The sequence below is a fragment of the Halococcus thailandensis JCM 13552 genome, from assembly GCF_000336715.1.
Lineage (GTDB): Archaea > Halobacteriota > Halobacteria > Halobacteriales > Halococcaceae > Halococcus > Halococcus thailandensis.
This window is the reverse complement of the sequence record NZ_AOMF01000163.1, coordinates 112076-159769: the sequence shown is the minus strand read 5'-3', so window position 1 is coordinate 159769 and position 47694 is coordinate 112076. Positions and strand designations below refer to the sequence as shown.

Sequence of the window (47694 nt, the reverse complement as noted above, 5' to 3'; positions counted from 1 at the left end):
AGACGGGATGGTCTCCGATCCGGAGACCATCCCTCGAAGATGAACTCGTTCGCCTGTTGCATCGACCTACTGCACTACTCGTACGGGCCCTAGTGCTCTGTCAGTCGTCAATTGAAGGATATAGGCGTTTCAATTTGATGCGAGCATCGTCGGTCGTGAATCGCCAGTCAATATCCGTTTCACCGCTGTTTCGTTCCTTCTTCCATGCGGCGACCTCCTGACGGAGTGTCGCCGCATCGGGGATACGCCGGTCGAGACACTGCTGTTGGATCGTATTGAACTCGATTTCCGCCATGTTGAGCCAACTGCCATGGACTGGGGTGAAGTGGAATTCGAGCTTGTCGAGTAACCGACGTGCTTCAGCCGGTTCGAAATATTCGTAGAAGGCGGCTGGGTTGTGCGTGTTGAGATTGTCCAGCACCACCCGGATGCAGTCCGCATCCGGGTAGTGCTGATCCACGAGATGCTGGATGAAATGCACCCAATCTTCGGTGGTTCGCCGGTCTTTGACCCTCACCGCTCGCCAGCCGGCGAGCGGTTCGGAGGCCAGAAACAGGTTTTTGGTGCCGTTGCGCTCGTAGTGGTAGTCTTCCCGGGCAACCGTGCCCGGCTCAGCCGGGCGCGGTTGCTTGACGTGCTTGATCAACTGTGTCGGGTGCTCGTCGAAACAGACGAGAGGTCGATCTGGATCGTACGGTTCGCGGTAGAGCGAGAGGACGTCCTCCATGTGATAGACGAACTCAGTGTCTTGATCCGGCGGGATCACCCATTGTTTGGATCGGTGAGGCTGGAGTTCGTTTTTTTGAGGACTTGACGAATGGTCTCGTAGGAGATCGACTCGTGGTCGATCTCCTCGAGGACAACGAGTTCGTCGGCAAGGAGCCGGAGCGACCACTGAGAGTAGCCTTTGGGCGGTTCGCTGGTCGCGAGGGCGATGAGGTGAGCTTCGTCCTCACCGTCGAGTTTGCGTTCGTAGGTGCGGTCAGGATCCTTGCGCTCGATGGCTTCGAGCCGGTCGCGTTCGTGGAACTTCTTCCGTGTTCGCCACGGCGTACTCGGGCTACAGCCGAGTGACTCGGCGATCGCCGAGTCACTCTTGCCGTCGTCGGCTTGGAGGAGGATACGTGCGCGAGTAATCTTCTGCGCCCGGTGGACGCCGTGAGATGTGATGCCGTTCAGTGTATCGCGCTCTTCCTCGGTCAACTCGATTGGATACGTCGACTGGGACATTACCACCAGTCTACGATCCACGACAAGATGGGTCTTTCAGCTCACGGCTGACAGTACACTAGGAGAGACTACCGAAATCGCTTGGGCTAAACACGTACGATTCATCTTATGAAATCCTCAAATAGTCGCGACCTCGCTGTGGTGGTGTGATCCGATATTCTGAGGCGGCCGAGCGAGCGGTTACTGGCGAGCCGCGTATCTTCTCATGGCTGTTGCTGTCGTGTTCGTCGTGTTCAAACTACTGATGAGCATGCTGGTCGGTGAAGTGGTGGAATGATCGGTCCGCCATCGGGATGTACGTAGCAACCTGTGCTCGGAGCAAATTGTGGCTATCTGAACACACGATCGGTGTGGTCACAATAATCCGTGGTAAGCAGTTTTCCATTTCCGGCAGACAATTCACAATATCTAAGTAAGATTATGAATGCGTGAGCACAAGTGTGTCGCATATCGATATCGCTGCCGGTATCACCGGAGCAGTCATCACAATAATCTTATACTGGATCCACGGCGCTATCTTCGGCCAACCATTCATGACCAACAGCGGCATATGGGTCACCATCATCATTTCTGCATTCCTTACTGGCTACATCCACACCTCAATGGTGAGAGGAGAAACATAACGATCGAGGAGAACGTACATCTCGATAGATCGTGATACTATTGTGTCATAGAACGGTTGGCATGGTATTCGGTACTGGTCGAGAGGACTACTATCATCGCTTCTGAATGGCTGCAATTTGACTGCTTCTCAAACATCGTTTCCGAGGTGCTACTGAGGTGTGACGGGTTCTCTGACAGCCTGTTACCGATGAAGTAGAAGACCCGTTCAAATCGCGTCAGCATCGATCCACGGCAACCGCCGCGTGCCGAACCAGCGGATCAGCAGCGAGGAACCGTATCCCAATAGTCCGATCGAGAGCATCCCAACGACGATGGTTGCGTAGTCGCCGGCAATGTACGATGACCACGTGAGATAGCCCAATCCCGTGCCAGCGATCATCTCCGCGGCAACGAGGTTGACCCACGCAAGTCCCATCCCATTGATCATACCTGCATGAATCGATGGCAGTGCGCCTGGATAAATAACATGCCGGAATGTCTGAAACGGACTAGATCCAAGGCTCTCGGCAGCCCGTGGATACTCCTCGTTGATGCTCTGTACACCCTGGACCGCGTTGAGCAGAATTGGAAAGAAGGCCCCGAGGAACGTGATGAAGAGAATGCCCGTATCGATGGGATAGCCAATGATACCGAACGAAAAGATCGGGAACACCAACGAAACGACCGGTATCCATGCGACTGGCGGTACTGGTCGCAAGGTCTCCAGCGCTGGGAACGTGAAATCCGCGAAGACACGACTCCAGCCGATGCCGAGCCCCAGCGGGACTGCAAGTGCAACCGCGATGACGAAAGAAACATAGATACGAGCCGTACTCACGACCGTCGCAGTCCAGAAGGACGACTCGACCAGCGATTCAACGAGAGTCGCGCCGACGTCGAGCGGCGACGGCAGGTTCGGAACGAGCCCGAGGAGATTCGTCGCGAGCGCCCAGAGGACGAACACTGCCGCAACCGAGATTATCCGTCGCGCCCACTGGCCGACATCGATCGTCGAGATGCGCTCTGAAACAGCCATTATCGAGACCCAGCCTGTTCCCCACGACCCGACGGACCGAGAACAGTGACGACTTCCTCGGCATCGATATTTTGATTCATGACCTCAACCGTGACAACTCCGTCATCATCTAGGTCGTAGAGTTTCGTCAGATCGTCGATGTCGACCGTCCCGGATGCCTCACGCTCCGACTGCGCACCAGCGGTCTGGTGGGCATCAGTCAGTGTCTGTCGCGTGCTGTCGGCTCGCTGTACGCCACCGTTCGCCTCGATGTCGATGTCGTTTTGGTTGCTCATGGTTGTCTCGTTAGCTGCTTTCGTCACTGTTCCACGCCATCGCCCGGCCCCCGAGTCGCGTGACGAGCGCCGAGGAGGCATAGCCGAGGATCCCAATGGCGATCATCCCGACGAGCACGTCATCGGTCGCGAGCAGTCGGTACGCCTGGTAGATGGAGTAGCCCAGCCCGTAGTTGCCCGCGATGATTTCAGCCGCAACGACGGTGATCCAGCCCAGACCAATGCCGAGCGAAACCCCGGTGAGAATCGATGGCAGCGTCGCTGGGAGGATGATCTCGCGGAACACCTGTCTGTCCCCGGCTCCGAGGCTTTTCGCTGCACGGACGTACTCGGCTTCGACGAGATCGACGCCCTCGATGGTGTTGATGAGTATCGGGAAGAAGGCTCCGATGAACACGACGAACACGACAGCGAAGCTCAACTGAAAACTCAGAACCGTCACTGAAGGTAACAAGAGGATGCTGATCGGAACCCACGCAACCGGTGGAATCGGCCGAAACAACTCCAAGGCCGGAAAGGTGAGCTCCCGGAACCATCGACTCGTTCCAATGGCCAGCCCCACTGGTATCGCGAGGGCGGTCGCTACGCCGACGCCGACGATCACTCGGAAAGTCGAATAGGCAGCATGGAGATAGATCGTGCCGCCGCTAGCTATCGGCTTCCCGGCGAGATACGTCGCCAGGAGCGCTATCGTCTCGACGGGACCGGAGAGGAATTCGAAACCAAGTATCCCGAAGTTGACCAGCGCCCACCACACAGCGAGGAACCCAGCGATGGATGCCGCCTGTCGAATCCGTCGAGGAATTCGCTGGAATTCGCTGAACCCCTCACCAAAACGTTCGGAAATCGTGCGGGTGCTCATGCCTGATCACCCGCGCTGGCGGTCGTAGTGGACGTGTTGTTACCAGTGTTGCCGCCGAACCGTCCGGGACCGAGCGTGACACCCAGCTCCTCGGCGGCCTGTTTGGTGAGTTCAGCCTGATACCGGCTCGATGCCGGAACCTCGCTGATCGCTCCCTGTTCTTTGAGAAATTTCGGTCCTTTCTGTTTCAGTAGCTGTTCAACCTGTGGGACCGTCCGATAGTCGGTAGTGAGGTTGAGTCGACTCACGTTGTTACCGAGTTGAGGTGTGCGGTACAGGGCAGCTCTGAGCGTCTCTCGTTCGTACGTACTCAGATCACCCTCCTGGGACACGAGATCGAGCGTGCGTTCGGGCTGTGTAGCCATGATCCGCTTGGCTTCAAGTTCAGCTTTGAGCCAGCCGACAGCCGCCTCGCGATCGGCTTCGATGAACGAATCGGGCATGATGATACCAGCCGCGTCTGCCGTGTCGAACTGTGCACCCGTCAGGAGATAGCGTGCTTCGTTCTCCTGAAACACTGCCCGAGCCATGTTCGGCTCCCAGCCGAAGCCAACTGGAAGCGATCCCTGCCGAATTTCGGCGAGGATGTTGCCAATACTGTTGTCGATCAGCTGTGGATTGATGCCGATCTTCTCGATGACGTTGAGGTAAAACCGATGAGTGCAGCTCCCGGTCGTCACCGCGACGTCTTTGCCGTCCATTGCTGCAGCCTTCGCGATAGACGATTCCTTTGGAACGACCGCGAGATTGCACTGCTGACCCTTCGAGAAGCCGGCGATGCCGACCGCGCTTACTGGGGTATCATCGTTGGCTATCGCAGTGATCGTCGGCATGTCGCCAGTGTAGCCGACTTGATTCTTGCCAGCGATGAGTCGTGTCCCCACGATCGAGCCTTGAAGTGCCGAATCCCAGCTTTTGACCGAATAGCCCTCTGGGAGATGCTTTGCAGCCAGTCCACCGTTTTTGATGATCAGCGCCGACCATGCCTCCGCATAGTAGGGCTGATAGCCGATCGTCAGGGCACGCCCCGCCGAGGACGCACTTCCGAGACAACCCGCAAGCAGTCCGGTGCCTGCGATTGCCGCTCCCTGAAGTAGTCGGCGTCGTGAACTGGTCGTCGATGCCTCTGTCGATTGTCGGTGATGTTTCTGGTTCATAGTTCATCGCTAACCGTCGCGTCTCAACACTTCTGCCTCGTCACCGGCCCTGACTCATTTGAAGGTGGATGCCGTCTCACCTCATCTATTAGCTTTCTATGTTGGCAATTCGCAGGCTTCTTCATACCACTATGGCTTTCTCGTGCAAGTCACCGAAACCGTAATCGGTATCATCGAAACCACTACACACGCTTGGAGTGTTCGACGCTCATCTGTAGCACATTGCTGATTGTGGGCCCCTGCAATTCTGCTCTTCCACCAATGAACTAAGAAACGTTCTGCGAACTGTGCTACAGTCTAATTGCTACTCTCGCTTCGGTTGCGAAGGTATGTGCGCAACTCGCCCGGGTACCGGCGGGCGAGTTGCAGACGCTGGCTGTCGACAAGGCTCTCGCTCGTGGACGTGATACTCATCGCATACGCTCGCAAAACCGATGATTCGTACATCTACTCGTTCGACGACGGGTTCGACAGCGTCGATGGTGTGCAGCGACTGAACGCCAGTACGAATCCATACTCGGCCTGAAGGCGTCCGTCGAAATTCCGGAACTCGACGCGGGCATGAACAACCTCAAGTCCGGGTAGCTCTCATCACGAACAAGGATGCACGAACACGACGTCATCGTGGTCGGCGCGGGCGGGGCCGGCCTTCGGGCGGCGGTCGCGGCGAACGAGGAGGGCGCGGACGTCGCCCTCGTCTCGAAACTCCACCCCGTGCGGAGCCACACGGGGGCCGCCGAGGGCGGGATCAACGCCGTGCTCCGCGATGGCGACTCCTTCGAGAGCCACGCCGAGGACACGATGAAGGGGTCGGACTATCTGGGCGACGCGCCCGCCATCGAGACGCTCTGCCATCAGAGTCCCAAGGAGACCGTCCAGCTCGAACACTGGGGGATGGCTTTTTCCAGAGACGACGACGGCCGGATGAGCCAGCGACCCTTCGGCGGGCTCTCCTTCCCCCGGACGACCTACGCCGGCGCGGAGACGGGCCACCACCTGCTACATACGATGTACGAGCAGGTCGTCAAACGAGGCATCACGGTCTACGACGAGTGGTACGTCTCCCGCCTCGCTGTCACCGACCACGCCGATCCCGAAGACCGCGAGTGCCACGGCGTCGTCGCCTACGACGTTCAGACCGGGGAGGTCGACGCGTTCAAGGCCCGCAACGGCGTGATCCTCGCCACGGGTGGGCCGGGCCAGGTCTACGATCACACCACGAACGCGGTCGCCAACACCGGCGACGGGCCGGCGATGGCCTACCGGGCGGGCGTTCCTCTGGAGGACATGGAGTTCATCCAGTTCCATCCGACGACGCTGCCCTCCACGGGCGTTCTGATCACCGAGGGCGTCCGCGGTGAGGGTGGCATCCTCTACAACTCCGAGGGCGAGCGCTTCATGTTCGAGGGTGGCTACGCCAAGAACGTCGGCGAGCTCGCCTCCCGCGACGTCGTGGCGCGGGCGGAGCTCACCGAGATCAACGAGGGCCGGGGCTTCGAGGACGACTACGTCCATCTCGACATGCGCCACCTCGGCGAGGAGCGCATCACCGATCGGCTCGAAAACATCATCCATCTCTCCGAGGACTTCGAGGGCGTCAACCCGCTCGAGGACCCGATGCGCGTCAAGCCCGGCCAGCACTACGCGATGGGCGGTATCGAGGTCTCGGAGAACGGCGAGACCTGTATCAACGGGCTGTACGCTGCCGGCGAGTGTGCCTGTGTCTCGGTCCACGGCTCGAACCGTCTGGGCGGGAACGCGCTGCCCGAACTCATCGTCTTCGGCGCACGCGCGGGTCGCCACGCCGCCGGCAAGGAGATGGAGACCGCCGAAATCGAGACGGGCCCCTCCGCGAGCATCGGCTCCGGCGACGTCGATACTCCCGTCTCGCCGGGCGCGATCGACCCTTCCGAGGACGGTGTGGCCGCCGACGGCGGACGGGCCGGCGACGATCGCGCGACCGACGGTGGTGCGGTCGTCGGCATGGACGAGACCGTCGAACGCGCGCTCGACGAGGAACGGGCGCGCATCGAGCATCTCCTGGAGAAGGACGAGGGCGTCCAGCACGCCGATATCCGCTCGAAACTCCAGGAGTCGATGACCGAGAACGTGAACGTCTTCCGCAACGAGGAGGGCCTGAAGCAGGCGCTGCGCGACATCCGCGAGGCCCGCGAGGCCTACCAAGACGTCTACGTCAACGATCCCTCGCGCACGTTCAACACCGATCTCCAGCACACGATCGAGACCAGAAATCTCATCGATCTCGCCGAGGCGATCACCCTCTCGGCGCTCGCCCGCACCGAGTTCCGAGGTGCACACTGGCGCGAGGAGCACCAGGACCGCGACGACGAGAACTGGATCAAACACACGATGCTCGCGTGGAACGAGGGTTCGCCCGATCTCTACTACGCGCCGGTCATCCTCGACGGTGAGGACAAGAGCTACGAGCCGAAGGAACGACACTACTAACGCCACGTTTTCTGGTCGACTTCGTGCTTCGGCGCTTGCCTTCCATCCATTAGGATGGATCGAGATCACGCCTCGATCGAACTGATCGAATTACCGGCTGGGGAACGTCGCATCGCAAGTCGATCGAAAGTTGTCCACCTCTCTGCGAACGCTCCGTCGATCTCCGTTCTCTGCCGTCGAATCGCTTATCATGCTGTCCCTGGCGGATGAAGGGCGAGCGCGACCAGCGGGAGCGCGAGGGCTTCGGCGAGGCGGTGCTGTGCGGTTTTGCGGGCGTCGCGGGGGTGGTAGTGTCCGCGCGAACGAAGCGAGTTCGACCGGAGAGAACCTCGGAAGCGAACGGCGAACGGAGTGAGCCGTGAGCAGTGAGCGTGGTTCACTGCGAGCGCCGTCAGGCGCGAGCAGGGAGTTTTTAGCGTAGCTTTTTGCGAGGAGTGGTGGCCGACCGCAGGGAGGCCACCCGACGAAGTAAAAAGGTACTAGTAGATGAGTTCGTCGTCGTTGTCGACCATGTAGAGTGTGCGTGCGGAGATGTTGACGGCGTGGTCGCCGACGCGTTCGAGGTCGCGGATCGTGAGCAGCAGGCGGGAGACGTCGGCCATGAGCTGGTCGGTGTCGGAAGGGTCGAGCTCCGACTCGATGAGGTCGCGGACGACGATCTCCGAGGCACGCTCACAGAGATCGTCGAGCTCGTTGTCGCGTTCGTCGATGGCGTAGCAGGCGTCGATGTCGTTCTCGTCGTAGGCCGTCATCGCCGCTTCGATCATCTCCTGGGTGACGCCCCCGATGCCCTGGATGTCGACCTCGGGGAAGACGTCGCGTTCGGCCTGCAGGGTGTACTCGCCGAGATTGGTGGCGAGATCGGCGACCCGTTCGAGATCGGTGATGATCTTGAACGAGGCGGCGATGAAGCGGAGATCGCCGGCGACGGGCTGCTGGAGGGCGAAGAGATCGATGCAGCTCCGTTCGAGATCGAGATACATCCGATTGATCTCGTCGTCACCCTCGATGATTTCGTGTGCGAGGCGCTCGTCCTTCGTCGAGAGCGCTTCGAGCCCCATTCGGAGGCGTTCGAGCACGATCTCGCTCATGTAGAGGACGTCCTCGCGGAGACTGTCGAGTTGCTCCTGATAGCTTTCGCGGGGCATGTCGCCCCGTCGGACCCTCCACCTAATGTACCCTTCGCCGAAATCACCGTCTACACGCCGATCGACGACCGATTTCGGATGAATAACGATCCCAATATCGAACTATGTACCGATACAGAGACGAAGCGTTCGATTTGTGGCAATTGATGGATGTTCTCTACTCGTTTGCCAAATTTCCGATTTACTATATAGAATACACGGATTTATTGTGACGGCGTGACGATCCGAGGCATGGAGACGCGCAAGGTGCAGGTCACCGGTGGCTCGACGTACACCGTCTCGTTGCCGAAGGGGTGGGCGACCGCCCACGGCGTCGAGGCCGGCGGCGAGATCGAGTTCTACCCCGAGGAGGGATCGCTGTTGCTCACCCCACGCACCGAGACCGAGAACGCCGAGGGGACGCTCGACGTGACGGGGTTGAACGACGGCGAACTCACCCGTGCGGTCGTGACGATGTACGTCAGCGGGTTCGACGTCATCACGCTCGAAACCGCGAGCGTCGATGCCGCCCAGCGCCGGACCATCCGGGAGACCGCCCAGGGGCTGGTGGGGCTCGAAATCATCGAGGAGACGGCCGAACACGTGAGTCTGCAGGATCTCCTCGACTCAGCCGAACTGTCGATCCACAACGCCGTCACACGGATGCGACTGGTCGCGCTCACCATGCTCGACGACGCCGTGACGGCGCTGCGGACCGGTGACGAGGACCTGGCGGCCGACGTCATCGAGCGCGACGACGACGTCGATCGGCTCTGGTATATGACCTCGCGCGTCTTCCGGGGTGCGCTCCGTCATCCGAGCGCGGCGTCCGACATCGGCCTACCGCGCGAGACGTGTTTCGACTACCACACGAGCGCGCGCCAGCTCGAACGCGTCGCCGATCACGCGACCAAGATCGCCGATCTCGCGGGTGCGCTCGACGGCGTTCCCGACGACGCGGGCGAAGCGCTCGGGACGCTCCACAGCGACGCCGCGGCGGTCGTCGAGACGGCGATGGACGCGCTGCTCTCGGAGGATTCCGACGAGGCTGTCGAACTGGCCAACGAGGCGATGGCGGGCATCGAGACGGTCGACGAACGTGCCCGCGAAGTGGACGACCTCCTCCGAACGCTCGATCCCCAGCGCGTCAAACGGCTCGGTCTCGTCGCGGACTCGCTGTCCCGCAGCGCCGACTACGGCGGCAACATCGCCGAAACGGCGCTCCAGAAGGCCGCGCCGCGACCGTAGACCGCGATAGACTCGAAAGCACTGCGGCCCAGATCTCGTACCGGTTCGACCCCTCCGTGCTCACCCTTCTCGTTTTCCGGCAGCGACTACGAATCGATGATCGATCGACCGTCGAACCATCGATTCCAAACCGATCATCGGAAGGACCTTTGGTCGTCGCACCCGTCGATTCGGCATGCGCGATCTCGATGAAACCGATCTCGAACTGCTCGAACTGTTGCTGAGCGACGCACGCCGACCCTGGAGCGAACTCGCCGAGGTCGTCGGCCTCTCGGCACCGGCGGTCGCCGACCGCGTCGAACGCCTCCAGGAACGCGGCGTTCTCCGTCGGTTCACGGTCGATATCGACCGCTCGCAGCTCGGCGGTGGCGTGCCGGTGTTGCTCACGCTGTCGGTGGCCACCGACGGGTTCGCGGGCGTTCGCGAGACCCTGCTCAACGCCGAGGCCGTCGAGTACGTGTTTACGACTGCCGAGGGTGACCTCCTCTGTTATGCGCGCATCGCGGACGGCGACGTTCCGTCCTGGCTCTCGCGGACGATCGAGACCGATCGCATCGCCGACTACGAGGTCGAACTGCTCACGGACGCCGAGTGGCGCCCCTCGACCGGCGGTACGGAGTTCGCGCTCACGTGTGCGGAGTGTGGCAACACGGTGACGAGCGAGGGCGTCGCGACCCGGATCGACGGCGATCTCTATCAGTTCTGCTGTCCCTCCTGCGAGGCGCGATTCGAGGAGCAGTACGAACGATTCGAGGAAGGCGCTGCGTGATCGGTCTCGATCGGGTTTGGAATCGAAGATCCTGCTGCCGAGAATCTTCGATGATCGTAACGGAAACCAGGTTAAACGTGGGACCCGTAGTTATAACCGATGAGTAACCGAACCGCCCGACTCGACGTTCGGGGCATGAGCTGTGCGACGTGCGCCCAGTCGATAACGGAAGCAGTGGAGGGGCTCGCGGGGGTGAGCGAGGCGACCGTCAACTACGCGACCGACGAGGGAACCGTCGACTACGATCCCGACGCCGTGTCGCTTTCCGAGATCTACGATGCGGTCGACGACGCCGGCTACGAGGCGGTGAGCAGCTCGACGTCGATCGCCATCACGGACATGTCGTGTGCGAACTGCGCCGAGACCAACCAGGAGGCGCTCGAAGCCGTGCCGGGTGTCCTCTCTGCGGAGGTCAACTACGCGACCGACGAGGCGACCGTCGAATACAATCCTGCCGACACCGACCGCGAGGATCTCTACGCGGCTATCGAGGACGCCGGCTACTCGCCCGTACGCGACGACGGCAGCGGCGATTCGGAACAAGACCAGCGCGACGCCGCCCGCGAAGGTGAGATCCGCCGTCAGCTCCGGCTCACGTTGTTCGGCGCGGCGCTGTCGCTCCCGCTGATCGCATTCATGGTCGAGAAGCTGCTGCTGGGTGGTGGCGCGCTCCCCGAGACGATCTTCGGTGTCGACTTCGGCTGGATCGAGTTCCTGCTCGCGACGCCCGTCCAGCTCGTGCTCGGGCGGCCGTTCTACGCAAACGCGTACAACGCGCTCGTCAAGAACCGGACGGCGAACATGGACGTACTGATCGCGCTCGGTTCGTCGACGGCCTACGTCTACTCGGTCGTCGTCCTGCTCGGGCTGCTCGCGGGCAGTCTCTACTTCGACACCGCCGCGCTGATCCTCGTGTTCATCACGTTCGGCAACTATCTGGAGGCCCGCTCGAAGGGCCAGGCCGGCGCGGCACTCCAGCAGCTCCTGGAGATGGAGGCCGACACTGCGACCGTCGTCGACGAGGACGGCAATGAAGAGGAGATCGCCCTCGACGAGGTCGACGTCGGCGACCGGATGAAGGTCCGACCCGGCGAGAAGATCCCGACCGACGGCACGGTCGTCTCGGGCCAGTCGGCGGTCGACGAGTCGATGGTCACCGGCGAGTCGGTGCCCGTCGAGAAGGGCGAGGGCGACGAGGTGGTCGGCTCGACGATCAACGAGAACGGTCTGCTGATCGTCGAGGCGACGAAGGTCGGCGCGGACACGGCGCTCCAGCAGATCGTCCAAACCGTGAAGGAAGCCCAGTCGCGCCAGCCCGACATTCAAAATCTCGCCGACCGCATCTCGTCGTACTTCGTCCCGATCGTGATCGCGAACGCGCTGCTCTGGGGCGTCGTCTGGTATCTGTTCCCCGAAGCGTTCGCCGGCTTCGTCGACTGGCTCCCGCTGTGGGGGCTCGTCGCCGGCGGACCCGCGATCGCCGGCGGCACGGTCTCGGTCTTCGAGTTCGCCGTGGTCGTGTTCGCCTCCGCGGTCCTGATCGCCTGTCCCTGCGCACTCGGGCTGGCGACCCCCGCGGCGACGATGGTCGGCACCTCGATCGGTGCGAAAAACGGAGTCCTGTTCAAGGGTGGCGACGTGCTCGAACGCGCCAAGGACGTCGACACGGTCGTCTTCGACAAGACCGGGACGCTCACCGAGGGCGAGATGGAGCTGACCGACGTCGTCCCGCTCGACGACCGCTCCGCCACCGACGGCGGCACCGAGACGGCGGCGGACGGTGGTACGCAAGCGATCGGCGGCGACGCGGAACCCGCCACCGATGAAATCGACGAGGAGACCGTGCTCCGGGCGGCCGCGAGCGCCGAATCCGGCAGCGAGCACCCGCTCGCGCAGGCGATCGTCGACGGGGCCGAGGAGCGCGGCATCGATCTCGCCGATCCCGAGGAGTTCGAGAACGTTCCCGGACAGGGCGTGAGTGCAACGGTCGACGGCGAGAAGGTGCTCGTCGGCAACCGGACGCTGCTGCGCGAGGCCGGCATCGATCCCGAACCCGCCGTCGAGGAGCTCGAACGGCTCGAAGGCGAGGGGAAGACCGCGATGCTGGTCGCACGCGTGCCCGCCGGCACGAGCGACGGCCGTCTCCTGGGTGTCGTGGCCGACGCCGACACGGTGAAGGAGAGCGCCAAAGAGGCGGTGGCGGCGCTACAGGATCGTGACGTGACGGTCCGGATGATCACCGGCGACAACGAGCGGACGGCCGAAGCGGTCGCCGAGGCGGTCGGCATCGATCCCGACAATGTCCGTGCGGGCGTGCTCCCCGAGGACAAATCCGACGCGATCGACGACATCCAGCAGGACGGACGGCGGGCGATGATGGTCGGCGACGGTGTCAACGACGCGCCGGCGCTCGCGACCGCCTACGTCGGCACGGCGATCGGTTCGGGGACCGACGTCGCGATCGAGGCCGCCGACGTCACGCTGATGCGCGACGACCCGCTCGACGTGGTGAAAGCCATTCGCATCAGCGACGGGACGCTCCAGAAGATCAAGCAGAACCTCTTCTGGGCGCTCGGCTACAACACGGCGATGATCCCGCTCGCCTCGCTCGGGCTGCTCCAGCCGGCGCTCGCCGCGGCGGCGATGGCGTTCTCGTCGGTGTCGGTGCTGTCGAACAGCCTGCTGTTCCGGAACTACACCCCCGACCACGACTACGAACTGCTCGGATTCCTCCGGTAATCCGCCGGTTCGTATCGGCTACTGTGGCTTGAATTCCCTCCTCCGATTTTTGCCCGTGACTTCGGTCTTCAACGCCGTATTCACCACATCGACCGTGACGAAATGGGCGTTCGACACCACCGCCGGATAGCCATCTTTAGGTGGATAGGATGGTGAGCGAACACATGCCGAATCCCGATCTGGATCGGTTCACCTCACGTCGTTCGACCGTCTACGCGAACGATGGTATCGTCGCCACCAGCCAGCCGCTCGCCGCCGAGGCCGGCGTCGAACTCCTTCGAAGTGGCGGCAACGCCTTCGACGCCGCCGTGGCGGTTGCCGCCGCGCTCAACGTCGTCGAGCCGATGAGCACCGGACTGGGTGGCGACACGTTCGCACTCTATCGGACCGCCGACGGGGAGGTCGGCTCGATGCGGGCCTGTGGCGGCGCGCCGGCCGATGCGACCATCGAGAACGTCCGGCAGTCGGTGCGCGATCACGAGCAGTCGGCGTCGTGGTATCCCGAAAACCGCGGCTATGCGGTCGATAGCAGCGACGACTCCGACGACATCAGCATGCCGTTTCTCGGCCCGCACGCCGTCACGGTGCCGGGCAGTGCGCGCGGCTGGGAGGCGACCGTCGAGCGCTACGGCCAGCGCTCGCTCGGCGATGCGCTCCAGCCCGCGATCCGCTACGCGACCGAGGGCTACCCCGTCTCGGAGGTCATCGCCCACGAGTGGCAGGCTGCCGAAGAGCTGTTCACCGACAGCCACGCCGTCGACGCCTATCTCAACGACGGCGCTGCCCCCGCAGCCGGCGAGCAGATTCGCCTCCCACGCCTCGGCGAGAGCCTCGCGACGATCGCCGAGCGGGGAGCGGACGCGTTCTACGAGGGCGAGATCGCCGACGCAATCGTGGACGAAATCCAGGGGAAAGGCGGCTTCCTCTCGCACGCGGATCTCGCGGAGTTCGAGGTCGAGTTTCCCGAACCGGTCTCGACGCGCTATCACGGTACGGAGGTGTACGAACTCCCGCCGAACAATCAGGGGCTCATCGCGCTCGAAGCGCTCAACATCGCCGAGGAGATCGACGCCGGCGCGGAGCCGCTGGAATCTCCCGAGCGCGTCCACTACTTCGCCGAGGCGATGAAGCGCGCGTTCCACGACGGTCATCGCTACATCACCGATCCCAACCACGAGGACGTGCCGCCGCTCGCCTCGCAGCAGTGGGCCACGCGACGCGCGACGGACATCGGCTCGATCGCGAGCGATGTGAGCTTCGGGGTGCCCGACAGCCACGCCGAGGACGCCGATACCGTTCTGGTCTCCGTTGCCGACGGCGAGGGCAACGTCGTCTCGCTCATCAACTCGCTGTTCGCCGGCTTCGGCTCCAGTCTCGTCGCCAACGGGACGGGGATCGCCCTCCAGAACCGTGGTGCCTCGTTCTCGCTCGATCCTGACCATCCGAACAGCCTCGAACCGGGCAAGCGCCCGTTCCACACGCTCATCCCCGGTGTCGTCGATTTCGCGCCCGAGGAAAGTAAGGACGATTGGGCGGCCTTCGGCGTCATGGGTGGGTTCATGCAGCCACAGGGGCACGTGCAGGTGATCTCGAACCTCGTCGATCACGACCTTCCCCTCCAGGCGGCGCTTGACCGCCCGCGCTGGCGCTACCGCGAGGACGGCTCGCTCGCCGTCGAGGGGCGCATCGGTGGCCACCTCGCGACGAAACTCGCCCGCATGGGTCACGACGTGCGCATCGACACGCCGACGCAGTTCGGCGGCGCACAGATCGCACGAAACAACGAGGGTACCCTTTCGGGCGCGACCGAACCCCGGAAGGACGGCACGGTCGCCGGCTACTGACACTCTCGACGTATTTTTATCAGGATCGGTTGGGCGGTCTGAGCACGAACGCACCGATGCCCGCCAGCAGTGAGAGCCCGCCGCCGATGAGGAACGTCGTCGACCAGCCGACGATGGTGATGAGGAAGCCGGCGACGACGCCGCCGAGGGTACCGCCGGCGACCTTCCCCATGTAGACCAGCGCGTAGTTGCTCGACGAGTTCGCCTGCCCGTAGTAGTCGCCGACGATGCTCGGGAAGAGTGCGAACTGCGGGCTCCAGAAGAACGTCGTGATGATCACACCGGCGACGAAGCCGATTGCAGAGCCGCGCTGGGCGAACCAGACGAGCGCGAACAGGCCGACACCCGTCAGAATCGCCGACGCGAGGATGGCGCGCCGGCGCGAGAACCGATCCGAGATGCCGCCGACGACGACGCGGCTGAGGCCGCCGACGAGTGCGAGGATCGTCGCCGAGGCGGTGGCGACGATCGCTCCGATGCCGAACTCCTGTGCGAACGAGACGACCTTCGCCGTCAGCATCAGCCCGGCCGTGTTGACGAACGCGAACATGACGAGCAGATCCCAGAACTGCCAGGTGCGCAGCATCTCGCGCCAGGTGTAGTCGCGCCCCGAGTGCGCGGCTGCCGTCGCCTGCCCGCCGTCGGTTCGTCCCGGAAGCCAGTCGGTCGGCGGGTCGCGGAGCACGACCGCGCCGACGAGGATACCGATACCGATGAGCAGTCCCATGTTGCGGAGTACCTCGGAATAGCCGCCGACGGTCGTGTTCGCACGGACGTAGGGGATGAACGCGGCGCTGCCGGCGGCGAAGGCCATCGTGCCGATTCCCGTGGTGAGCCCGCGCCGATCGGGGAACCACTTGAGCGCGGTGTTGATGGAGACGGTGTAGACGATGCCGACGCCGATCGCGCCGAGCGAGTAGAGCACGTAAACCTGCCAGAGTTCGGTCACGTAGGCGAGACCGAGATAGCCGCCGCCGGCGAGCACGCCGGCGAGCAGGCTGATGCGGCGCGGGCCGTGGCTGTCGCGCCACGCCCCGACGGGGAACTGTGAGATCGATTGGAAGGCGACGAACAGGGTGAACACGAGGCCGAGCGCCGACAGCTGGAGATCGAGATCGGCCGCTAGCGGCCCCTCGATCGACGACCAGACGTACTGATAGGGGCTGATGAGTGCCATCATCACCCCGGCGGCGGCGATCTGCCACCAGCGCGAGTAGCCGAGCGCTTCGCGTGCGCGGGCGCTATAATCGACGTCGCCCGATTCGGCCGCGGACGACATCAGTTCGCCGACCGCCCGACGGCGGGACGATCGAACGAGACGTTACTGACCGTGTGAGAACGATGCATACGACTGCTCGGTCTCGATTCCGAATAAATCTGCTGAAACGAAAATTCCCGTACGGGATCGCGATTCAGACCTCGTCGCGGTCGGTGAAGGTGTATCGCCGCGCGATCGCTCCGTCGTCGAACTCGTGGATATCGGCGAAGCCGAACCCGACGTGCTTGCCGTTCTGCCGGCCGGAGAACGACCCCCGAACGGCGACCGTATCGCCATCGACGAGCACGTCGTGGACCTCGTGGGAGCCGTCGTCGAGCGGGCGACCCTCCTCGTAGAACGTTCGCAGCGCGTCGCGACCCTCGATGGCGTCCTGGCCGGGCCGTTCGTAGCTGACGTCGTCGGTGAACAGCGCGACGAGATCGTCGTAGTTCTCGGCGTCGACGAGTTCGTAGTACCGCCGGACCACGGATTCTGGATCGGCCATGCGTCGGCTACCGCTTCCAGCGGGAAACGTTCTCGGAAGCGATTGGTGTCGCCCCTCACGCGGAGTCGTGATCACCGAGCAGCACGCTCCGCGGGACATCGAGGCGGACGAGCAGCGGCAGCGTCACGATCACGACGCCGGCTTCGAGCGCCGCGGCGGCGAGGAAGGCCGCGCCGAAGCCGAAACTGTCGGCGATCGCGCCGCCGCCGACGGTGCCGACGAGGAAGCCGAGGCTGCCGAAGACGTTGAACCCGCCCATCGCCGTGCCGCGGTCGGTCGCGAGATCGGTGACGAGCGCCATCGTCGCTGGAGCGACGAGCGCGCCGGCGATCCCCAGAAGAATCATCGTCGCACCGGCGATCTCGATCGTCGGGGCGAGATAGACCGCGAGCACCGCGCCGCCGTAGAGCACCGACCCGGCGACGACGGGGAGCAGGCGACCGATCCGATCGGAGAGCCGGCCCATCGGATACTGACCGAGCGCGAACGGCGCGAAGAACAGGCCGAGCACGAGCCCCGCCGTGCCGGCATCGAGGCCGAACGTTTGCCTGAAGTAGAGCGTCCCGATGAGCGCGAAGAACCCTGCAGTAAAGCGGTCGGCGAAGCCGAACAGGTAGGGGAGTCCGAGCGCCGGCCGGTCGGCGAGCCCCGAGAGCGCCGCCCCGATGCCGCCCCGCCGGCTCTCGATCGTGCGCTCCGACAGTCGCACCGCGAGCAGCGCGACGAGACAGAGCAGGCCGGCGGCGACGACCAGCGGGACGAGCGGGCCGACGGCCGAGAGCTGGCCGCCGAGCGGCGCGCCGAGCGCCGTCCCCGAGCCGATGGCGATGCCCGCCGCACCCATGTTGCGGCCGTGCCCGCCCTCCATGTCCATCAGCATCGTTATCGACAGCGAGAACGCTCCGATGGTGAAGCTTCCCTCGACGAACCGGATGAGGAGCATCGTCGTGAAGCCGATCTCGGTGAACCACGCGAGCCCGACCAGGAGCGCGTAGCTCGCCACGCCGCCGAGCGCGCCGGCGACGATGAACCGGGAACGGCGGCCGCCGGCATCGCTCAGTGCACCCCAGACGCCGGCGAAGAGGACGAAGCCCGCGTATTCGGCCGCGAGAAACCACGTGCTCGCGTCGAGCGTCGTCTGCGCATCGAGTGCGGCGACGAGCTCCGGCACGCCGGGATAGAGTGCCACCTGTCCGAACATGACGGCGAAGATCATCGCCGCGAGCGTGGCACGGTCGGTGTTCACGGCGGTCGTACGGTCGAGACGCGGATAAAGCGAGTGGAACGCTATCGCACGACGGGTCGATCGACTCAGTCGTGGCCCGAGACGGGCACCGGTTCGTAGGGCTCTTCGAGATATTTCTGGTCGCTCTCGGAGAGCGATATATCGAGTGCCTCGACGGCCTGTTCGAGGTGTTCGACGCTCGTCGTGCCGACGATCGGTGCGTCGACCCACTCCTTGTGTAGCAGCCACGCCAGCGAGATCTGTGCCATCGTGACGCCCTTCTCGTCGGCGAGCTCCTGCACGCGCTCGTTGATCTCCCGCCCGCCGCCCGCGCGGTAGGGATGCTCGTAGAGGTGTTCCTCGCTCGCGCCGCGGTCGGTCGCGCCGATCTCCTCGTGGGGTCGGGTGAGGTAGCCGCGCGCGAGCGGGCTCCACGGCATGACGCCGATCCCCTCCTTGTCGGTGAGCGGGAGCATCTCGCGCTCTTCCTCGCGATAGACGAGATTGTAGTGGTTTTGCATCGTCACGAACCGTTCGAGGTTCTCCACTTCGCTCGTGTGCAGTGCGTCGGCGAACTGCTGGGCCCACATCGACGAGCCGCCGATATATCTGGCCTTCCCCCGGCGCACCGCGTCGTCGAGCGCGCCGAGCGTCTCGTCGATCGGCGTGTTCTCGTCCCAGCGGTGGGTCTGATAGAGGTCGATCGTGTCCATCCCCAACCTGTCGAGCGAGTTGTCGAGTTCCTGTTCGATGGCCTTCCGGGAGAGTCCGCCGGCGTTCGGATTCTCCTCGTCCATCGGATGATAGACCTTCGTGGCGACGACCGGCCAGTCGCGGTCGTAGCCCGCGAGTGCGTTGCCGAGCACGCGCTCGGACTCGCCGAGCGAATACATGTTCGCCGTGTCGAAGAAATTGATGCCGAGGTCGATCGCACGCTCGATGATCTCGTGGCTCTCCTCCTCTTCGAGCACCCAGTCGCGCCACTCCGAGCTGCCGAAGCTCATGCAGCCGAGACAGAGCCGACTGACTTCCATCCCCGTGTCACCGAGGGTCGTGTATTCCATAGCATGTCATCGGCGGCCGCTGGGAAAAACCACAGCAATCGACGTCGATACCGCTCATCGCCAGCGTTTGCCCGTCAGTATATCCTTCCCGGGGTCGGAGACGTGTCGTGGACACGTCCATCGAGCACACGCCCGACGGCCGCCGACTCGTGATTTCACGACCCATCGACGCGCCCGCGGACATCGTCTGGTCGATCCTCACCGATACCGAGCGCTGGCCCGAGTGGGGACCGTCGATCGCGGCCGTCGACTGTCCCGACCGATTCATCCAGGAGGGATCACGTGGCCACGTCGAGACCGTCGGTCCCAGCGTGCTGTTCTCGGGCCTGCCGGATAGCGGACTACGGGTTCCGTTTCGCGTCAGGAGCTGCGCCGATCGTCGGTGGACGTGGCGCGTCGCCGGCGTTCCGGCGACTGGCCATCGAGTCGAACCTGTGGATGAGAACTGTCGGGCGGCGTTCGAGATCCCGCTGCCTGCGGCGGCGTACGCACCCGTCTGTCGGCGGGCGCTGGTCGCGATCGAACGACTCGCCGGCGACGCTACTGACCGACGAGAACGTCGCTGACGGGTCGGAGGTCCTCTTTCAGTCCTGTGCCGTCGCAGTCGTCGTTCGGACAGTCGTATCGCCAGCCGTCCGTCGTCGCGTATCGCTCGGCGAAGCGCTCGCCACATACCTCACAGACCAACTGGGCGTCCGAACAGACGTCGCGGTGGAGTTCGAGTTCGAGTTCGCTGCCGAAGGTGCGCTTGCAGTTCCTGCAGGTCCGGGTCATACTTGCCGATTCTCAGCGGCGAGATATATGCGTGCCGCTTTTTTCGCCGTCGCCCGTCCGCGGGAGTTTTGCCCGCGCGGGGCGAGGGTGGACTATGGCCACCTACGAACGCGAGACGTACCTGCGCGCGCCCTTCGAGGACGTCTGGGAGTTCCACTCGGCGACCACCGGGCTGACCGCGGTCACGCCACGGTTCATGAACCTCCAGGTAGAGGCCTCGCGCGGCCCGGACGGCGAACCCGATCCCGATATTCTGGAGAAGGGGTCCGAGATCGACCTCTCGATGCGCCCGTTCGGCGTCGGCCCACGACAGGGCTGGACCTCCCGCATCGTCGAGCGGCGGCGCGACGGACAGGCAGGACTGTTCCGCGACACGATGCACGACGGCCCGTTCGAGCGCTGGGTCCACACTCACAGTTTCTACGCCGATGCCGGCGGGACGATCCTTCGCGATCGCGTGGAGTACCGCCTCCCGTTCGGCGAGCTCGCTCGCCTCGCCGAACCCTTCGGCGACATCGGTTTCGAACCGATGTTCCGCTATCGCCACCGCGAGACCAAACGCCGCCTCGAATAGCTCCGACACCTGTGCGAATCGTACCGTGTTTAACCCAGCGGACGGATCGGTATCTATGAGCGACCCACAGCAGGACCTCGGGATCACCGAATCGAAGGAGCACAGCCCCGGCGAGTGGTACGCCGAACTCGTCCAGAAGGCGGGGCTCGCGGACTACGCGCCGATGGGCGGGTTCATCGTCACCCGCCCCCGTGGCTACGCCCTCTGGGAAGGGATTCAGGACCATCTGGACGGCTGGTTCAAAGACACGGGCGTCCAGAACAGCTACTTCCCGATGTTCATCCCCGAGAGCTATCTCGAACGGGAAAAGGAGATCGTCGAGGGGTTCGACCCGGAAGTCGCGTGGGTGACGGAGGCGGGCAACGACGAACTCGACGAGCGCCTCGCGGTTCGCCCGACCAGCGAGTCGATCATCACGCCGTTCATGAGCCAGTGGATCCGGAGCCACCGCGATCTCCCGATGCGCCTCAACCAGTGGTGTTCGGTGGTCCGCTGGGAGGCGACGGACACGAAACCGTTCTTCCGTACGAAGGAATTCCTCTGGCAGGAGGGTCATACCGCCCACCGCGACGGCGAGAGCGCGTGGGAGGAGACGATGCTCCGGCTCGAACAGTACCGCCGCCTCCACGAGGAGGTGCTCGCGATCCCCGTGCTGGAGGGGCGAAAGCCCGAACACGACAAGTTCCCGGGGGCCGACACGACGACCGCCGTGCAGTCGCTGATGCCCGATGGTAAATCCCTGCAGGCGGCGACGAGTCACTACCTGGGCGACGGGTTCGCCGAGGCGTTCGACGTGACCTACGTCGACGAGGACGAGAACGAACACGTCGCGCACACGGCTTCGTGGGGGCTCTCCTGGCGCGCGCTCGGCGGGATGGTCATGACCCACTCGGACGATCAGGGGCTCGTCCTCCCGCCCGCGATTGCACCCGAACAGGTCGTGGTCGTGCCTATCTGGCAGGAGGACACCCAGGAGGAGGTGCTCGATTACGCCGCTGAACTCGCCGCCGAGCTCGACGAGGCGGGCTTGCGGGTGGAGCTTGACGACCGCGACGGGCGCAACCCCGGCTTCAAGTTCAACGAGTGGGAGCTCAACGGCGTCCCGCTGCGTATCGAGATCGGGCCGCACGAGGTCGAGGATGAAGAAGCGACGCTCGTCCACCGCCCGGACGGCGAATCGATCGTCGAGGGGCGGGACGAGATCGCCGCCACGGTCGAGGACCATCTCGACACTGTCTACGCGAAACTCTACGCCGCCGCCGAAGAGGAGCTCGAAGAGAACGTCCGCGAGGCCGGGAGCCGCAACGAACTGCTCGGTACGATCGGCCAGCACGGTGGCTACGTCAAGACCGCCTGGTGTGGCGAGGAAGGCTGCGAGACCGAGATCAAGGACGAGATCGCCGCCGAGATCGTGATGGTCCCGCTCGACGAGGACGAGGGGCCGATCGACGATACGTGTGCGATCTGTGGCGACGACGCGACCGAGACGGCCTACTTCGCCAAATCCTACTGAGAAGCTCCACTATCCCGCCATCTCCCTCTCTTTCGGCGCTGACGATCGTCGGAACGATTCCTACCGTCCCTTATTTGGTATTAGCACACATTTAGTCCTTCAGGGTCAACCTCTTATACACGACCGGAAGACTCGGGTGCAGATGGTTAACACATACCCCTCTGGAGAGCAGTCGGCGGCCACGGGACTGGCCGATCCGTCCGAGCAGCGCGCGAACTGCGGCGTCGGGGTCGTCATGGATCTCGACGGGGAGGGGGGCCACTCGGTCGTCGCCGACGGGCTCGATCTCCTCGCGAACCTCGAACATCGCGGGACGACCGGCGCGGAGGAAGACACCGGCGACGGTGCTGGCGTCATGCTTCGAACGCCCCACGACTTTTTCGCCGACGAACTCCCGATCGAACTCCCCGAGATCTATGCTGTTGGATCGCTGTTCTTCCCGCAGGACGACGCCGCGCGCGAGGCGCTTCAGGAACTCGTCGCCGACGCACTCGCCGAACACGATCTCTCGGTCGCCCACTGGCGGGCGGTCCCGACGGACAACGCCGAACTGGGTCGAACGGCGCTCGACTCCGAACCCGCAGTCTTTCAGGCGATCGTCGTCCCTGACGAGGACCTTGCCACCGACGAGTTCGACACGCAACTCTACGTCGGCCGTCGGACGGTCGAACAGCGCGTCGCCGGGCGCGAGCCCGTGGGCCACGAGCAGTTCTACGTCTGCTCGCTCGACCGCCGGACGCTCGTCTACAAGGGACTGCTGAAGGGCGATCAGCTCGGCGGCTACTACCCCGACCTCCGGGACTCGCGGCTCGCCTCGACGTTCGTCATGGTCCACGCGCGGTTTTCGACCAACACGCTCGGCGCGTGGCATCTCGCCCATCCCTACCGGCGAACCGTCCACAACGGCGAGATCAACACGATTCAGGGCAACGTCAACTGGATGCGCGCCCGCGAGACCGACATCGACACCGACGAGTTCGACGTCGATGCGGTCAGGCCGGTGATCGCCGATGCGAAGCAGTCGGACACCGCGAGCGTCGACAACGCGCTCGAACTCCTCATGGAATCGGGCCGCGAGCTCCCACACGCGCTCAGGCTGCTGATCCCGGAGGCGTTCCGCGGCGACGAACACGAGATGAGCGACGAGCGCCGGGCGTTCTACGATTTCCACGCCTCGCTCTCCGAGCCGTGGGACGGGCCAGCACTGGTGGCGGCGACGGACGGCGAACGGGTCGGCGCGGTGCTCGATCGCAACGGGTTCCGGCCCTGTCGCTACGACGTGACGACCGACAACCGGCTCGTGATGGCCTCCGAGACCGGGGCGCTCGATTTCGACCCGGCGAACGTCGCCGAGCGTGGCCGGCTCGAACCCGGCCAGCTGTTCCTCGCCGATCCCGAGGAAGGGCGCGTTCTACCTGACGAGGAGGTGTTCGCGGAGCTGACCGACGAGAACTACGGCGAGTGGATCGACGAGGAGCAGGTAATTCTCGATGAACTCGTTGACGCGGCCGGCGATCGTCAGGGACACGCGAAATCCGAGGACGACACCGATCTCCGCAGCCGGCAGGCGCTCTACGGCTACACCCACGACGAACTCGACAACCTGCTCGAACCGATGGCGACCACGGGGACGGATCCGGTCGGCTCGATGGGCGACGACACACCTCTCTCCGTTCTCTCGCAGTTCAACCGCCCGCTGTTCAGCTACTTCAAACAGCTGTTCGCGCAGGTGACGAACCCGCCGCTCGACTACATCCGCGAGGAACTGGTGACGTCGCTCGAAACGCGCCTCGGCAACCAGCGCAACCTGCTCGCCGAGTCGCCGGCCCACGCCCGCCAGCTCGTCGCCGAGTCGCCCGTTCTCTCGAACACCGAGACGGCAGCGATCAGGGGGATGGGCGACGAGGCAGCGAACGGAATGAAGAGTCGGATCGTCGACATCACCTACGACGTCGACGGTGACCTCGAATCGGCCGTCGAGCGCGTGCGGCGCGAGGCGACCGCGGCCGCCGACGAGAGCGATATTCTAGTGCTCTCCGATCGAACGGCGAGCGACGAGCGGGTGCCGATCCCGTCGCTGCTGGCGACCGGTGCCGTCCACCATCACCTCGTGCGCAACGGCCGTCGCAACCGCGTCGGGCTCGTCGTCGAATCGGCCGACCCTCGTACCGTGCACCACGTCGCGGCACTGATCGGCTACGGTGCGGGGGCGGTCAACCCCTATCTCGCCTACCGGACGATCGCGGATCTCACGCGCGGCGCGGACGGTGCCGATCGCGATGCGGCCGTCGCGGCCTACCGGGGAGCGCTCGAAGACGGGCTCTTGAAGACCATGTCGAAGATGGGCATTTCGACGGTCCAGAGCTATCAGGGAGCCCAGATCTTCGAGGCAGTCGGACTGGACTCCGAGTTCGTCGCCGACTACTTCGAGGGGACGACCGCCCGCACGGAGGGGATCGGCCTCGCGGAGATCGAGTCGGACCTCGAAGATCGCCACGCGCTCGCGTTCGGCAACGAGCCCGATATCGAACGGCAGGGCGAGTACGAACACCGCTCGGACGGGATCTTCCACGAGTGGAACCCGCAAACCGTCGGCACGCTCCAGCAGGCCGTCAGACAGGGTGATTACGAGCAGTACGAGGAGTTCGCCCGCCTGATGAACGAGCAGAACGAGCAACTCCAGACGCTGCGCGGCCTGCTCGAGTTCGACAGCGAGCGCGAACCGATTCCGGTAGAAGACGTCGAACCGATCCACGAGATCGTCGAGCGGTTCTCGACGGCGGCGATGAGCCTCGGCAGCCTCTCGCCGGAGATGCACGAGACGAACGCGGTCGCGATGAACAGACTGGGCGCGAAATCGAACACCGGTGAGGGTGGCGAGCCGCCAGCGCGGTTCGATACTGAGAAAGAGTGCCCGGTCAAGCAGGTGGCGTCGGGCCGGTTCGGCGTCACTTCGGAGTATCTCACGTCGGCGGACGAGATACAGATCAAGATGGCCCAGGGCTCCAAACCCGGCGAGGGCGGCCATCTCCCCGGCAAGAAGGTCAACGAGATGATCGCCCACGTCAGATACGCGACGCCGGGCGTCGGTCTCATCTCGCCGCCGCCGCTGCACGACATCTACTCGATCGAGGATCTGAAGCAGCTGATCCACGATCTGAAGGCGGCGAACCCCGAGGCGGACATCAACGTGAAGCTCGTCTCGGAGGCGGGGATCGGCACGATCGCGGCGGGTGTGGCGAAGGCCAACGCCGACGTCGTCCACATCTCGGGCCACTCCGGGGGCACGGGCGCGAGCCCGCGCACCTCGATCAAGAACGCCGGGCTCCCCTGGGAACTCGGACTGGCCGAGGCGAACCAGCTGCTCCGCGAGACCCGACTCCGCTCGCGCATCCGGGTCTCGGCCGACGGCGGGATGAAGACGGGTCGTGACGTGGCTGTCGCGGCGCTTCTGGGAGCCGAGGAGTACGTGTTCGGAACTGCTTCCCTCGTCACCTCGGGCTGTGTGATGGCCCGCCAGTGTCACGAGAACACCTGTCCGGTCGGCGTCGCCACCCAGCGCGAGGAGCTCAGGGAGCGATTCCCCGGCGAGCCCGAGCACGTCATCAACTACATGACGTTCATCGCCCAGGAGCTCCGCGAGATCATGGCCGAGCTCGGCTTCGCGACAGTCGAGGAGATGATCGGCCGACCCGAGTTCCTCGCTCAGCGCGAGGACGTCGACAACGAGAAGGCCAGGAAACTCGATCTCTCGTCGATGCTCGCCGAGCCGCGCAGCGACGGCGAGCCGGGTACCGAGCGCACGAAGGTACGAGAACAGACCCACGAGATCGACGAGCAGCTGGATCACGAGCTGATCGCCGACGCCGAGGCAGCGATCCAGGACGGAAAACCGGTCTCGCTCAGCAGGAACATCTCGAACGCCGATCGTGCGGTCGGCGCGCTGCTCTCCAATCACATCTCCCGCGAGCACGGCGGCGACGGTCTCGCCGAGGATTCCATAACCGTGGACTTCGACGGGACGGCCGGCCAGAGCTTCGGGGCCTTTCTCGCCGCGGGCGTGACGATGCATCTGACCGGGACCGCCAACGACTACGTCGGCAAGGGACTCTCCGGTGGGAAACTCGTCGTGAACACGCCGCCGACCGCGCCCTACGAACCCGAGGCGAACAGTTTGATCGGGAACGTCGCCCTCTACGGCGCGACCGAGGGCGAGATCTACGTCAACGGAAAGGCCGGCGAGCGGTTCGCGGTGCGCAACTCCGGGATCAAAGGTGTCGTCGAATCGATCGGCGACCACGGCTGCGAGTACATGACCGGGGGAGCGATCGCGGTGCTCGGCGAGACGGGCAAGAACTTCGCGGCCGGCATGAGCGGCGGCGTCGCGTACGTGCTCGACAGAGAGGGCGAGTTCGAATCGCGCGTCAACCACGGCATGGTGCGGACGACCGCCGAACTCGACGAGAAGGACGAGCGGATGCTCCGTCGACTGGTCGAAAACCACGTCACCTACACCGATTCCGACCGAGGGCAGTCCGTTCTCGATGACTGGGACGAGGAGCTGGCGAATTTCGTGAAGGTGATGCCCGAGGCCTACGCCGACGTCATCGACGAGCGCGAGGGTGCGGACGTGCGGACACGGCCACCGACTGCGGCAGCGCCCGACACCGACGGTCAGCCGGTCGCGGAGGGTGGCGCTGACTGAGAGCCACGACCGATCCGATCAGTCGCCGTTGTCCAGCAGGCGCTCCCGGACGGCCGCACGCTCGACGGTGCCCGAGGCGGTGCGGGGAAGTTCGTCGGCGAACGCGATCGTCCGCGGGAGTTTGAAGCCGGCGAGGCGCTCGCGGCAGTAATTTCGAATCGCCTCGTCGTCAGCGACGTCACCGACGACGAGCGCGCCGACGCGTTCGCCCCAGTCGGGATCGGGAAGGCCGACGACGCCGGCGTCGTCGATGGCCGGATGGGATCGGAGCACGCGGGCGATCTCGCTAGGAGCGACGAGCTCCCCGCCCGTCGAGATCATCTCGTCGCGCCGACCGGTCACCCAGAGCCGCCCGCCCGCATCGTGATGGCCGACGTCACCGGTGTGAAAACCCCGGTCCGAGAACGCCCGCGCCGTCGCGTCGGGGTCGTTGTAGTAGCCCGCGAACACCGTCGGGCCGGACACGACGAGTTCGCCCGTCTCGCCGATGTCGACGGGTCTCCCGTCGCCGTCGAGAACCGAGAGATCGGTGCCCAGGAGTGGGCGACCGACCGTGCCGGTGTAGGCGAACGCCTCTCCGGGACGGGCGGTGGCGACCTGCGAGGCCGTCTCGGTCATGCCGTATGTGGGATGGACGGGAACATCCCGTTTCTCGCAGCGCTCGACGAGTTCTTCCGAGGCAGGCGCACCGCCCAGGAGGACGAACCGGAGCGAGTCGGCGAGCGACCCCGCGTCGAGCAGCCGGCGGAGCATCGTCGGCACGAGCGAGATCCCGGTGCAGTCGAACCGTTCGAGTGCGTCGAGCGTCGTCTCGGCATCGAATTCGCCCGGAACGACGACGGTCGTGCCGTAGAGCGCGGAGCGAACGATCGGCGCGAGCCCGCCCATGTGGTAGACCGCGAGCGGGTCGAGCCAGCGGTCGTCGGGCGTGACGCCGAGCCGAAACGCCGAGGCGACGGCGCTCGCGCGGAGATTTTCGGTCGTGAGCACGACGAGTTTCGGCTCACCGGTCGTCCCCGACGTGGCGAGCATGACCGCCGGCTCGTCGACCTCGCGCGTGGCAGGCGCGAACTCCGCGGGCGAAACGCTATCGAGAGCGGTGACGTCCGCGTGCTCCGTGTCGTCGACGGAAGCGGTCGGAACGTCCACCGAGAGCTCGACGGCGGTGTCGGCGGTGTCCGCCCCGCAGACGAGCGCCGCGAGCTCCGCGCGCTCGACCTGTCTGTCGAGCTCGGCGGGCGTGAGACGCGTGTTCAGTGGGACGAGCACGCAGCCGAGGCGCGCGGCCGCGTGGACGAGGACGACGGTCGCGGGCCGTGTTTCGAGCAGGCAGCCGAGATGCTCGCCAGCGACCCCGAGTGCCGCGAGTCGGCCGGCGACCTGCTCGACGCGCTCGTCGAGATCGCAATACGTCCACTCCACTCCCCCAATCCCGAGGAGCGCGGTCGCGTCGGGCGAGGCCTGCACGCGCTGGGCGAGCACGTCGGTCATCCGTCCTCCAGGGGCGCGCTGCCAGGTTCCTGTGGCACGCGCGCGTGACCATCGTCGATCGGTGCCGGGTCCTGTACGAGGTTCTCGGCGAGTCGATCGGCGGTCGCGAGCCCGGCTGCCGGCGGGTCGGGGAGGCTCGCTGCGACGTGGACGGCCCCCGCCCGTGCGAGCGCGCCGTCGATCGTCGTCGTGAGAACTGCCTCGCAGCCGGCCTCGTGGGCAGCGAGCACGGCCGAACGCGCGCGATCCGGCCCGCCGAGTGCCATCGGTTTCACGATCAGGACGTCCGCGGCGTCGGCGGCGAGAACGCGCTCGACGGAGTGGGTCGCGAGCGATTCGTCGAGCGCGATCGGCAACCGTCCCCGAAGATCGGCGTGGCTGGCGAGATCGTCCGCGGGAAGCGGTTGTTCGACGTACGCGAGCCCCGTGTCGGCGAACCCATCGAGCGCTATGCGTGCTGCCTCGCGATCCCACGCGCCGTTCGCGTCGGCACGGAGCTCGATATCGTTCCCGACCGCCTTTCGGACGGTGGCGACGCGCTCTACGTCTTCCGCGACCGCCCGTGCGCCGACTTTGATCTTGAGGGCCTCGAACCCCTGTTCGACCGCCGCGGTGGCTGCAGCGACGGTCTCGTCTATCGAGCCGTCACCGATCGTCGCGTTCACTGGAAGGTCGTCCGTCGGATCGCCGCCGAGGTGGCGGTAGAGCGGGAGATCGGCGGCACGCGAGCGAGCGTCGGCGAGCGCGAGCGCGAACCCGTGGCGGGCGGCCGGCGTTCCGTCGAGTGTGTCGAGTGCTGCCGACCAGTCGTCGATATCGTCTGCGCGGTCGAGCGCTGTCCGACATTCGTCGAGCGATTCGGACCAGCCGGGCAGCGGTGTCGCCTCGCCGATGCCTCGCGTCCCTTCGTGGTCGATCGTGACGAGAAACCCCTCCCTCGTGTCGATCGTGCCCCGGGCGGTCGAGAGCGGGCTCGCGAGCGCCAGCGAGAACGGCTCGATCTTCATAGCATCCCCGGCAGCGCGAGGCCGAGCGCGAAGAGGACGGAGTGAGCCGCGAGCAGTTTGCCCACCCGTTCGAGCGCGGGGTTGAGCGCGTCGCCGTCGGTTCTGGCCAGAACGGTCGTGGCGATCGAGGCGGCGTACGGCAGCGTCAGCAGCGGTGCGAGCACGAGCGCACCGGAGCCGGTGAGCCAGAAGACGACGGGGATCACGTAGGCCATCCCCGTCATGAGCAGGAACTCGGCGCGACTCCAGCGGTAACCGAGGAGCACTGCGAGCGAGCGCTTGCCCGCCGCCATGTCGGTCTCGCGATCGCGCAGATTGTTGACGATCAGGATGTTGGTCGAGAGGCCCGCGGCGGGCAGGCTCGCCACGACGGCCGCGAGCGGCAGCGTGTCGGGCGGGAGCCAGAGCGGGAACGAGCGCGCGAAAGCCGCAGCCTGCACGTAGTAGGTGCCGCTGACGGCGACCAGCCCGAAGAAGACGAACACGAAGAGATCGCCGAGGCCGTACCAGCCGTAGGGGTAGGGACCGCCGGTGTAGAGGATCCCCGCGGCGACGCTCGACAGGCCGACGATCACGATCGGCAGGCCGCCGACGAAGACCAGATAGCTGCCGAGAACGATTGCGAGCGCGAACGTGGCGATCATCGCGCGCCGGACCTCGCTCGCCCCGATGAGGCCCGACTGGGTGACTCTGGTGAAGCCGTCGCGATCCTCGGAGTCGACGCCGGATTTGGCGTCGTAGTAGTCGTTCGCGAAGTTCGTCCCGATCTGGATGAGCAGCGCGCCGACGAGTGCCGCCAGCGCGGGCAGCGGGGCGAACACGTCCATCGCGACGGCGAGACCGGTGCCGACGAACACCGGCGCGGCGGCCGCCGGCAGCGTCTGCGGTCGCGCGGCCATCAGCCACGCACGACCACGGGAGACCTCCTGTGTACTCATTTCCGGAAAATCAGGCAGCCGGGAGCGTTAACGTTGGGGTACGGATCGGAAACGATACCGACGAGTCACCACGTTGCGTTCGAGAAAGCGTAGCGCCCTCGACAGCTGCCGCGTTTCACGGTGTGACACATGCGTCAGTGTTTGAAACGCCGGTCAGGGAGTAAGTATAGGGCACTCTGATCCGTGTATTCAAACGGAACCAGAGGGTTCCGGTCACACGGGAACACGGTCCGCTGCCCTGGCATCACCGCGCACCCTTCCCGTGTCTGTTTTCGATACGACGGCGTTCCGGAAGGTTTGATTGGCCGCAGGCCCGACAGCGGACGAACAGGCCCGGTGCGCTCGCCCTGAACGGAACTGCCGAACATCGAGCGCGCGAGCGGCGAGTTCGACTCATGGAGTACGTTCAGGAACGGATCACGACGTTACACGGGGTCGCCGACGAGCCGCCGGCCGCGCCGACGGAGCGCACGGCGGTCGTCGTCCCGATGACCGGTCGCGAATACCGCACCGATGCGGCCGAGCACGTCTTTTCGTCGCTCGCCACGCTCGACGTCGCGACCGTCATCGTCGCCCTGCGCGCCCCGCGCGAGCGCGTCGAGCCGATCGCCGAGTGGCTGTCGGGGTTCGCCCTCGACGCCGAACTGTTCTGGTGTGGCGGTCCGCGCCTCGCCGCACTACTCGACGAGCACGGCCTCGACGGCGAGAGCGGGAAAGGTCGGGACGTCTGGCTCGCACTCGGCCCCGCGAGCGACCACGAGTTCGTCGTCGTCCACGACGCCGACGCGCTCTCGTACTCGCCCGCCGACGTCCGCCGCCTCTGTGCGCCGCTCGCCGACGGGTTCTCGTTCGTGAAAGGATATTACGCCCGCATCGAGCGCGATCAGCTGTTCGGACGGCTGTTCCGCCTCTTCTACGAACCGCTCGTGGCGACCCTCCGCGAGCGCCACGACACGCCGATCCTCGACTACTTCGGCGCGTTCCGCTACGCGCTCGCCGGCGAGATCGGACTCACGGGCGATCTCGCGCGCGAACTCCGCCTCGGCCGGGGCTGGGGGCTCGAGATCGACGGGCTGGCGACCGCCTTCGACGAGGCCGGGTTCGCGGGCACCGCACAGGTCGATCTCGGGGTCGACGTCCACGATCACCGATCGGTGTCGGGAGACGACGGGCTGGCGGCGATGAGCCGCGAGGTCGGGCGCGCGCTGCTCCGCGCTGTCGGAGAACACGGCGTTCGTCCGGAATACGACACCCTGCCGACGCGCTACGAGCGGACGGCGGCACGGTTCGTCCGCCAGTACGCCGCCGACGCCAGCCACAACGCGCTGGAGTACGACGCCGACGACGAGCGCGCGCAGGTCCGTGATTACGCGACAGCCATCGAGCCACCTGCGGACGACGATCGCCTGCCGGCGTGGACCGACACACCGCTCGACCCTAACGAGGTCCGGGCAGCGGTTCGGACCGATCTCGCGGCAGCAAAGGACTAACCCGTGGCCCACGGTAGGACGATCGAATGGAGCTGACCCACGACGAGCTCGCCGGCATCGTCGATCTCTTCGGTGCGCTCTCACCGTCCGAACTCGCCACCGCGGGCGACGAACTCGCGTTCAAGCGCGGTGCGGATCTCGACGACCCGGACGTCGACGCGGCGCTCGCGGCCTACCGACTCGTCGCGTTCGATCCCGATACGATCGTCGAGCGAACCACGGACGACCGGCTACTCGCCCCCGGCCCGACGGCGTTCCCGGCGCTCCCCGACGGAGCCGAGGATCTGCCCCACATCCTCGACGTCGACGCCTGTACGCCCGATCGCGCAGCACTCGGGGCGGTCGTCGAGGAACGGTTTCGTGCGGATGCGGCGCGGGCGGTCGCCGAGGACGATCACGAGCGCATCGCGCGACTGATCGACGTGAGCTACGATCTCGAAACGTGGGCACCGATCGCCCTCGACGGCGTGCGCGACCGGCTCGATGCGGCCGCGGGCGACTGATCAGGCGCGAGCGGTGACGTAGAGCGCGGCCGGGCCACAGACGAGGAGTGCAAACACGTAGCTCGTCGCCCGGTAGAGTATCGCGAGCGCGGCCGCCGCACCGGCACCGACGGGGGTGAGTGCGACCACGAGTGCGACCATCGCCGTCGAGACGCCGCCGAGCCCGCCCGGCGTCGGGACGAAGCCGGCGAGCGAGCTCGCGGGGGCGAGAAAGGCGACCAGCAGCGGATCGACCGGCAGCGAGAGCGCGAGCGCGGCGAAATACAGCGGTGCGGCGAAACAGATCCAGCCAAGATACGAGTAGACGATCCCGACGAGCAGGTCGCGTGGCTCCGCGGCGATGCGCGCGATCTGGCTGTAGAAGGTGTCGATGCGCGTCTCGATCCGTTCCATCGACACACGGTCGGTGCGTGTCGTCACCGGACGGGCGAGCGTTGTGATGATCCGCTCGACGAGATCGCGCCGTCGCCACGCGCCGTAGACGATCGCTGGCACGCCGATGGCGATCGCCGCGAGTCCGATCAGGATCGAACTCGCGCCCGGGGGGATCGTCCCGGTGATCGCGAGCGCTGCGAGCCCGATGCCGGCGAAGGTGAAGAAGGGCAGCAGATGCATCAGGTCGGCCGTCGAGACGCTCGCGAGACTCTCCTCGTAGCTCGCTTCGGTGTCGGCCGAGAGCACGTAGGCGATGAACGGTTCGCCGCCGGCCTGGCCGAACGGCGTCGTGTAGTTCGCGAACGTCGCCGCGAGATAGGTCGGCACGAGCTCCCGATAGGGGATGGTGATCCCGCCGGCGTCGAGGACGACCTGCCAGGTCTTCGTCCACGCGAGCAGGTAGCCACAGGTACAGAGACAGGCGACGGCCACCCAGCGGAGATCGGCACGCGCGAGCGCATCGACGATGTCGTTCCAGCCGACGACGTTGCCGAGGAAATAGAGGAGCACGGCGGCGATGACGAAGCCAACGACTGCCTTCGCTACCGAGCGCCGGTCGAGAATGTCCGCGGAGTCGGTCGCCACGTCAGGCTCCTGCCGGTCGCCGCCGGTCACGCTGCGATCCGATCATGCTGTCGAGGGGACGAGCGGCGGTGGCATAAACGACCCGAAACGATCGTCCCGAGACGAACGGAGCGGACGAATTAAGCCCCGTCGGCGTCTCACGACGATATGCATCTCGCGCGGGTCGCCGAGCACGCCGCCACGGGCGTCACCGACGAGCAGCGCGACGCAGCCGTGCTCGTGCCGGTCATCACGCGCGAGCGCCCGGACGACTACGGCGGCGCACATCTCCTCTTCACCAAGCGCGCCGACCACCTCGGCGAACATCCCGGACAGATGAGCTTTCCCGGTGGCGGGCGCGAGCCGATCGACGACGACCTGACCGCGACAGCGCTGCGCGAGGCCGACGAGGAGATCGGTCTCGACCCCGACACCGCCGAGGTCGTCGGCCGACTCGACGATATCCGTACCATCACGCGCTACGCCGTCCGGCCGTTCGTCGCCCGCGTGCCCGACCGCGAGTACGTCCCCGACGAGCACGAGGTCGCCGAGGTCGTCGTGCTGCCGATCGCGGCGCTCACCGATCCCAACAACTACGATTCCGAACGCCGTGATCACCCCCACTACGGCGATATCCGACTCCACTTCTTCCGCGTCGGCGACTACGTGGTCTGGGGCGCGACCGGCCGCATCCTCGTGCAGTTTCTGGAGCTGACGACCGACTGGCGCGTGCCGGACGATCCCGACCGCGTCGTCGATTCGGATGCCGACTTCCCGGTTTAGAACTCGTCGACGTCGTCCGTCGTCTTCTCGTCAGTCTCCACAGACGTATCTTCGGCTGTCTCGTCGTCAGCCGTCTCGCCCTCGTCGGTTGAGATCCGGATCGGCCCGTCGTCGGGATCCTCGACTTTCGGTAGCTCGACTTCGAGCGTGCCCTCGGTGGTGAGCGACGCGCTCGCGGTGTCGGGATCGACCGTCGCCTCGGCGGGGAGCGTCACACTGCCGTCGAGCGAGAGACCGCGGCCCGGGAACCGCATCTCGAACCCTTCGCGGTGCTCGCGCGTGCGGTCGATGCGGACGTGGACGGAACGTTCGGAGAACCGGACCTGGACGTCGCCGGCGCTCGCGTCGGGCGCGTCGAAGACGACGAGATAGGCGTCGTCGCTTTCGAGCAGGTCGGTCGCCAGCGGGCGGCGCTCCTGGGCGCGGCCCGCGAACCGACCGACGCCATCGAGCACGCGTTTGAGCACCGATTCGCCGACGCTGCTGCTCACAGTTCGACCTCCCGGAGCGAGTCGGTCTCGGTGCAGTACGGACACTCGAAGGCGTCGATGCCCACGTCGTCGGGCATGTCGTAGGTGTAGTGCATCTCGAACATATCGAGCTCGCAGTCGTCGTTCTCACAGACCACTTCGAGGGTTGCGGGCATACCGCCCGTACTGCCGGACGACCTATCAACCCCACGGGTCGTGAGAGTGGGAGTTTTACGCCGCGACGCTCTTGTGACCCCATGACCGATCCAGCCACGCTCGACGTCACCCTGGTCGATGGGTACGTCGACGAACCCGCCCACTTCGGGGTGCCGCCGTACATCTCCACGTATCCACGGTTCACCGCCGGCGCGCTCGTCGATGCGGGCGTTCCCGAAGAGCAGATCACCTACCACACGATCGACGAACTCCGCGACGAGCGGAACAAGTGGCGTGACGTCGCCCAGGCCGACCTGCTGATCTATCTGGGCGGAATGACCGTCCCCGGCAAGTACGTCGGCGGCACGCCCGCCGAACCCGACGAGGTTCGCGAACTCGCGTGGGTCGCCGAGGGGACGAGCCTGATGGGCGGCCCGGTGCGCTTCGGCGTCGGCGAGGAGAACGCCGGCGGGCAGGAAACCGAGCGCAAGGACCTCGATTTCGAGTTCGTCGCCAAGGGTGACGTCGAAGCCGCCGCCCACGATCTCGTGAGCAATGGGTTGGAGGGGTTCGGGAATCGCGTCCGCGACGTCGACGAGGTCACGCGCTGGGCGCGCCAGGGCGCGTTCGTCGTCTCCCAGCATCCGAACCATCCCGACTACCTCATCTGCGAGCTCGAAACCTCCCGGGGCTGTGCCTACCGCTGTTCGTTCTGTACCGAACCCCTGTACGGAAACCCCGACTTCCGCCCACCCGACTCGATCGTCGACGAGGTCGCCGCGCTCGCCGACCGCGGCGTCAAACACTTCCGACTCGGCCGGCAGGCCGACCTGCTCGCCTACGGTGGTGACGGTGAAGCGCCCAACCCCGACGCGCTCCGGCAGCTCTACGGTGGTATCCGAGACGTCGCGCCCGACCTCGAAACGCTCCACCTCGACAACATCAACCCGATCACCATCGTGCGCTGGCCCGAGAAATCGCGGGCGGGACTGCGGATCATCGCCGAGCACAACACGCCCGGCGACACGGCGGCCTTCGGACTCGAAAGCGCCGATCCCGTCGTCCAGGAACAGAACGATCTCAACGTGACGGCCGACGAGTGCTTCCGCGCCGTCGAGATCGTCAACGAGGAGGCCGGCTGGCGACCAGAGGGCGGTGGGAACGCTAACCGCTTGCCGAAACTGCTGCCCGGTATCAACCTCCTCCACGGGCTACAGGGTGAGCGCGAAAAAACGTTCGAGTTCAACAAGGAATTTCTCCATCGAGTGTACGATGCCGGTCTCATGCTCCGCCGGGTGAACATCCGACAAGTGATGGCTTTCGACGGGACCGAGATGAGTTCGACTGGGGCGCAGATCGCCGACAATCACAAGAAACTGTTCAAGCAGTACAAAGCCGAGGTCCGCGAAGAGATCGACAACCCGATGCTCCAGCGCGTCGCGCCCGCCGGCACGCTCCTGCCGGACGTCCATCTCGAATACCATCAGGATGGCAAAACCTTCGGCCGACAGCTCGGCACCTACCCACTGCTGGTGGCGATTCCGGGCGAGCACGATCTCGGAAATGTCACCGACGTCGCCGTCACCGACCACGGTTATCGCTCGGTCTCGGGCGTGCCGGCACCGCTCGATCTCAATCGTGCCTCGATGGACGAACTTGCGGCGTTGCCCGGGTTCGGCGACCAGCGCGCGGGCACGCTCGTCGTGAACCGGCCGTACGAATCGCCCGCCGAGGCCAGCGACGCGCTCGGCGTCGAACTCCCTGGTTTCGCCACTGCTCGAACACCGGAAGGAGCCGACTGAGGGCGAGCGAACGGAGGCCGTGTAGAACCCGGAAATGATTTGTCGATGGCTGGCGCATTCGGAGCAATGAGTTCGGTCGCCGTGAGCGTCGTCCTGCCGGCCTACGACGAGCAGCGCACGCTCGCCGCGACCGTCGAAACCACGCTCGACACGCTCGGATCGTTCCTCCCCGACGACTCGTTCGAGGTACTGGTCGCCGAGGACGGCTGTACCGACGACACGCCCGAAATCGCCGCCCGGCTCGCCCGCGAGGACGACCGCATACGCCACGTCCACAGCGACGAACGGCTGGGCCGGGGTGGCGCGCTCACTCGTGCCTTCCGTGCGGCGCGCGGCGATACGCTCGCGTACTTCGACACCGATCTCGCGACGGACATGAGCCATCTCGAAGAACTCGTCACGAGTGTGCGCTCGGGCGAGTACGACGTCGCCACCGGCTCGCGCCTGCTCGCGGCGAGCGACGCCGACCGGCCGGCGAACCGCGACGTGCCGAGCCGCGTCTACAACGGGCTCGTCCGGCTGTTCCTGCGCTCGTCTGTCCACGACCACCAGTGTGGGTTCAAGGCCTTCGACCGCGCGGTGCTCGACGATCTCCTCACCGATGTCGAGGACGACCACTGGTTCTGGGACACCGAGCTACTCGTGCGCGCCCAGCGCGCCGGCTACCGCGTCCGGGAGTTCCCCGTCGACTGGACGCCGAAAGGCGATACGAAGGTCGATTTCGTCCGCGACGTGCTCGGTATGGGCAGCGGGGTGCTGCGGACGTGGTGGCAGCTCGCCGTCGCGCCACGGATCACCCGGCGCGTGACGCTCGTCGCCGGCACACTGCTCACGCTGCTCGCCGTCGCGCTGATGCCGCAGTACATCGACGTCTCGCGGATGCTTGCCGAGATCGAAACGGCAGATCCGGCGCTCGTCGTCGCTGCGGCGCTCGTCTATGTTCTCTCGTGGCCACTCCGCGGGGGACGCTATCGCGATATCCTCGAAGAGCTCGGCTACACCGAAGGACTCGGCTTCCTCACTGGCGCGGTGTTCATCTCTCAAACGGGGAATTTGGTCTTCCCGGCGAGGGCCGGCGACGCCGTCAGGGCCTACGTCGTCAAGACGCGCCGACGCGTGCCATACCCAACAGGATTCGCCTCGTTGGCCGTTGAGCGCGTCTTCGACCTGCTCACGATCACGCTGCTCGCCGGCGTCGTCCTCGTCGGCCTCGCCGCGACGGGGATCACCAGTCTCTCGGGGCTCGGTGCGACCGTCGCCGGCGGGAATCAAAGTGGGCGCGTCGCCCTCCTCGTGGCCAGCGGCGTCGGAGTGGCCGCCATCGCCCTCGTCGGTGCCATCGTCGCCAGCGCGCGCTCGGATCGCAATCTCGTCCGTCGGGGGATGGAGAAGGTGAGCTCGGACGCCTACGCCGACCGCGTGGCGGGCGTCATCGAGCGGTTCGTCGGCGACGTCCAGGCCGTGGCGGGCGACCGCGGCGCGTTCGCCCGCATCGGCGCGAGCAGCGTCGTGATCTGGACGCTCGACGTCGTCACTGCACTGCTCGTGTTCGCCGCCTTCGACGTCGCGCTGCCGCTCACGACGCTCGTCGCCGTCGGCTTCTTCGCCGTCAGCGTCGGCAACCTCGCCAAAGTGCTCCCGCTCTCGCCGGGCGGGCTCGGCCTCTACGAGGGTGCGTTCAGCCTGCTCGTCGTCGGACTGACACCGGTCGCCACGCCGATCGCCCTCGGCGCGGCCATCGTCGACCACGCGGTGAAGAACGTCGTCACCGTCGTCGGTGGACTCGCCTCGATGCTCGTGCTCAACGTCTCGCTCACGACCGCCGTCGAGGAGAGTCGAGACGTGGAGGCGACGCCGACCGACGACTGATCGTCGTACTGACCGGACCTGTTTAGGCGCGCCGACCCTTCTCTCGAACCATGTGCACCCTCGTACTCGCGTGGCAGGTCTTCGCCGACCGGCCGGTGGCGGTGGCGGCCAACCGCGACGAGGCCGTCGATCGCGAGTCGAACCCGCCCGGATTGCTCTCTGACGAGCCTGCAGTCCTCGCCCCGAGCGACGCCGAGGCGGGCGGAACGTGGATCGGCTACAACGAACACGGACTGTTCGTCGCGGTGACGAACCGCTGGACCGATCGGGAGCTCGCGGGCGAGCGCTCGCGCGGGCTGCTCGTCAGGGACGCGCTCGAACGCGACTCGGCGGAGGCGGCGGCGCGCCACGTCGAGAACGCGGTCGAGGGCGACGAGTACGAGGGGTTCAACGTCGTGGTGGCCGACGCCCAGGCCGCAATCTTGCTCGAGTGGGACGGCCGGTTGCAGATCCGGAACCTCGATCCCGGCGTCCACGTCGTGATGAACACCGGCGCGATCGGCGACGTCGACGTGCCCGACTCCTGGCCCGAGCGTGGCGAGCGACAGGCCGAGAACGGCCGCCAGGTGCGCGCGGCGCTGCAGCCCGAGCCTGGCGAGGAGAGCGCGGCGTGGATCGATCGGGCGGCCGACGTCCTCGGCGATCACGACTACGGGGTCTGCGTCCATCACGAAGAGTTCGGCTTCGGCACGCGCTCGTCGTCGCTCGTCAGTATCGACGAGGACGGTGATGGCGAGTACGCGTTCGCCGACGGGCCACCCTGTCGAACCGCGTTCGAGCCGGTCGAACGCCGGATTTAACCCGGCCGGCGGTGTGGATAGTCTATGAGCACGACGGCCGAGGTGGAGCTCTCGGAGGACGAGCGTGCCGGTCTCGAACTCGTTCGCTCGACGGGCGGTATCCACCAAAGCGACTTCTGGAAGGAGCTCGACGTCGACTCGCGCACGGGCAGTCGCATCGCCGAGCGCCTCGAAGAGCACGGGCTCGTCGAGCGCGAGGACACCGTCTACGAGGGGCACAACACCTACTACATCGCCCCGGCGGCGCGCGATCTCGACTTCTCCCTGCTGATGGCCGGCAACAACCTCTCGCCGCTGGTCGGCGAGGAGGACGTCGAAGCCGACAGTGACGCCTTCTCGCAGTGGATCATGCAGTTGGCCTACGAATAATCAGCGGAACTCCCGGCTGCTTGCACCGAGCACGAAGGTTCAAACCCGAAGCCGCGACCAGCGGGCGGCGTGGGGCCGTCGCATCGCACGACCGTCGAGCCGGCGAACCGGGTGGACGCACGCTGTGACTGCGAGCCATCCGTCGAGGGCAGTCGTCTTTCGATCGACGCGAGCGACTGCGCCGGGGATGGCCGGATCGCGACGGCTCCGGCCTGTCGGGCGACCGCCATCGCGGCGCTCGACGACTCTATCGCCGAAATCGAAACCCACGACGAGAGCTGCGAGCGCCGTCACGACGAGGGGACGGTCGGCGTGTTGCTCGCCGCGGCCCGCTTCGCCGCCCTCGTCGCCGATCACGATGGGGCGCTGGCGCGGCGAGCACATCGGAACCGCTCGGGGCGGCCCGCGCGGCGCTCGCTCGCGGTGGACGAGTGGGCGAACTCGCCGCCGTGACCGGCCTGGCCGAGGCGCTCGCTCGGGGATACGGCGTCACGGACGAACTCAATCCACTTACGTTGGGGACGGCTACCGGAGCCATGTTCCACGACGTCGAGAATGCGGGCGAACTCACGCCCGACGAACTGCGCGCGCGGTACGACGAACTCCTCCGTGCGGTCGTCGAGAGCCACGGCAGCGACACGGTCCGCGAGGAGACGGGCGTCGAAGGCGTCGGGGCGCTCACGAACGGCGAGTCGCCGTCGCTCACACTCGACGAGGCCGCGGCCGTACTCGCGCTCGATCCCGAGGAACCCGACGCCGACGCCATCGCTATGGAGGCGCGCGATCATCTCCTGATGGGGATGACCACCGCAGTTCTCGACGTCGAGGCGCTCGAATCGGGCATCGACGGCGCGCTCGACGCGCGCGAGATCCAGCAGAAGATCGAGGGACGGCTCGCGATGGAGCTCGACGAGTTCGCGCTGCTCCACGGCCACATCGAGGAACGAAAGCCATGAGCGTCGCCATCCTCGGCTGTGGCTACGTCGGCCTCGCGCTCGGTCGCAGCCTCGCACCCGATCGCCGGGTCGTCGGCGTGCGCCGATCGGCCGACGGACGGGCGGCGATCGAACGCGCCGGCTTCGAGGCCGTCGAGGCCGATGTCACCAGTCAGGAGGATCTCGCGGCCGTTCCGGACGTCGATACGGTGGTGTTTGCCGCGAGCTCCGGCGGTCGCGGAGCCGACGCCGCCCGCGAGATCTACGTCGATGGGCTTCGAACCGCCATCGAGACGTTCGGCGCGCGCGAAGCGCCACCCGACCGCCTCGTCTACACCTCCTCGACGGGCGTCTACGGCGATCACGACGGCGACTGGGTCGACGAGGAGACGCCCATCGAACCGACGACCGAGAAGACCGAAGTGCTCGCCGAGGCCGAGCGAATCGCCCTGGAAGAAACGGCGGCGCACGGTATCGACGGCACCGTGGTGCGCTTCGCGGGCCTCTACGGCCCGGATCGCTACCGGCTCGATCACTATCTCGATGGACCCGTGACGGAAGGCTATCTCAACATGATCCATCGCGCCGACGCCGCCGGCGCGATCCGCTTCCTGCTCGAAAGCGACGTGGCACGTGGCGAGACGGTGCTCGCCGTCGACGACGAACCGGTCGCAAAGTGGGCCTTCGCCGACTGGTTGGCAGACGAGTGTGACGTGCCTCGCCCGGAGAAACGGACGACCGCCGAGCGCCTCGCCGACGAGGGGCTCTCGGCACCGGCACGGCGGCGCATCGAGACGTCGAAACGCTGCTCGAACGACAAGCTCCGAGAACTCGGCTACGAGTTTTCCCATCCGACCTATCGCTCGGGCTACCGGGCGGCGATCGAGGAGTATCGTCGCGGTTGACAGTATCCAGCGGAAGGTTCTTTCGTCTGTACGGGAATCCTCAAGCGAATGGCGTCTTGGGAACACGTCGCGTTTCTCGCCGGCTCGGAAAACCGCGTCCAGATCCTCGAAACGCTCCACGACCGACCGCGTCGCCAGTGCGAACTGGTCTCCGAGTGTGGGCTGTCGCGCTCGACGGTCCATCGGGCGCTCGACGGGCTCGCCGACCGCGAGTGGATCCACAACGAGGGCGGTGTCTACCGGCTCACGGTCGGTGGGCGGCTCGTGCTCGACCAGTACGAACTTCTCGAAGCGACGATCGAACGCGTCGACGAGTGGGGATCGTTTCTCCAACATCTCGGTGAAGCGGCCACGACGCTGCCGGCGGCGGCGCTCGACGACGCGCAGCTGGTGTCGAACGCGCCGGAGAACCCCCATGCGGTCATCGGCCACGTCGCCGACGCGTTCGCCACGAGCGACGTCGACACGTTTCGCGGCATCTCGCCGGTCGTCAGCCCCGTACTCAACGACGGTGCGCGTGAACTCGCCACGTCCGGAACGGAGATGGAGTATCTCATCGACGAATCGGTGTTCGATGCGTCACAGTCGTCCTACCCGGAGGCGCTCGCGGCCGCACATTCGATCGAGCACTTCACGCTCTATCTTTATCCCGACGAGTTGACGTTCGGGCTCGCGGTGCTCGACGACCGTGTGCTGATTTCGACCTACGACGAGCACGGCTCGCTCCACGAATGTCTCGACGGGACCGACGAGGCGCTCGTGCGGTGGGCGAACGACGTCTACGAGGACCATCGGGCGGCGGCCGAGCCCGTCGACGCGCCCGAGGTCGAGGCTACCCCTCGACAGTGAATCGCGGCTCCTCGATCGCCTCGCTCTTGCACTCGGGACAGCGCGAGGGGCGGTTGATCCGGTCGTCGAACTCGTCGAACCCGCAGTCACGACACTCCGGCGGCGCGACCAGCAGCTCCTCGTCCGTCCCGTCGATCGACTGAGCGACGTGCTCGACGTGATCGAGCGCGGTCGCGGTCGTGATCGAGAACTCGGTCGCGAGAGTGCTCGCGGCGGCCGGCTGTTCGCGGAGATGATCGGCGATGCGCTGGCGCGTCGTCGCGTCGGCGTCCGCTCGGCGCATGGGTTCTCTGGGAGGCGGTCGCGCAAAACCGTTTGCCTCCGCGGCCGTGTCGAAGCGGGTCGGAAGCCACAAGGCGCTGGCTGTCCATCCGCAGGTATGTTCGGAGGAGGCGGCGGTCTGAACCCGCGCAAGATGCAACAGATGATGAAACAGATGGGCATCGACATCGAGGAGATCGATGCCGAGGAGATCGTCATCCGCACCGGCGACGAGGAGCTCGTCTTCGACGACGCCGAGGTCCAGCGGATGGACGCCCAGGGACAGGCGACCTACACCATCACGGGCGAGCCCGAGACGCGCTCGGCCGACGACGAGGCGATTCCGCTCGGCGAGGGTGACGACGATGCCGAGAGCGGTACGGATCGCATCCCCGACTCGGACGTCGATATCGTCGCCCAGCGGACGGATGCGAGCCCCGAGGAGGCACGCGAGGCGCTCGACGCCGAGGATGGCGACCTCGCGGCGGCGGTCTCGCGACTGGAGTGACGGCCGTTCTGCTCGTCGGCGAGGGCCGCGAGTATCTCCGCGAGCCGGGCGCGAAGTTGGAGACGGATCTCGGCGTGCTCGACGTACCGACGGACGCGAGTAGTGGCGACGTGCTCGAAACCCATCTCGGTACCGAGTTCGAGGTCCGCGAACTTCGCGGTCCGGATCTCTTCAACCACTTCGAGCGCACCGGCGCACCGATGTTGCCCCGAGATATCGGGCTCGTGATGGGCCACACCGGCGTCGCGGCCGGCGATCAGGTACTCGACGCTGGCACGGGAACGGGCGTGCTCGCCGCCGCGCTCGGCCGTGTGGGCGCGTCGGTCCTGACGTACGAACAGGACTCCGAGTTCGCCGCCATCGCCCGCGAGAACATGACCCTCGCCGGCGTCGAAGCGGGGACGACCGGCGGTAGCGTCGACGTCCGTGCCGGTGACGTACTCGACGAACTCGACGACCTCGATCGTCGCTTCGACCTGCTCACGCTCGACACCGCGGACGCGCCGGCGGTCGTCGAACACGCGCCCGATCTGCTCGTTCCGGGAGGATTCGTCGCGATCTACTCGCCGTTCGTCGAGAGCATGCGCGAGACGGTCGAAACGCTCGACGCGGTGGGGATGGACGCCGACACGTACGAGACGATCCAGCGCGAGATGGACGTCGACGAGCGCGGGACGCGCCCCTCGACGGCCGGCGTCGGACACACCGGCTATCTGATTTTCGCACGGAAATAAGGTCGTCAGCTATCGCTGTCGATCGTCGTCGACCGTCTATTGGAGGGTTACTGGACGGTCAGTCGGAGGCGGGCGACGACCGCCGGACGAAGAGGTTGAGCAGCGAGCGTCGCTGGATACAGACGAACCCGGCGATGATGGCGGCGAAGCCGAGCGCGGTCAGCGTGTCGATGAGCTGACCGAGGACGAGCCACGAGAGCACCGTCGCGGCTGCGGGTTCGAGATAGCCGATGAGGTTGACCTGTGCCGGACCGAGGCGGTCGAGCAGCGTGAAGTAGATGAGGAAGGCTCCGGCACCCGAGACGAGACCGAGATATATCAGCGAGATCCCTGCCGTCGGCGTCCACCGGATGGCGGCGAGCGATTCGCCGCGCAGGCCGCCCGTGAGCATGAGCAGCGCCGCCCCGATCAGCATCGCCCAGGCCTGAACCGTCCGCATCGGCAGCGTCGTCTCGATCGTGCGCGTCAGCACGCCGCCGAGCGCGAACGAGGCCGCCGCGAAGAAGACCAGCACGATGCCGGTCATGTCGCCGGCCAGCAGCGCACCTGGATCGAGCGCCGCGATCCGCTCGGCGAGCGGCAGGCTACTCCCCTCGGCGATGCCAGGCTGGGCGACCAGCAACACGCCGAAGAGGCCGAATGCGAACCCGAGCCCGTCGAGCGCCGAGAGATGGGCATCGAGGATGGCGACGGCGAACAGCGCCGTCAGCACCGGACCGAGGCTGACGACGATGGCTGCGACGGCACCGCTGAGATACTGCTGGCCGAGGTAGAGAAACGAGTGGTGGCCGCCGATGAGAAAGGCTCCCGCGACGCCCGCGAGCGTCCATTCACGACGACCCCGTGGTCGCCAGCGCGGCGTCGTCAGCCACGCGTAGGCCAGGATCACTACGCCGGCGATGAGGAATCGCAAGCCGGCGAACTCGAGCGGCGGGAAGTACGGCAGCCCGAGGTCGATCGCGACGAACGAACTCCCCCAGAGCGTGCCGAGCGTGACGAACGCGATCGCCAGTTGCCGTGTGCTCATCGACACCGCCGGCCGGTCGGGCACGCGTCGAGCCGCGGTCGGAGAGCCGGACTACCTCCTATCGAATCGAGTGCAATCATCTCGTCGACAACTGAACCGTCACACCATTATATTGCTATTGGTTCGATCGTTCGCAGTCAATCAGGACAATCCTCGTGTGTCAGTGCAAAACAAACGCACTCATCTGTCGTCGGCCATCACCGTGCGGTCGGCCCACCACTGGCGTATCACCGACGAACCGGTGGCGTATCGGACGCGTGATCTCGACGGTCGGGTAATCAAACGTCTCGCGTCGTGAGAACGGGGACGTCGCTGGTTCTGACGACGCGCTCGGTGACGCTGCCGACGAGATAGCGTTCGATTCCCGTCCGGCCGTGTGTCCCCATCGTGACGAGATCGATCCCCGCCGCGTCGACGTAGTCGGTGATGGCCCGGTAGGGCGTTCCCTGAACGACCTCGGTGACGACGTCGATCCCGCGCTCTTCGGCCGCGTCGGCGACGGTCGCGACGGCGCGCTCGCAGTCGTCCGACCAGGCGTCGATGACCGTCGAGATGCCGGGGCCGACGTCGTAGGAGCCCGCCAGCGAATTCAGATCGACGACCGACAGCGCGTGGACGGTGCCGTCGTAGCGGTCGGCGATCGCCAGCCCGTGCTCAACGGCGGCGGTCGCGGCGTCGCTGCCGTCGGTCGGGATCAGCACGTCACCGTAGCCGGCATCGGTGGCCGGTTCCCGTCGCGTCGTGAAGACGGGAACGTCGCTCGTCCGGCCGACGCGTTCGGTGACGCTGCCGATGAGCACGCGCTGGAGACCCGTGCGCCCGTGGGTGCCCATCGCGACGAGATCGGCGTCACGGTCGGCGATGTCGAGGATCGTCTCGTGGACCGTGCCGTGTTCGATCGTCGTCTCGTAGGCAACGTCCGTCTCGGCCGCGAGCGCTTCGAGCGTTTCGAGCGCGTCGGCCGCCTCCTCGTCGAGCACCGTCCGCCGCTCGGCGATCGAATCGAGGCCGACGAGTCCGTCCTCGTTCGCGGCGTTGACGACGCTCAGAAACTGGAGTCGGCTGTCGAAAGCGTCCGCGAGCGCCAGCGCGTGCTGTGCGGCCGCGTGCGCCCCGGTGCTGCCGTCGGTCGGAACGAGGATGGTGTCGTACATGATCGTCGTCGGACGTTCGACGGCGAGTGACAAAAAACGGTGGCCGGCAGCGTCGGCGAAATTCGACTGCCACGTCGGCAGGGTCGGCGATCCGCAATGGTCGCCTCAGCCCTCGACGAACCGCTCGGGGACGTACTCGGTCATCGTGGTGGGGACGAACTCGACCAGATGTTCGGTCACTGCGGGCACTCGTCGGCGAACGAGCGCGTAGCCGACCGAGAGACAGACCGTCGCCCCGATCAGCCAGCGCAGCGGCGCACCGGCGACGAGCAGCGGCGGGATGGCCAGCAGCGCGCCGAGCAGCGCGTCCTCGGGCGCACCGTCGTAGCGCACCCAGCGCCGCGGTCGACGCCAGCGGCCCACGAAGTGGTCGTACACTGCCCGTTCGGAGGTCGCACGCCACGGCCGGAGTTCGAGCCCGCCGCCGAAGACGTCCATCGTCGAGTGGAGCGCCGCCGCGAGGAGGAAGCAGGTGAGGGCGACGGTCGCCGGCCCGGTCGAAACGACGGCGAGCGCGCCGGCGGCGAGCGCGAACGGCCAGTAGTAGACCGGGAAGTGGAGCGTCTTGCGGTGGCCGGCGTAGAGATCGAGGTCGGGGAACAGGCCGCCGACGAACGCCGCCGCGAGCGCCACGGCTGCCTGTTCGGGGGCACCGAGCGCGACGAGCGAGGCGACGGCAACGCCGGCCAGCGCGTGTGTCGTTGCCATCATCGTACCGTCTCGTAGGTGACCGGCGGCCAAAACGATACCGACCCGCGCGGGACTGTGATCTTCGAAATCCGGACTGGTACGGGCGTCTCAGACACCGACGTACTGCATCAGCGCCGCCATGAGTTTGTTCTCCGCCCGTCGGAGATGTTCCTCGGCGGTGCGCCGTTCGACCCCGACTTCGTCGGCGATCTCGCTGGTCGTCGTTTCGCGCGGGATCTCGTAGTAACCCTTGCTGTGGGCGGTCGTGAGCGTCTCGCGCTGGCGGGGCGAGAGATCTGGCAACACGCCGTCGAGGCTGAGCAACGGCGCGTCGTGGGCGACCGTCTCGATCTCGCGTTTCCGTTCGACCGAGACCGAGAAACCGTCGCCGACGAGATCGCGATAACAGCCCGTCAGATTGGCCGGATCGAGCGCGAGCACGCGACAGGATTTCGCGCCGTCGGCGTAGCGCAGCGGCGGCAGGAGCAGGCAGTCGTGACGCGCGAGATACGTCTCGATCGAACTCCGCTCGTGGCGTTTCAGACAGTCGTCGGTGACGAGCACCGACTCGTTCGGCCGCTGGAGACTGTCCTTGATCCCGACCCGCTCGCGGACGTGCGCGCGTATCCCGTCGACGGCTTCGTTCGTGACGTAGAGCAGATCACAGTGGTCGTTACACCACAGCTCGACCGTCGCATCCGTTCCCGCGGTCGCGGCGGCGTAGGCCCCGTCGCCCTCGATGCGGAAGGTCGCCTCGTACATACGCCGCACAACGGCTGCGCCGCCCTAAACCTGCCTCATGGGGATCAGTCCTCGCCGGGGGCGGCGGGGACCGAGCCCTCGCTTTTCGGTGTGGTGTCACCCGTCTCTCCCTCTTTGTACGCGATCTGCCAGCCGGTGAGCCCCATGACGATCAGGACGAGCGGCGAGAGGAAGCCGAAGAAGTAGTACGGCGCGTACGACAGCGTCGAGACGCC

Annotated in this window: 46 protein-coding genes (1 of these 46 running past the window's edge); 23 read left to right on the top strand and 23 right to left on the bottom strand. The window is 65.9% G+C overall.

The window, feature by feature from the left end; genetic code table 11:
• Nucleotides 1-100: 100 nt before the first annotated feature.
• The 5 genes from C451_RS21135 to C451_RS13640 all read right to left on the bottom strand — a co-directional run bounded on the left by C451_RS21135 (nt 101) and on the right by C451_RS13640 (nt 5163).
• Nucleotides 101-1230, bottom strand: a protein-coding gene (locus C451_RS21135) for an IS630 family transposase (protein WP_152420473.1) whose coding sequence is annotated in 2 segments (ribosomal slippage) — nt 101-804 and nt 804-1230 — 1131 coding nt in all. Because the reading frame shifts where the segments join, the coding sequence is not laid out codon by codon here.
• An 829-nt stretch (nt 1231-2059) separates the two neighbouring features.
• A complete protein-coding gene (locus tag C451_RS13655) occupies nt 2060-2869 on the bottom strand; it encodes an ABC transporter permease (RefSeq protein ID WP_007741463.1) in 810 nt (269 codons plus the stop codon).
• The gene (locus C451_RS13650) at nt 2869-3144 is read right to left on the bottom strand and encodes a hypothetical protein (RefSeq protein WP_007741462.1); all 276 of its coding nucleotides are present in this window, start codon (nt 3142-3144) and stop codon (nt 2869-2871) included. Before C451_RS13650 ends, C451_RS13655 begins: the two co-directional genes overlap by 1 nt.
• A gap of 10 nt (nt 3145-3154) precedes the next feature.
• Nucleotides 3155-4006 (bottom strand): ABC transporter permease, encoded by an 852-nt coding sequence (locus C451_RS13645; RefSeq protein WP_007741461.1) that lies wholly within the window; start codon nt 4004-4006, stop codon nt 3155-3157.
• Nucleotides 4003-5163: an ABC transporter substrate-binding protein gene (locus C451_RS13640; RefSeq protein ID WP_007741458.1), complete on the bottom strand. Its 1161-nt coding sequence runs from the start codon at nt 5161-5163 to the stop codon at nt 4003-4005. Before C451_RS13640 ends, C451_RS13645 begins: the two co-directional genes overlap by 4 nt.
• A gap of 403 nt (nt 5164-5566) precedes the next feature.
• Between C451_RS13640 and C451_RS24095 the strand changes: the two genes are divergently transcribed.
• Both C451_RS24095 and C451_RS13635 read left to right on the top strand, forming a co-directional pair.
• On the top strand, nt 5567-5689 hold the full coding sequence (locus tag C451_RS24095) for a hypothetical protein (protein ID WP_275039333.1): 123 nt from the start codon (nt 5567-5569) through the stop codon (nt 5687-5689).
• A gap of 77 nt (nt 5690-5766) precedes the next feature.
• Nucleotides 5767-7632, top strand: a complete 1866-nt coding sequence (locus C451_RS13635; protein ID WP_007741457.1) for an FAD-binding protein — start codon at nt 5767-5769, stop codon at nt 7630-7632.
• Nucleotides 7633-8111: 479 nt separating this feature from the next.
• Here C451_RS13635 and phoU read toward each other — a convergent pair whose 3' ends face one another.
• Complete coding sequence (phoU, locus tag C451_RS13630) at nt 8112-8780, bottom strand: phosphate signaling complex protein PhoU (RefSeq protein ID WP_007741455.1); 669 nt, start codon at nt 8778-8780, stop codon at nt 8112-8114.
• Between the two features lie 231 nt (nt 8781-9011).
• Between phoU and C451_RS13625 the strand changes: the two genes are divergently transcribed.
• From C451_RS13625 to ggt, 4 genes are all read left to right on the top strand, one after another.
• Nucleotides 9012-10007, top strand: a complete 996-nt coding sequence (locus C451_RS13625) for a phosphate uptake regulator PhoU (RefSeq protein ID WP_007741448.1) — start codon at nt 9012-9014, stop codon at nt 10005-10007.
• A 175-nt stretch (nt 10008-10182) separates the two neighbouring features.
• Nucleotides 10183-10776 (top strand): AsnC family transcriptional regulator, encoded by a 594-nt coding sequence (locus tag C451_RS13620; RefSeq protein WP_007741447.1) that lies wholly within the window; start codon nt 10183-10185, stop codon nt 10774-10776.
• Nucleotides 10777-10875: 99 nt separating this feature from the next.
• The gene (locus C451_RS13615; RefSeq protein ID WP_007741446.1) at nt 10876-13515 is read left to right on the top strand and encodes a heavy metal translocating P-type ATPase; all 2640 of its coding nucleotides are present in this window, start codon (nt 10876-10878) and stop codon (nt 13513-13515) included.
• 149 nt (nt 13516-13664) lie between these two features.
• Nucleotides 13665-15359 (top strand): gamma-glutamyltransferase, encoded by a 1695-nt coding sequence (gene ggt / locus C451_RS13610; protein WP_007741445.1) that lies wholly within the window; start codon nt 13665-13667, stop codon nt 15357-15359.
• 19 nt (nt 15360-15378) lie between these two features.
• On the opposite strand, the gene C451_RS13605 is transcribed toward ggt, so the two are convergent.
• The 4 genes from C451_RS13605 to C451_RS13590 all read right to left on the bottom strand — a co-directional run bounded on the left by C451_RS13605 (nt 15379) and on the right by C451_RS13590 (nt 19411).
• Entirely contained in the window at nt 15379-16638 is a 1260-nt protein-coding gene (locus tag C451_RS13605; protein WP_007741444.1) for an OFA family MFS transporter, read from the bottom strand.
• 133 nt (nt 16639-16771) lie between these two features.
• A complete protein-coding gene (locus C451_RS13600; protein ID WP_007741443.1) occupies nt 16772-17122 on the bottom strand; it encodes a nuclear transport factor 2 family protein in 351 nt (116 codons plus the stop codon).
• Between the two features lie 55 nt (nt 17123-17177).
• Nucleotides 17178-18368, bottom strand: a complete 1191-nt coding sequence (locus C451_RS13595) for an MFS transporter (RefSeq protein ID WP_007741442.1) — start codon at nt 18366-18368, stop codon at nt 17178-17180.
• Nucleotides 18369-18433: 65 nt separating this feature from the next.
• On the bottom strand, nt 18434-19411 hold the full coding sequence (locus C451_RS13590; RefSeq protein ID WP_007741440.1) for an aldo/keto reductase: 978 nt from the start codon (nt 19409-19411) through the stop codon (nt 18434-18436).
• 107 nt (nt 19412-19518) lie between these two features.
• On the opposite strand from C451_RS13590, the gene C451_RS13585 reads away from it, so the two are divergent.
• Complete coding sequence (locus C451_RS13585; RefSeq protein ID WP_007741439.1) at nt 19519-19977, top strand: SRPBCC family protein; 459 nt, start codon at nt 19519-19521, stop codon at nt 19975-19977.
• Here C451_RS13585 and C451_RS13580 read toward each other — a convergent pair.
• Nucleotides 19952-20185: a hypothetical protein gene (locus tag C451_RS13580; RefSeq protein ID WP_007741438.1), complete on the bottom strand. Its 234-nt coding sequence runs from the start codon at nt 20183-20185 to the stop codon at nt 19952-19954. The genes C451_RS13585 and C451_RS13580 overlap by 26 nt on opposite strands.
• Before the next feature lie 94 nt (nt 20186-20279).
• On the opposite strand from C451_RS13580, the gene C451_RS13575 reads away from it, so the two are divergent.
• From C451_RS13575 to gltB, 3 genes are all read left to right on the top strand, one after another.
• Nucleotides 20280-20759: an SRPBCC family protein gene (locus tag C451_RS13575; protein ID WP_007741437.1), complete on the top strand. Its 480-nt coding sequence runs from the start codon at nt 20280-20282 to the stop codon at nt 20757-20759.
• Between the two features lie 55 nt (nt 20760-20814).
• Nucleotides 20815-22272 carry a proline--tRNA ligase gene (proS, locus tag C451_RS13570; protein ID WP_007741436.1) on the top strand — a complete coding sequence of 486 codons (1458 nt, stop codon included), beginning with the start codon at nt 20815-20817 and terminating at the stop codon, nt 22270-22272.
• Nucleotides 22273-22414: 142 nt separating this feature from the next.
• Entirely contained in the window at nt 22415-26977 is a 4563-nt protein-coding gene (gene gltB / locus C451_RS13565) for a glutamate synthase large subunit (protein WP_007741435.1), read from the top strand.
• A gap of 18 nt (nt 26978-26995) precedes the next feature.
• Here the strand turns inward: gltB and menE are convergent, their stop codons facing one another.
• The 3 genes from menE to C451_RS13550 are packed head-to-tail and all read right to left on the bottom strand — an operon-like array spanning nt 26996 to nt 30413.
• On the bottom strand, nt 26996-28468 hold the full coding sequence (gene menE / locus C451_RS13560; RefSeq protein WP_007741433.1) for an o-succinylbenzoate--CoA ligase: 1473 nt from the start codon (nt 28466-28468) through the stop codon (nt 26996-26998).
• On the bottom strand, nt 28465-29475 hold the full coding sequence (locus C451_RS13555; RefSeq protein ID WP_007741431.1) for a mandelate racemase/muconate lactonizing enzyme family protein: 1011 nt from the start codon (nt 29473-29475) through the stop codon (nt 28465-28467). Before C451_RS13555 ends, menE begins: the two co-directional genes overlap by 4 nt.
• Entirely contained in the window at nt 29472-30413 is a 942-nt protein-coding gene (locus C451_RS13550) for a 1,4-dihydroxy-2-naphthoate polyprenyltransferase (protein WP_080503544.1), read from the bottom strand. The genes C451_RS13555 and C451_RS13550 overlap by 4 nt, the downstream gene beginning before the upstream one ends.
• Before the next feature lie 395 nt (nt 30414-30808).
• On the opposite strand from C451_RS13550, the gene C451_RS13545 reads away from it, so the two are divergent.
• Complete coding sequence (locus tag C451_RS13545) at nt 30809-31903, top strand: hypothetical protein (RefSeq protein WP_007741428.1); 1095 nt, start codon at nt 30809-30811, stop codon at nt 31901-31903.
• 26 nt (nt 31904-31929) lie between these two features.
• Nucleotides 31930-32406 carry a DUF7109 family protein gene (locus C451_RS13540; RefSeq protein ID WP_007741426.1) on the top strand — a complete coding sequence of 159 codons (477 nt, stop codon included), beginning with the start codon at nt 31930-31932 and terminating at the stop codon, nt 32404-32406.
• Here C451_RS13540 and C451_RS13535 read toward each other — a convergent pair whose 3' ends face one another.
• Nucleotides 32407-33426 (bottom strand): lysylphosphatidylglycerol synthase transmembrane domain-containing protein, encoded by a 1020-nt coding sequence (locus C451_RS13535; RefSeq protein ID WP_049913126.1) that lies wholly within the window; start codon nt 33424-33426, stop codon nt 32407-32409. It abuts the gene before it with no gap.
• Nucleotides 33427-33573: 147 nt separating this feature from the next.
• Here C451_RS13535 and C451_RS13530 point away from each other — a divergent pair, with 147 nt between their 5' ends.
• Entirely contained in the window at nt 33574-34188 is a 615-nt protein-coding gene (locus C451_RS13530; RefSeq protein WP_007741423.1) for an NUDIX hydrolase, read from the top strand.
• Here the strand turns inward: C451_RS13530 and C451_RS13525 are convergent.
• Both C451_RS13525 and C451_RS22950 read right to left on the bottom strand, forming a co-directional pair.
• Complete coding sequence (locus tag C451_RS13525; protein WP_007741421.1) at nt 34185-34679, bottom strand: Hsp20/alpha crystallin family protein; 495 nt, start codon at nt 34677-34679, stop codon at nt 34185-34187. The two genes, C451_RS13530 and C451_RS13525, sit on opposite strands and share 4 nt — an antisense overlap.
• The gene (locus C451_RS22950; RefSeq protein WP_007741419.1) at nt 34676-34834 is read right to left on the bottom strand and encodes a DUF7559 family protein; all 159 of its coding nucleotides are present in this window, start codon (nt 34832-34834) and stop codon (nt 34676-34678) included. The genes C451_RS13525 and C451_RS22950 overlap by 4 nt, the downstream gene beginning before the upstream one ends.
• An 81-nt stretch (nt 34835-34915) precedes the next feature.
• Here C451_RS22950 and C451_RS13520 point away from each other — a divergent pair, with 81 nt between their 5' ends.
• The 8 genes from C451_RS13520 (at nt 34916) to C451_RS13485 (ending at nt 42343) form a co-directional block, all read left to right on the top strand.
• Nucleotides 34916-36616, top strand: coding sequence for a radical SAM protein (locus tag C451_RS13520; RefSeq protein WP_007741417.1), 1701 nt, complete (start codon nt 34916-34918; stop codon nt 36614-36616).
• Nucleotides 36617-36682: 66 nt separating this feature from the next.
• Nucleotides 36683-38485, top strand: a complete 1803-nt coding sequence (locus C451_RS13515; RefSeq protein ID WP_007741415.1) for a flippase-like domain-containing protein — start codon at nt 36683-36685, stop codon at nt 38483-38485.
• A gap of 50 nt (nt 38486-38535) precedes the next feature.
• Entirely contained in the window at nt 38536-39285 is a 750-nt protein-coding gene (locus C451_RS13510) for an NRDE family protein (RefSeq protein WP_007741412.1), read from the top strand.
• A gap of 24 nt (nt 39286-39309) precedes the next feature.
• Nucleotides 39310-39654: a helix-turn-helix transcriptional regulator gene (locus C451_RS13505; protein ID WP_007741411.1), complete on the top strand. Its 345-nt coding sequence runs from the start codon at nt 39310-39312 to the stop codon at nt 39652-39654.
• Between the two features lie 69 nt (nt 39655-39723).
• Nucleotides 39724-40107, top strand: a complete 384-nt coding sequence (locus C451_RS23835) for a hypothetical protein (RefSeq protein ID WP_007741410.1) — start codon at nt 39724-39726, stop codon at nt 40105-40107.
• Nucleotides 40086-40610: a DUF5791 family protein gene (locus C451_RS23830; protein ID WP_007741409.1), complete on the top strand. Its 525-nt coding sequence runs from the start codon at nt 40086-40088 to the stop codon at nt 40608-40610. The genes C451_RS23835 and C451_RS23830 overlap by 22 nt, the downstream gene beginning before the upstream one ends.
• Nucleotides 40607-41494, top strand: coding sequence for an SDR family oxidoreductase (locus C451_RS13490; RefSeq protein ID WP_007741408.1), 888 nt, complete (start codon nt 40607-40609; stop codon nt 41492-41494). The genes C451_RS23830 and C451_RS13490 overlap by 4 nt, the downstream gene beginning before the upstream one ends.
• 48 nt (nt 41495-41542) lie before the next feature.
• The gene (locus C451_RS13485) at nt 41543-42343 is read left to right on the top strand and encodes a helix-turn-helix transcriptional regulator (RefSeq protein ID WP_007741406.1); all 801 of its coding nucleotides are present in this window, start codon (nt 41543-41545) and stop codon (nt 42341-42343) included.
• Here C451_RS13485 and C451_RS13480 read toward each other — a convergent pair.
• Nucleotides 42327-42626, bottom strand: coding sequence for a transcriptional regulator (locus C451_RS13480; protein ID WP_007741403.1), 300 nt, complete (start codon nt 42624-42626; stop codon nt 42327-42329). The genes C451_RS13485 and C451_RS13480 overlap by 17 nt on opposite strands.
• A 96-nt stretch (nt 42627-42722) precedes the next feature.
• On the opposite strand from C451_RS13480, the gene C451_RS13475 reads away from it, so the two are divergent.
• On the top strand, nt 42723-43112 hold the full coding sequence (locus tag C451_RS13475) for a nascent polypeptide-associated complex protein (RefSeq protein ID WP_007741397.1): 390 nt from the start codon (nt 42723-42725) through the stop codon (nt 43110-43112).
• Nucleotides 43109-43846 (top strand): methyltransferase domain-containing protein, encoded by a 738-nt coding sequence (locus C451_RS13470; RefSeq protein WP_007741395.1) that lies wholly within the window; start codon nt 43109-43111, stop codon nt 43844-43846. Before C451_RS13475 ends, C451_RS13470 begins: the two co-directional genes overlap by 4 nt.
• Before the next feature lie 58 nt (nt 43847-43904).
• Here the strand turns inward: C451_RS13470 and C451_RS13465 are convergent, their stop codons facing one another.
• The 5 genes from C451_RS13465 to arcD form a co-directional block, all read right to left on the bottom strand.
• Nucleotides 43905-44873, bottom strand: coding sequence for a DMT family transporter (locus C451_RS13465; protein ID WP_049913118.1), 969 nt, complete (start codon nt 44871-44873; stop codon nt 43905-43907).
• A 278-nt stretch (nt 44874-45151) separates the two neighbouring features.
• On the bottom strand, nt 45152-46027 hold the full coding sequence (locus tag C451_RS13460; protein ID WP_049913124.1) for a universal stress protein: 876 nt from the start codon (nt 46025-46027) through the stop codon (nt 45152-45154).
• Between the two features lie 105 nt (nt 46028-46132).
• Nucleotides 46133-46738, bottom strand: coding sequence for a hypothetical protein (locus C451_RS13455; RefSeq protein WP_007741391.1), 606 nt, complete (start codon nt 46736-46738; stop codon nt 46133-46135).
• Nucleotides 46739-46825: 87 nt separating this feature from the next.
• Entirely contained in the window at nt 46826-47479 is a 654-nt protein-coding gene (locus C451_RS13450) for a helix-turn-helix domain-containing protein (RefSeq protein WP_007741388.1), read from the bottom strand.
• Between the two features lie 44 nt (nt 47480-47523).
• On the bottom strand, nt 47524-47694 hold the 3' end of the coding sequence (arcD, locus tag C451_RS13445; RefSeq protein WP_007741386.1) for an arginine/ornithine antiporter ArcD. The gene runs 1302 nt beyond the window's last position; the window shows 171 of its 1473 coding nt (coding positions 1303-1473); its start codon lies beyond the right edge, outside the window; the stop codon is at nt 47524-47526.

Excerpts from the sequence above, each read along its gene's own strand:
- C451_RS13655 (WP_007741463.1), bottom strand. The coding sequence starts at position 2,869 with ATGGCTGTTTCAGAGCGCATCTCGACGATCGATGTCGGCCAGTGGGCG.
- C451_RS13650 (WP_007741462.1), bottom strand. The coding sequence starts at position 3,144 with ATGAGCAACCAAAACGACATCGACATCGAGGCGAACGGTGGCGTACAG.
- C451_RS13645 (WP_007741461.1), bottom strand. The coding sequence starts at position 4,006 with ATGAGCACCCGCACGATTTCCGAACGTTTTGGTGAGGGGTTCAGCGAA.
- C451_RS13640 (WP_007741458.1), bottom strand. The coding sequence starts at position 5,163 with ATGAACCAGAAACATCACCGACAATCGACAGAGGCATCGACGACCAGT.
- C451_RS13635 (WP_007741457.1), top strand. The coding sequence starts at position 5,767 with ATGCACGAACACGACGTCATCGTGGTCGGCGCGGGCGGGGCCGGCCTT.
- phoU (WP_007741455.1), bottom strand. The coding sequence starts at position 8,780 with ATGCCCCGCGAAAGCTATCAGGAGCAACTCGACAGTCTCCGCGAGGAC.
- C451_RS13625 (WP_007741448.1), top strand. The coding sequence starts at position 9,012 with ATGGAGACGCGCAAGGTGCAGGTCACCGGTGGCTCGACGTACACCGTC.
- C451_RS13620 (WP_007741447.1), top strand. The coding sequence starts at position 10,183 with ATGCGCGATCTCGATGAAACCGATCTCGAACTGCTCGAACTGTTGCTG.
- C451_RS13615 (WP_007741446.1), top strand. The coding sequence starts at position 10,876 with ATGAGTAACCGAACCGCCCGACTCGACGTTCGGGGCATGAGCTGTGCG.
- ggt (WP_007741445.1), top strand. The coding sequence starts at position 13,665 with ATGGTGAGCGAACACATGCCGAATCCCGATCTGGATCGGTTCACCTCA.
- C451_RS13605 (WP_007741444.1), bottom strand. The coding sequence starts at position 16,638 with ATGTCGTCCGCGGCCGAATCGGGCGACGTCGATTATAGCGCCCGCGCA.
- C451_RS13600 (WP_007741443.1), bottom strand. The coding sequence starts at position 17,122 with ATGGCCGATCCAGAATCCGTGGTCCGGCGGTACTACGAACTCGTCGAC.
- C451_RS13590 (WP_007741440.1), bottom strand. The coding sequence starts at position 19,411 with ATGGAATACACGACCCTCGGTGACACGGGGATGGAAGTCAGTCGGCTC.
- C451_RS13580 (WP_007741438.1), bottom strand. The coding sequence starts at position 20,185 with ATGACCCGGACCTGCAGGAACTGCAAGCGCACCTTCGGCAGCGAACTC.
- C451_RS13575 (WP_007741437.1), top strand. The coding sequence starts at position 20,280 with ATGGCCACCTACGAACGCGAGACGTACCTGCGCGCGCCCTTCGAGGAC.
- proS (WP_007741436.1), top strand. The coding sequence starts at position 20,815 with ATGAGCGACCCACAGCAGGACCTCGGGATCACCGAATCGAAGGAGCAC.
- gltB (WP_007741435.1), top strand. The coding sequence starts at position 22,415 with ATGGTTAACACATACCCCTCTGGAGAGCAGTCGGCGGCCACGGGACTG.
- menE (WP_007741433.1), bottom strand. The coding sequence starts at position 28,468 with ATGACCGACGTGCTCGCCCAGCGCGTGCAGGCCTCGCCCGACGCGACC.
- C451_RS13555 (WP_007741431.1), bottom strand. The coding sequence starts at position 29,475 with ATGAAGATCGAGCCGTTCTCGCTGGCGCTCGCGAGCCCGCTCTCGACC.
- C451_RS13550 (WP_080503544.1), bottom strand. The coding sequence starts at position 30,413 with ATGAGTACACAGGAGGTCTCCCGTGGTCGTGCGTGGCTGATGGCCGCG.
- C451_RS13545 (WP_007741428.1), top strand. The coding sequence starts at position 30,809 with ATGGAGTACGTTCAGGAACGGATCACGACGTTACACGGGGTCGCCGAC.
- C451_RS13540 (WP_007741426.1), top strand. The coding sequence starts at position 31,930 with ATGGAGCTGACCCACGACGAGCTCGCCGGCATCGTCGATCTCTTCGGT.
- C451_RS13530 (WP_007741423.1), top strand. The coding sequence starts at position 33,574 with ATGCATCTCGCGCGGGTCGCCGAGCACGCCGCCACGGGCGTCACCGAC.
- C451_RS22950 (WP_007741419.1), bottom strand. The coding sequence starts at position 34,834 with ATGCCCGCAACCCTCGAAGTGGTCTGTGAGAACGACGACTGCGAGCTC.
- C451_RS13520 (WP_007741417.1), top strand. The coding sequence starts at position 34,916 with ATGACCGATCCAGCCACGCTCGACGTCACCCTGGTCGATGGGTACGTC.
- C451_RS13515 (WP_007741415.1), top strand. The coding sequence starts at position 36,683 with ATGAGTTCGGTCGCCGTGAGCGTCGTCCTGCCGGCCTACGACGAGCAG.
- C451_RS13510 (WP_007741412.1), top strand. The coding sequence starts at position 38,536 with ATGTGCACCCTCGTACTCGCGTGGCAGGTCTTCGCCGACCGGCCGGTG.
- C451_RS13505 (WP_007741411.1), top strand. The coding sequence starts at position 39,310 with ATGAGCACGACGGCCGAGGTGGAGCTCTCGGAGGACGAGCGTGCCGGT.
- C451_RS13490 (WP_007741408.1), top strand. The coding sequence starts at position 40,607 with ATGAGCGTCGCCATCCTCGGCTGTGGCTACGTCGGCCTCGCGCTCGGT.
- C451_RS13485 (WP_007741406.1), top strand. The coding sequence starts at position 41,543 with ATGGCGTCTTGGGAACACGTCGCGTTTCTCGCCGGCTCGGAAAACCGC.
- C451_RS13480 (WP_007741403.1), bottom strand. The coding sequence starts at position 42,626 with ATGCGCCGAGCGGACGCCGACGCGACGACGCGCCAGCGCATCGCCGAT.
- C451_RS13475 (WP_007741397.1), top strand. The coding sequence starts at position 42,723 with ATGTTCGGAGGAGGCGGCGGTCTGAACCCGCGCAAGATGCAACAGATG.
- C451_RS13465 (WP_049913118.1), bottom strand. The coding sequence starts at position 44,873 with ATGAGCACACGGCAACTGGCGATCGCGTTCGTCACGCTCGGCACGCTC.
- C451_RS13460 (WP_049913124.1), bottom strand. The coding sequence starts at position 46,027 with ATGTACGACACCATCCTCGTTCCGACCGACGGCAGCACCGGGGCGCAC.
- C451_RS13455 (WP_007741391.1), bottom strand. The coding sequence starts at position 46,738 with ATGATGGCAACGACACACGCGCTGGCCGGCGTTGCCGTCGCCTCGCTC.
- C451_RS13450 (WP_007741388.1), bottom strand. The coding sequence starts at position 47,479 with ATGTACGAGGCGACCTTCCGCATCGAGGGCGACGGGGCCTACGCCGCC.